The sequence below is a fragment of the Pseudomonas sp. P7759 genome (genome assembly GCF_013386445.1).
Lineage (GTDB): Bacteria > Pseudomonadota > Gammaproteobacteria > Pseudomonadales > Pseudomonadaceae > Aquipseudomonas > Aquipseudomonas azotoformans_A.
Genome location: NZ_JACART010000024.1, coordinates 1 through 56904 on the forward strand (window position 1 = coordinate 1; position 56904 = coordinate 56904).

The window sequence follows — 56904 nt, forward strand, 5'->3', positions numbered from 1 at the left end:
TAGTAATAGGACTGGTGGTGAAACGAATTTTAAGGTGAATGTCCAGTTTGCTTGTAAAGGTAGTATTGAAGAGAAGATGAAAATGCCTAGCGCATTGAACAAATCGTTTAGATCTGCTGCGTTGGTAAATGGGCAGATTTGTAAAGAGAAATTCAAGAAATATAAGCAATTTAATAATGATATGAATCAAGAAGGTGTTGATGGGCTTATCCCATTCTAATTACCAATACCATTCCGTAAGGAGAAAATAACAATAAACGAGAACAAGAATGACAAAAACAAAAATAGCTAGAATCGACCATTTTAAAAATCAGTTAGCATCATTTGAAGCTGACAAGTTCCAAGTCATATTCAACCCAGCTACAGAATCCTTGATTACGAAAGAGAAGGCGGCTTTCTGCCTGAAAGCCTACAACGCGCAGGGGGTGAAGGATCAGTTCTTCACTGCTGATGACCTGATGACCGACAAGCTTTTCAAGCTGATGAGCGCTAAGAATATTGAAGGGTATGACGTGACGATTGTCCCGAAGTCAAAGACCTTCCACTACCTCACGATTAGCTCTGTCACGTCCTTAAAGCTGAACGACCTGGCTAGCCTTGGCTTTGCCCCAACAATGGTGAATACGATCAAGGGTGGCCTGCACAGCAACCTTTACGACCTGGTGTGTAGGATCGATAAGGATAAAGCTGATGACCAGTACGCCTACAACGCACAGATGTTCGTGTGGGCTCTGAATAAGAGTGTCAGCACGTTGCGCGTACCTCGTCCAAAGAGCCTTGAAGCACCTATTCACGCTGCTGGATTCAAGCACCACGGCACCGGTTCATTCGTGACCTGCAATCGCTCGCTAAAGCGCTCCTGCACTGAATGTGTGGATCAGATACAGAAGGTAAGGGGAATGAAGCTCACAGCGCCTGCTGTTGGAGCTGGTAGCCCTGATGACACCGCTTTCTACCTAAAGGCTTTACGTGAAACGCTGGTGTACAAATCTAGGCTTCTTGGTGATGCCGTGATCGATGATGTGATAGATAGGAGAGTGGCTAGGCAAGCATTTGCAGAGCATTACAGCGGTGATGACGTGTTGGCCTTCCTCATGAGCCAGGGCCACGTCGAAGCGAGGGAAAATGCATTGGAGCATGCGGTGAAGCTCATGACCTTCTGATGAATGACCACCAAAGAAAAAAGGCGGTGATTTCAAGGCACAAAAAAAGCCCCGTAGGGCTTCTGTTGGTGGCTTATGTTATTCAAAGACCTTCACGGTAAAGCTGTAATGCGCAGGGGTAGGTTTTGCAAGTGAAACGTACTTAACAGTGACTGTACCTTTATCAATACTCGTTCCTGAAAGCGCTAATTTCTCTTTTGCAATTCTTGATTGTGTCAAACCATCTTGACCAATGTATTTATCTAGAGTGACCGGCGCAGACGTTAATTTCACGCTTGTCGATTGTGTGCCTAATTTTGTCTTAAAGGTTTTCACAAGGTTTGAAATCTTTGTGCTATCAAATGCCCCAGCGCTTAAGTTATCAGCGCTGACATTCATGATATAGGTTTTGCCTTCAAGCTTTGATGTGTCAATTTTATTGAGTTGGTCGATTATCAAATCGCTTTTTGAAATTGATGTTGTAGTGAAACTCAAGTTTGAAAGAACTGAATATTGCAAATGTTCAGCGCTTGGTGCGTTTATTTCATCGCTTACCGAAACAGCAATGCAGGTATTTGAATCAAGAATTGGTATGGTTCCGTATGGGTAAACCGTACCAGTGGAGCTTTCGGCCTTGATTAAATACTTTGTGATTTTTCCAAGGAAACCAGCAGGGCATTCTTCTTCTATGAGTTCTTTTGTAGTCGTAGTGATTTCTTTTACACACGATGTAGTGTCTTGGCTTTTCGCTTGAAACGTTGTGTTCGTCGCTCCTGAAACCGGGTCAAAGATTGTGATGTTGTCGCCGGTTTTTGAAACGTTACCTGTGTACGTTCCTTGCTCTGTGCCGTAGTAAGAATCACAGCTTACGGTTTCTGAACCCGGCTTGATTTCAACAGTAACAGGACCTGTTGCTTTACAAGTATTTTCTTTTTCAACGCTGGTAGACGATGAAACGTTTTGCCAATTGTCATAAAAGAATCTTTTAGTTTTTGTGTGCGTTTCTCTAATAATTTTTCCAGTTTGACCCACAGGGCATGAGGCTACATCAGTGCTCGTCACCTTATCTTCTAAATAATAGCAGTTGTCTTTTTTTACAGGGTAAAAGGGATTCAAATACCATTCTGTTGGAATGCCGTTTTTTATTGTTCTAGTCCACGTTTCTAATGTGAATCCAAGGGGGTGAGTTGGTGCTTTCGTTGCGCAATTATAGTTTTCAACGGTTTTTGTACTCATTAATTGGCAGCTATCTTGTGTTTTAACCCACGCCGAATAGTTGTTTTTTGTGCCGTCTAAATATAAGTCATATGTTCTTTCGTTAACGATTTGACCCACGTAATCTGCTTGTGGGCATGCTTTCCACTCTGATTCTGTTTGCCTTGAAACGCAGGTATCCTGTGTTTTAGTCCAATCTGAATAGTTATCTTTTGTACCGTCTGAATATAAATTGTACGTTCTAGAATTTACGATTTGTCCTGTGTAACCCGAAGGGCAATTCTGTTTTTGAGTTTCAGATTGCTTTGTAAATTCTGGCGCTTTGCAATTGTCGATTATTGAATATACTTCAAAGCCGGTTTTTAAATTGCTTGTTAAATTTTCACTTTTCCATTTTATGAACTTTCTGTACTTGGTTACGTTTCCAACCGCTTTTTGGTTTTCGCATTTTGTGACTTGTGAATCGTACCCAACATCCCAGTCGCTTATATGTCCGGTTGTTAGGTCATAACAATCTACTGTCAGTTCATATCCATCATCATTTTTTGAAAAGCTTTGTGTATATACCCCATTTCCTTTGTTAATATAATTTTTAGTACCATCTGGGTTGTTGGTATATAAACGTCTATATTGTTGTTGTCCATGCGGTTTGTTGAAGCATGTCACTGCGACAGATTCAGCAAGCAATGATTCTTCGTAAAGCTGGTCTGCAGGCCATGTGTAAGCATTTGCTGTGTTTGTAAGTCCAATTATGGAAAGCGTGAGTAACGCAATAATTCGTTTTTGCATGATTCAAAAGGTTTGTTTATTAGCTTAATTATACCATTTTGCCGATTCCATATTTTGGTGAGACCAAAATTAAAACCTCAAAAGGAGGCTTTAATTGACAAGCGGCTGTTACGAAGCGTCTACGGTTTCGTCGTAATCACCAGTGTCTTCGAATGATTCGTCTGATTTTGCTTGTCCCAATTCGCAAAGATTAACTTCGTCTAATGTAAAATCTGTTTTAACATTATCATTCCACAATGTGTAATCTCTGTAGACGCTAATTTCACCTTTGTCTGATTTGTTAGGGCAAGGCTTGGAAACTTGATCATGCTCGATTGACTGGTATGGCGTGTATTCATTTGTAGGTGTATGGCAAGCAACAATAATTTCCCATCCATCACCAGCTATATCAGGTGATGCTGTAGCTTTTTCAGGTGCCACGCCTTCATGGGGTTCAGCTAAATCAACGCCGTTACCTTTGTTGATGTAATACTTTACGCCAGATTCGTTTATCGTGAAGAGTCTTCTTTTGTAGCTGACTTGATCCAAGTCTTCACATTTAGTGAAACCTGTTTCAGCTTTTAAAGTTTCTTCATTATGATTTGCAGCGAAGGATGAAATTGAGATTAAAGCTAGAGAAGTGAAAATTATAGATTTTATCATTTTAGTAGAGGTTTGTTTGTCCTCAAATTATAGCATTTTGTTAATGTCAAACTGATGTTTGAGGGAAAATAAAAGCTCGTAAGGGCTTATGTTTTGTTTAGAATCGCTACCAGTACTTTAATATTTATTATCTACAGTCAGAGCGTATTTATTATTTTGGTTGAGGTTTAATGCCTTCTCAGAGTCTAAAAAATATCGTGACTGTGCGTCCATATCTACGAAACCTATAGATCCTATTGTTCGTTGGATTTTTTCATTCTGTTGGTCTTTAATCAAGGAATGATGAATTGAGTCTGTTGCTTGCGCAAGCTGGTAAAGAATAGCTGTGTCAGTAAGCCCAGCGTTTAAGGATTGATGATTTGATTGGTCGGAAGCAAAGCAGGGAGACGTTAAAAAAGCCAATGCTGTAAGGGTTGAGAAAATTGATTTCATTTTAGTAAAGTTTGTTGTTATTAAATTATAGCATTTGAACAGATAAAAGCTAATTTCTAAGATTTTTTCCGTTCTGGGCTTTATTTTTAAATATAAATGTTAAACTATAAAGGCAAGCAGCAAGTTGTTCATCTTTTAGTAAAGTCCGCTGCTTGTTAGTTAGGTTTGTTTTTAGAGAGGCCCGCAATCGTGCGGGCTTTTCGCTTTCTGTGATTCCTAAGTGGCTTCGCTTCGAGATCTGGAGTTAGGATCAGATCGACTTCTTCCAGGGCGCCCTCACATGTCTCGACCGATACGCAACAGGTACAACCCTAGGGAGCGCATTCAGCTAGATTTTGACGTGTCTGCGTGTGTCCTGAACCTGAATCAGCACCTACAAGCTTTCCGTGAATTCTCGGTCTCTGATGACCGCGAAGCCTTTCTACGGACACTAGGAGAGGCGGCAAGGAATGCTATGCACGTACACCAGATCATCGCCTGCTGGTTTGGGCTTTATTGCTTGGGTGAGGATGGGGAATGGCAGGAGTACTGCAGGGCGTTTGTTGAGAAATTCGTAGACGTTGATACGGGCTTTGCAGAAGTGGCTCTAGCTGATTCAGTCAGCTACTCACAGAGCCTATTGGAATCCCTCGATGCTGCACGTAGTCAGCTTACCAATGGAGCAGAGAAGGGCGGTTAGGCTTCAACCAGCTCTAGGATTTCACTACCGCTGTCGATGATGAGCCTTCTTCCTTCAAGGTTGCCTATGGGTTCTCCGTACTGGAATAGTACGTTATCCACAAGGAATCCTGCCTCTGCATGCTGGTTTTGCGCAGTAAGGCTGGAATCGAACCTGTAGAGCTTGCCATCCACCATTGCCCCAACGTCTTGACCGTTGTGCAGCACAATGCACGGAATTAAAGGGTTGTAACTGAATTCCTTGTCCATACGGTCAACTCCCTGAACCTACGACTCCTGGAGTATACCCGGCTGTTGGGTGTGAAGGTCTTTGACAAATTCTATCGCTAGAATAGTAAGCCTCGGATCATGCTCTGAACGGCAGTTGAGTGATTGCATCCTAGCAAACCACTCTCAACTGCAGCAGTGACCACCACATCACGACCAAGGAATCCGGGCAATTTCCACTTCATTCATCTCGCGCCAATCATCCCTAAAAATCCCGTAATCCTGTTTAGCGGATTCTAAGGCTTCCTCCAGCGAGTGCATCAAATGGTCTCCTTCAATTTGTTGGCTGTCGTAGTCCAAGAATCGAATCTCCATATATATCGGCGGTTCGTGCTCACCCTCGACCTCAAGGCCAAACAACACGATTGTTGAGACATTTGGGCGGTATGCGCATGGTTTTTTCACATCAGCAACTAGGTGCAGAGGCTTTAGCTTCATCTGTGAACCTGCTCAGTGTTGCCACTACCTAACGTCGGTGCCGGGATACAGTTCAGGCGGTGGCTGATAGTTGGAATCTTCGAATTTACTGTTGGTATAGAAGGTCTTGGCGGTAGGTCCGTCGTATTCGTAGGTTACGTTTTTGTTGGGGACTAGATGCCAGCCTGCGCTTTCTTTATCACGCTCAATCAGGGTGGGGTATAGCGTGCATGTCCCACTGGAGCCTGACGTGAGTAGGAACTGATAGTAGCGCCCAGCTTCTGGTGTGAATTTCGTCGTGACGAAGCAGGTCCTAGTACGCGATCCCTCCCATGACGTGTAGACGCTGGTTTCGAGCCCTGGTCGAATCGTTGACTCATAATAGTCCCAGGTTAGGTTTTGTCCCGCTTTAGGCATGCCGATATCCTGTGTATGGGTAAAGGGAAGAAGACCGGTACGGACTACACCACCCGTCTTCACACCGTTTACGGATTGGTAAATTGCAGCATGCTGGGTGAAATTGACGATACGAATCCAAGCAGGATTCGATTCATTGTCTGGAGCGACGAAGTAATTGGTGTGGGGTAGGTACTGGCAACCTGCGAGCATCGGCAATAGCAGTAAACAGAATAGTATGCGAATAGACATGTACGCCGTCCTCTCCATAATTATGGCTGTGACAGCGTCGAGAGGGATTGATTCGGCACCACGTTTAATTTTTCCTCGTTGCGTTAATTTGTGCGCTGGCAGGAATAGGCTATGGAAAGCAGAGGGGGGCTGAAGGCGTTCGCTGACGCAATAGGGTTGTATGAATGAATGGGGCGATGCATCCCGTGTGTCGCCTGTAAACGGCACAAAGCTTTTTTGATTTTATTAAGGGCCATTCATTAGGGATGGAATCATCAGACATTGGATTAATCATCCTGGGGATGATCTGCCGAAGGCATTGCATCATACATGCCCTCGTTTTATCAGACCCTTTTCATGAAGCTGCTTAAGAAATTTTTGAATCCAGAGTTCTTTCTGCGCATAGCTAAAATGGCTTTGAAATGCTGAACTCTGCCAACGTTTTTATAATAAATGAACTCTCTGATGGTCCACAAAAATTTACTTAATTGTCTGAAAGCAATGGCTGTAATGTAAAGGCAAGCTGAACATCCAAAAAATATCACTAAAGGAAAATTCTCTTGTAAGCCTTTCGCATAAAGTGAAAAGTACGCGTACCAAATGTATATGCTTGCGAAGACCCAAAGGGAAATTATTATGAGTGGAGCTATAACCCAAAATTTGAAGATTTTGTTTTTTGAACGTATCAGTCTCATTATAGGTATTGATGTCGCAAAAAATGCATAGGGAAAAAATAGGGCAGTGATTTTTGCGATTTTATAAAGATTATCGACTTCACAGTATTGACTTAACGAGTAGTCAAACTGTTGCTGAATTTCTAGTTTTTCTTCATCTGTGTATCGTGCGCTTCGTTTCTCAATTTTGATTGACATTATAGTATTAGGCTGTTTTGCAAATTATAGCATTTCCCAAATCAGAAATTGGCCGTAAGGCCAATCTATTTACATGTGATACCTGTTAGGGGCAAAAACAATATCATTTGCATGCTCTGGTAGATTTGAGTCTTGTTTCGAGAAAAGAATAACTTTCATAATTTCTCTAATCTTCGATACTTTTCTTATCATGTGAACACAGATGAATAAAACAACAAATAGGTAGATGCAAATTGCTACAAGGGTTGAATATATATCACTAATGCTCGTTATGGTGTACGAAACGCTCAATGAGCCGGTCAACATTTCCAATGTTATGATTTTGTATATGAACAAAGCCTTTATGAATCTGAATGTCATGTACAAAACTGATGTGTAGCAGACAGTTGGTATGAACAGCATTGCCAGTTCTATTATGAATTTGAGGTAGTCAGTTTTCCTGTCTACGGTCGTGCCGTTAATTATCTGCAGTGATGAAGCTGTTGAGGTCAAGAGGAAGCCGACTAAAGCGACTATTAAAGTAATGATTACGCTTACTACGCTCACGCTGATGGCTATAGGAATAGACCAAATGAGAATGTAGCCAAGTGATAGCAACGTCGATGACAGAGAGTCCAGGAACTCTTGCATCTGCGGGACACTGACCACGACCGCAAGGGCTACCATTGCTTCAGGCCCGATGTTTAAGCCAACAGGGTTGTAAATGTCATTGAATCCAGCGGACGCTGCTATACCAGCAGAGACAATTCCAATCTTACCCCCAGTCGTTCCGAAAAAACCTATGGCAGAATCTATAATACTTTTTGTTCCGTTTACGGCTGCTGCTTCCTTGCTTCTGCTTTGGGTATTTTTTCTCAATTGTTGATTTACACGCAATTCAGCTTTTATTAATGACGCAGTGAATACCAGTGCTTGACCAAAATTTTGAATTTCAACGAACACAGAGCCGCATTCCCTGCCACTCGGTGTTGTGGAGCTTGGGTAATTTAGGCAGTCGATTAGCTTATCAATACCCAGTACGCCATTGTCTCCCACTGTCACTGCTTTCAATAACCCAGCGGACCAGTCGTTAGAGGTTTTAGTAAGCTGAACTGAATCAAGGCTATTGTTCAAAAAATATTGAAGATTGATGTCTGATTCAGCCCTTTCATAGTCAACTGTGAAAATGACTTTTTTGTTATTCTCAGATATTAAAATGCTGCCAGACTGGTACATATCAACCTTCATTGAGTTAGCTAGCGTTTCTCCTGGTGTTGAGTACTGATTGTTCTGAAATTCCTTGAACAAGATTTTTGGCAGAATAGTCAATATGTTCGGGTTCGTCATGAAACGATTATTAAAGTAAACATTGTAGAAGTTTATTGAGTCAGAACAGTTCTTTGGGCTTGAATCCTCTGCACAAGAACGCTCTACACACGCCCTCAACGTCGATTCTAGGGTTTCATCAGCGACAAACGATGTTGAGCTTGAGTCCTGATTTAGATTTGTCCCTTGCCCTGCGCTATGGTCAATCGTCGAGCAGATCCTGACGTTTCTGTCTGCTGGCATCAGTGACTCTGTGTATGTTGGCACTTTGTTCAGCTCATCTATTGCACGCCCATGCATGCACTTTGCCGCATCAAAGGCGTAGTCCTTGATGCTGCTAGGGCTCATCCCTCTAAGGTTGAAACTGGCTTCGTCGTTGCAATCAAGCTGGCCTGGAGTATAGGTATCGGCCACACCCAAGGTGGGCCTACCCGCTTTTATGATGTTGTCTGCAATCTTCTTGGCATTCAGTGTGTACTCTGTTTCCACGATCCTTTTGGCTGTTTCTATAGCAGAATCTAAGTAGCTTGGGAGCCCAAATCTTTTGGAGATGCTTTCTGTATTCATGTCTACCAAAAAGCTAATGTCTAGAATGCAGCTACCAACCTGATGGAAAGCTTTAATTTCTCCTTTCGATTCGTCAATTGTGAATTTGATTATTTGCTGTTTAGCAGCTTCTTGGATAGACATACTAGAAGTGCAGAGTTGAAAGCTAATCGCGTTATATTCATTTATCGCTCCGCCAGAATCTTTGTTCGGAACGAAACGTTTAGGGAATTCAACCCGTGTTTTTTGTGATTCTTCAAACTGATGCGTTTCATCAACGTCTAGCGCTTTAACCACGACCTGAATAGCCAGCTTTGTGAAAAGGTTGTACCTAATACCTTGCTCGTTCACAAAAACAGGAGATGCAAATATTAAAATAATGGCTGAAACAGATCCGGCTGTGATAATTGATTTCTTATCCTTGAATTTGGTAGAGGCAGCGGCAAATATCTTTAGGTAAATGAATCTGCTCAATATCAGACCAGCTATGATAGAAATTGCATTGAGCGTATAAAAAATTGCAGAGTTCAGTACTTTTGACGTTCCACTGTTAAACTGGTTATTGTTGCCTACGCATTCATGCTTCCCAAATTCATCACCTTGTACTGCACTCTGCGTCATTTCACAGCCAAACATTGATTCCGCGAGTGGGCCGGTAAATGATGCCGCACGTTCTTCTTCTGTTAATGACTGCATATGAGCGTTTGCTCTGGTAGCAATATTATCAGCGTTAGCAAATGATGAAATAGTCGATAAGACTATTAAAAATACATAGGTAATGATTTTCATGGTGTAGGGCTTGTTTGTTGTATTATAACATTTTCAAGCCCTTCAATTTTGGGATACGATTACCGCTGATTGTAAGATTTTACAGAGTCCATTAATCCAGAGCTTAATTTTAGTATTAGATTCACTGATCCAAAAGATAACATGCTTAAAAAGCTAATCATGACAGCAATGATTCGCTCTCCCGAATCTGAAAACATAACGTGTCCATTCATTAAGTTAAGTACTCTGTTGAGGAAATGAAGGCTCAATGTGGTTGATACGATAGAAACAATCACTGGCTTGATGAATTCAACGACGAAACCAACCACGTTATCTAAGATACCGCCAGCTTCAAAATGTGAGTAGCTGTCTGTGTACAACAATATGACTCGACTCACTTCCCAATTCAGCAATGCAGTCATCATGACTACAGACGGCACAAAGATAATGCTAGAAGCGAAAGCTAAAAGATTGCTTCTCATGGATGCGAAATTGTCAGCGTCATTCAAACGGCAGAATGCCAAAAGGAAAAATGGCGAAAGCTGGATTGTCATCAAGGTAACGAATTTGTGAGACAACAAAAGCACAAAAAAAGGCAATATTGAAATCAACATCGGCAAGAATCTTAAGAAGTTACTAGCTTGGTCGAGTGTGATACTCATCTTGACAAGACTTGTTCCTATCCCCGCAGCAATGAATGTTGCTGTTTGAGAAAAAGAAACTACTGCGTTACTTTTGTCTTTCTTCCCTATGTTCGCGGCACTTTTACCTTGCACATCTGCCAATTTGGAATTTGCGTAGTCGTTAGCAATTTGACCAGTGATCGCTAGGCTCAAGCCGACAGCACGTAGGTCACTGGCCGTTTTGCTGATGCTTGTGGCGTACATCTGATAGCATTTTAAAGGGTGTGTGATTGTGTTTTTGCAACGCTGCAAAGCGGTCATAGGCATTTCAAATGCAAGCCCTGCACCTTGTTGAAGGTCTTTGTTCATCCCTGCTGCAGTGCCATTATCAAAAATCAATTTTTGTGAAATAGCATCTGAATCTACAATGTTCGGAAGCTTCGCGCTTTCTGTTTTCTCGAAATAGGTTCTGACATATTGGCTTATGTTTATTGCACTTGAATAATCAGGATCGTATCCATGACCTCTAGCCCATTCATCGTCCAGAAAGAAATCGACCGCTTTTCTTTCTGAAATTATCAACACCTTGTCGTTGAACATGTTTTGAGCTGCGCTTGTGTAGCTGGTGTCTTCGCTGTAATTGAAAATATAAAATAGAAAGGTCAAATCACCTTCTTGAAGCATCTTTTTCAACTGGGTCAAAGATGAGTCATTTGTTAATGCGCTGCTAAAAGCATCATTGTACGCAAGGATTCTACCTCTCAATTTCGTCTCAAGGGTTTTTCTGGTCTCGAAGAGTTGCTTCTTATAAACGTCTGCGTTTTCCTCTCCTTTGACGTTCCAGTCATCGCCCACACAAAAAATAGATCCTGTGCCTTTAGGGCCACTTCCATTGTGGGCATCTATATATTGCTTCGCAGACATGCGTAGCTGTAGATTTTCTGCACAGATGAGGTTCAGCATTACCACTGCAGCGTTATCAGCCAGCTTGAAATCATTGGGAAGTTCTTTGAGGTAAGTGTTTGCTCTTGAATCTCTATAAAAAATCGACATGGCAATATTTTTTATATCTTCATACCCTGCGCGATTGTTATCAAATGGCCCACTCAATAATTCGTTTTTAAGCTGATTAGCAGTAGCTTCGACCGTTGTTAAATCAGCTTCGTCTCTGTATCTTTTATCGTATCGAACTGCTTGAAAGTAAGAATTCGCTGCACCAGCATTTAACTCTGATTTGAAAACCGTTACAGGGTCTAGCTCGAAAAGCAGATCTCCTTTTGGACTGTATTTTTCAAAGGTATAGCTCACATCTTCTTTTTTAGATAAATCATAAAGAGAATCTGAAACTACCCAATTTGAGGAATCGCTTTTGTAGAAGATGTCGTTGTAATGCTGGCTTGAATGTCGTGCAACAATAGCTTTGAGTATGAGTTGTTCTGTCCATGCAGACGCAGTATAGGCCGCTTGGGTCTGCGATACATCATCCTTAACCCCTGTGTCTGGATCAACAATATTCTTTTCCAGTCCTCCCGTTTGGAGCATGTAGGTATAGAGCTGCATTTCATATTGAGTTAAAGAGTTACCAATCATCGTGAGTCTAATGCCAACAGAATCAATGATTGATAATGAGTTTTTAGGGCCAACAAGGCCGAACCCAATTAAACCTACTGCAAAAACTGCTAAAAACAGGTTGGTCAACAAGCTGTATCTTGCCTCTACCGTTTCTCCGCTCTCATTTTTTTTGTCAGCAAAATTTCCAAGAGCAGCATTGAAAATAATTTGAGCAATCAATATTAAACCGGCTATAAGTGCGATTATATATACAACGCTGCGAAAAAATTCTTTATCTCTTCTTGTCTGTTCTTGGTTTGATTCGTCAAACCTTAATTGTGATTCTGATTTTTCATTTTGGATTTTTGCGTAGGTCTCGTCCTGATCCTTTGTGAAAACCATCACCCCCTCACCATAGGAACTTGTCAGTAACTGTAATGATTTGTTATTCGGGCAGAGAACCATTGAATTTGGGTCTACGGTTTTGTTGTCTGCTTTGAATCCACACTCCGATGCAGATGCTTGAGACAGAGACATGAAAGGCAATAGAAGAAGAGCGAGAGCTAATTGACGCATTAGTAATAGGTTTTGTTTTCTAAATTATACCATTTTGCTTTGTGAATTCCGGCTGATAAGCCGATTGCCTTTTTACCCATTTGCCATTCTCCTGGTGGATCTTCCACCCTCCTTGGATAGGCAGTGTGAAGCTCTCGCTCTGCTTCCTACCCCATCACATTGGATAGCTTGTGGTGAGCTGTGAGAAAGATCAGACGTTGTTAGGTTGCTTTGTTCTCTGTTCTGAAGCTGTGATCCACATATTTTTTTCAAAATCGTTTTAATCGATCTCCTTGTACCTGATCGAGTTTGTCTATCAGAAATGGCAGAGGTGAGCAGCATTTCCCAAAAAATCCGATTTTTATTTTTTTCCAAAAAAGTCATGTCCTTTTCTTAAATGACCTATAGCCCTGAGAAGCTAAGAGCTGCAGCGATGTGTGAGTCTCTATGTGTTATTTATCAAAATCATCATTTTGGATTTAATATTTTCCGACTGAATAAAAGCCTGTTTTTTCTTGATTTTGGTTGTTTGACAATGTTTTTGAAATCATTAAAGTTCGCTTCATCGAATCACAGGGATTCGAAAATATGAGGCAAACACAATGGCTAACGTATACCGCACAGAATATGAAGTAAAAGGCACAGAGCAAGAACTTAAGAAGTTTATTGTCGAGGTTTTAGGCGATGGTGTAACTGAGCGTCAATATTTCGATTTGGAGAAGATTGTTCCTTTGGATGGGCAAGAAATGGATACCGTCTGGGGAAGCGAAAGTGAAGCATTCAATTTTCAATTTTGTCATGTGAGTTCCACGAAAATCGTTTTCCGGTTTGATACCAATAATTGCACACCTCTCCACGTATGCTTTGCACTTATGAATAAATACACTCTCCTTACGTTCAATGTTCGCTCATGTTGTGAATTGCTTATTGAGGCGGTTCGTTTCGTGATGAATCCCCGCATCCAAGGCATTGGCTGTGAATGCCATGAGTGGAATGATGATGGTGGAGTTTGGAGAAAATACATCAAAAATGAAGCCAAATACTTATGGGGTTATTCAAAAAAACCCAACCTTGAAAAACGTGGGTTTGTAAAAGTAGGGAATACCTATGTGAAGGTTCATTTCGGTATTTCGCTTGAGGAGCTGCGTCCACGTTTCAAGGTTTCCTAACGATAATCGCTAAAGTACACCTTATTTGCACTACCTGAAATAGCTCTATTTCTAAAGGCTGATTGAGTTCAGCAGTGCAAGCCAGAAAAGTTAAAGTCTTTTCCGCTGCCTCATTTTGAGGGGCGTACCCGGTATTGTTAAATGGCTAACATTTTCAGAAATGAGATTGCAATTCATGGTAATAAAGAAGATTTAATTAAGATAATTGATTTTTGTTTTAGCGAAGACGAAGGCAGGCGTTATTTTGATTTCGAAAAGATTGCCCCTCTAAAAGGTGACTTGGAGAGCGAGATTTGGGGTTGTGAATCAGAAGCCTTCAATTTTGAAATAACTAATAAAACTGATGTGGTTTTGGTTTTTAGATTTGATACGTTGAATGGTGCCCCGCATCGTATTGTTCCAATAATCTTGGAAAAGTTTAAAGGATGTTTGATTTCGCATCTGATATGCTGCGAAATGCTTTCATTCGCCATAATTCTAACGCGTATATCGAATCGAGTAAAACCATTGGTAGTGGGCGCTTACAAAGGTGAGTGTAGCCTCAAAGAAGAACTATGGATTAAGGATGTAGGTCTTACTCTTTGGGGGTATTCAGAAAGCCCTAGCCTGGCAGAGCAGGGATTTATAGATATCGGTGGTGGTCATTTTGTTAAAGCCTACACACCTGATGAGTATGAAGGTCTGTATCCGCGCTTTAAACCCGCATAACAATTGATAGTTGCTTAAATCTTATGCATTAACTGAAACGCTTTCACGTTTCTAAAAGCAGTTTTGAACAATACTGCAATGCATACCGGAAAAGTTAAAGTCTCGTACTGAAGCTTCGAATGAAGTTTACGTGACTGAATGCCTACAAGTTTTGCACAGGGCGCGTTAATAATTATTTTATAAAATTCTGAATGGTAGGGTTCCAAAATGGTTACTACAGACGGTTATGCAGTGTTGTTCGATTTTATGAGCAGGGAGGAATGTGAAGCAGAATTAAAAACGCATAAGTCATCGTTTCCAATGTTCGGCGGTTTCAATAATAGGACTTCAGGTTTCATGATTCATCCCAAACGTAAGCCGGTCTACGAAATAATTTCGAGATTAATGTTCGCTACGTGGAATGAATGTTTAAGATGTGATAACGACTGCTGCGATGTTCAAGCAAGGTATCTATGTGATGATATTTTTAAAAAGTGCTTTCGTCGTAAAGTTCAGGATTTAGAATTTGAGAAGATTTTTAAAGCTTTCAATAGGATCTACAAAGCAGCCTTAAAGTCTTCTAATTATGTTCCTTTTTTCAAAATGGTATAATGGATGGAATGAGGGTAATTCAGTCTTCATAGTGTAAGGTGATAAAAATGAGTTCGAGATTAAAAAAAGATGAACTAAATGATTTGATTAATGAGTCAATAAAAAGCTCTATTAGATTCAACGCTGAGCAAGACTGTATCACTGTAGATGGTGGTAGCGCTCAAGCAGATCAAGGATATTATGCTAGGTACGCTAATGATAAAGATAAAATTATCAAAGCCGCCGGTATTGATCCAGCTAGAGTTAAAGTTGAAGATAATTTAGAAAGTATCTTGATAGGGCGTGACATAGTCAAGGCTATCTTAAGTGAGGCATCATTGAGTGAGTTGAAAAGACAATTTCAGAAAGGCCATGTAAAGATTGATATTTCTAAGTCACTCTCCATATTGCAGTTTAGCGATGAGATTGCTAGTTATGCTGGCACCACTGATGCTTTATCTGCCTCCAAAGTACAATTTAGCAATGGTACTAAAGACTTGTTTTTTTATGTTCCGGCGTTGCATGAAAACGGTGGAAGACCCACGTTGGAGTATGGGTTGAAAGCAGTATCTGAATATGTAATAGATGCCTTAAGTAGCTTAAAGGTTAAAGATAATTTGTTAAGTGAAAACAAGCCGGCTTTAAAGTCCAGACTAAAGATTTGACAAGTTGTATAATGCAAAAAAACAGACTGCCCACAGAGGCGGTTTTTTTTGGTTAGTGTAAAGCCCTCGAGAGAGCTTTACATTCCTGATTTATCCCTTCGATTTCGTAGGGTCAGAGCTACGCGGGTAGGTGCGTTCTTCCTGGATGGTCCCATCTTCCTTGTGGATTTTCAGGGAGGCGGTTTTGCCTTCTAAAAACTCAACCGCTAGCTTGATGATTTCAGCCTAGGTATCAGCAGTCTTCGACGCCCGTTCAGCACCTTGCTTCTTGAGAATCCAATGGTCGCCAGACTTTGTGATGTGGTAGTTATCCATGAAGCCTCCTATTTTTTGAGTCCAATCATTCGACGCATATCAGCAGTGATCGTTTGTTTTATTTTGCCGTAGTCCTTCCACGGGTCTTCCCCAAGCTCGCCATGACGTTCATGGAGGTTGTGTATGTTCCACATGTTCGCGCCCTTTATTGCCTACACGATTCTTCGGGCCTGATACGGCTGAAAAGCGATCAGGAATGAGCTTGGCCATGTGCTGAGCTAAACCCTTTCACTGTGTCCCAGTCGTCCTTGGGGGGCCGCCCATCCCTGGCAGTGAGAACGAGTCTGGGGGCTGGTTGGTCCTTCAGGGTTTGTACCAACATGCAGTCTTTAACCGACCCGCATTCCGCTATCTTGGGGCTGATGCGATGGCTAGCCGTCATCTAAAGAAGGTAAAGTAGGGGATTGATTTAGCCGTCCTTGGAACCCTTTTCGAATGCCTCTATTGTCTTGGTTTAACCGTGATGCCGACCTGACGAGAGCTGCCCTAGCGCCTTACCGTCTGCTTGAGCCGGTTGCTGAACTGTCTAATGGAGAGCCTGACTCTCCGAACATGCTGATCGAAGGCGATAACCTCGACGCGCTCAAGGCGCTTCTTCCGTACTACGCTGGTCAGGTGAAATGCATCTTCATCGATCCACCTTACAACACGAAATCCGCCTTCGAACGTTACGATGACAACCTAGAACATTCGAAATGGCTGTCGATGATCTATCCACGGCTTGAGCTTCTACGTGAGCTGATGAGTCAAGAAGGCTCGATCTGGATAACAATTGACGATAACGAAGCCCATTACCTGAAAGTCATTTGCGATGAGATTTTTGGTCGTAGAAATTTCATTGCGGAGATCATTTGGCAGAAACGCACGTCTCGCGAAAACCGGGCGGCTGTAGGCTCCTCTCATGACACGATGCTTGTGTACGCAAAAATGGAAGCTTCCAAGTGGAAGAAGTATCGCAACCTGCTTCCCTCCAACGATAAGGGTTACGGGAATCCAGATAATGACCCCCGTGGTCCGTGGCGGTCGATTCCGTTCTCGGCTCAAGGTTTCAGACCCAACCAGATGTATCCAATCACTAGCGATTCAGGTGATGTTCACTTGCCTCCGAAAGGGCGTTGCTGGGGATCGGTGGAGCCAGAATTCAATCGGTATCGATCCGAAAACCGTGTCTATTTCCCGAAGGACGGCAAGGGCAAACCTCGCTTGAAGCGGTTTCCCTGGGAGGACGAAGGACTTGTGCCCATGACGCTTTGGCATGCCATGGACGCTGGCACTACAGAGGAAGCAAAAAAGGAAATCTTGGCTCTGTTCCAGGATGTTGAAGCCTTTGATACACCGAAACCTGAACGCCTTCTACGACAGGTTCTGGAAGTGGCGAGCAAGCCTGGTGATTTGGTACTCGACAGCTTCCTTGGTTCCGGCACCACGGCTGCTGTGGCGCACAAAATGAAGCGCAATTGGATTGGCATTGAGATGTCCGCAAACGCTAGGCTTTTCTGCGGTCCACGCTTGCTTCAGGTTGTGAACGGGGAACAGGGTGGTATCTCAGAAGCCTTGGGCTGGAATGGCGGCGGAGGCTACCGTTACTACAAGTTGGGTGTTCCAGTTTTCGATGACGCTGGTCACATCAGAGAAGGTATTTCCTTTGAGCAGTTAGCGGCTCACGTATGGTTTGCTGAAACAGGCACGGCTCGGTCGTCATCCGCTGAAAAATCTCCCTTCCTTGGTGAGCATCAGGGCACGTCTTATTTTCTGCTGTTCAACGGCATACTCGGTGATCTGACTGCGGCAGGAGGCAATGTCCTGACCAAGCGAATACTCAAAGCTTTGCCAAAGACTGATGGTCCTATGGTGATTTACGGGGAGGCGTGCGCAATTCCGTCTGAGCTTCTTTTGGAATCGAAGATTACTTTCCGGCAAACCCCATACGACATTAAGGCTCGCTGACCATGGCTCTAACTCTAAAGCTGTATCAAAACCGCGCATTGTCTAGCCTTGAAAAATTTCTCGACGCGGCTCGTTTAGAAGGACCATCGAAGGCGTTTGAGCAAACTGTTGATGCTGGGCTTGTCAGTGAATACAAACTGATGCCTGGTTTGCCTGAAATACCTTACGTTTGTCTGCGGATTCCTACCGGTGGCGGCAAGACGGTGATGGGTGCCCATATCATCCAAATCTGCGGTTCGTCTTACCTCGAGCGCCAATACCCAGTTGTTCTCTGGATGGTGCCGACTACACAGATTAAGAATCAAACGATTGAAGCTTTTCGTGACCATCGCCATCCGTATCGCCAGGAACTTGATGATGCTTTTGGTGGGCAGGTCGCGGTTTTCGATGTGGCAGAATTCACCCGTATACGTCCGGCAGATTTGATCACGAAGGTCTGCGTGGTGATCTCCACAGTGGCTGCTTTACGTGTCGATAAAGAAGAGGGGCGAAAGGTCTACGAGCATCACGAGGATCTTGAGGGGCATTTCACAGGATCTGCCAAACAGCTCGAACATCTTGATAAAGGGAAAGACGGGAAAGCCGTTGCCTCTTTCGCCAACCTTCTCAAGCTTCATGGTCCATTGGTCATCATGGATGAAGCGCACAACGCCACAACACCGCTTTCGTACACTGTGTATGAGCGTCTAGGTCCAAAGGCTGTGGTAGAGCTTACAGCTACCCCTGATGTGTCCAGCTCGAACGTACTGGTCAGTGTTTCTGCATTCGAGCTAAAAGCAGAAAACATGATCAAATTCCCTGTGATCCTGAAGGAACACAATGGGGAATGGCAGGCTGCAGTGAGCAGTGCAGTAGCTCGGCGCAAATCCCTTTCGAAAACCGCACTCGGTGAACCGGAATACATTCGTCCAATCCTGCTGATCCAGGCTGAAAATGCTAAGAGCGAAGCGACGGTTGAAGAGGTAAAGCAGCACCTCATCGACACTGATGGGGTGGACGAGAAAGCTATTGCTATCGCGACCGGCACACAGCGGGAAATTGATGGGATTGACCTATTTGCCAAAGACTGTCCCATAGAAGTCATCATCACCAAACAGGCGTTGAAAGAAGGCTGGGACTGCTCGTTTGCCTACGTTTTCTGTTCCGTCGCGCAGGTGAAATCTGACAAAGATATTCAACAGCTTCTTGGTCGTGTCCTGCGCATGCCATATGCAGTACCTCGGCGTCAGGAAGCAATGAGCAAAGCCTATGCTCATGTCACTACAGATACGTTTGGACGTGCTGCTGGCGAGTTGACCCAATCGCTCATCAGTATCGGCTTCAATCCGATGGAAGCGGCGGCTGCAATCCGTAAGGAAAAGACTGCAGAACTTCCTCTGCAAGGTGGGCAAGTCGGTACGCCAGAATTACCGGTCACGAAGGTTGAAGTCTCCAAAGCCCCTGATTTCACCAAGATCCCAGAGCGCGATCACGAGCGAGTCGTTTTCGTGCTTTCATCTGATGGACCTGGTGGGACGATTGAGCTGACGGACGAGCTGGATTTACTGACTGTTGAAGCCATTGTTTCTAGCGTTTCTGGCAAAGAAAAAAAAGCTGCAATTGCCGCTGAAGTTGAACGGCACCAACAAATGAGCGTCGCTGCAAAAGCTCCTAGTGAGCGGGGCGTCGTGTTTCAGGTTCCACGCCTTTACTCAGTTGAGCAGGGTGAGCTTGAGCTTGTAGACCGTGGGGCTGTCTCTGCCTCATTCAGTTGGGATCTGCTGTCGTCACCACCAGACCTGTCGTCTTTCCGGTTTGATGAGTCGAGTATGACTTTTGAGGTTTATCTCGATGACAAAACAGTCCAGTTCCAGAATGTGAAAGACGATGTCGGTACTTATCTTCCTGGCTTTGCGCAGGACCGTACCGTTTCGGACCTGATTGGTTGGTTGGATCAAGAAATCCGTGAGCCATCTATCAAACAGCCTGTGCTTCGCGAGTGGTTACGCCGTGCAGTAATGGGACTGATTGATGATCGTGGATTCTCGCTATCCCAACTGTTGAAAGGACAGTTCATCCTTCGTAGGAAGCTTGGTGAGCAACTGTTGCTTGCGAAGAAAAACGCCTACGACAAGGGCTTTCAACAGGCACTGTTCCATGATGATTTGGAGCTGGTAACGTCCTCAGAACCCGACCATGCGTTTACTTACCCTGCTGACATGGCGTTGTATCCTGCTACCTCGTACTACTCTGGATCATTTAAGTTCAAGAAGCACTACTACCCGTTCCCCGGCATGCTTCCTTGGAAAACGTCGAAGGGGGAGGATGCAGAGGAATACCTTTGTGCGCAGGCGATTGAGCTTCTGGATGAAGTCGAATTTTGGGTAAGGAATCTTGTTCACGCTACCCAGTTCTGGATGCCGACGGCGACCCAACGGACCTATCCAGACTTTGTAGCTCGTCTCAAGGACGGACGCCTGTTCGTGATTGAGTACAAGGGAGGCGACCGTGTGAGCAATGATGACAGTAAAGAGAAGCGCCTCATCGGTGAGCTTTGGGCTAAAAAATCCGGGGGTAAGGGGATTTACCTTATGGCGCAGAAAAAGGACGATCAGGGTCGAGGGTTGCGAGATCAGCTTTTGGATGCGATCCGGAAAGGCTAATCATTCCTGAAATGGTTCAAGATTCTGTTCAGAGATTTTTATCGATGGACATTGATAAATTCGTCTTGGTCGGTCCCTGTCCTTACAGCTCCTTCTGAATCCGCACCCTCCGAGCTGAAAGCACCTCTTAGAGCTATTCATAGGTTCCACCTTCAACATGCCCCGGCGTCATTCGACGGGGCATTGAGAGGTCGTACATGCAGCATAAAATTATTGGTCAGTGCTAACCGGTGGAGGTAAGGGAGGATAGGCTACTATCGACTTCCAGCCACTACATTTAAAGGGATAGAAATGCATAGCGCCGCTCTCGACACCCAGCTTTTCATGAAAATGCCTATTCATTGTGATGAAACTGGTTCTAATGGAATCGTATATTTCAAGGACGTTCAACCTCATCCACTTACACTCGATGATTGGTTGGATTTTTCTGATTCGAAAGACTTAAAGATTAAAATTGCTGGTGTCGTTGCTGGAAAACCTGAATGGGATAAAACGTTTCCGCCCGTTGGTAATAGATTCCAAGCCGACTTTGCGGTTGGACCAAGTTTTAATAACTCGTGTTTTGCTTTGGTTAAAGGCGGATGGGTTCCTATATTTTATGCTTTTTCTAAAGGGAATATTATTGCCGACAGAAATCTGGTTTCTGAAATTCAAGCTAGATTTTCAAATGGTGAAATGTCTTCTGAAAGAGAGCGTAACGATTTTTTAGACTATATCTGTGACAAGAACTGTTCATGCACTATTCATACAATATCTTATGCACTGGAAAGTAATGAGCGAAAAATTCCTTCCGCAGAAAAAATTATTGAACAACATTGCGCTGCTTTAAAGACCTTATCGAGAGCTTTGCCCCACGTAAAAACCTGGCCCGAATCCGATTCGGACCTAGAACACTTTCTGGCTTTGGCAGATAAGTTTCGTGAGTATTTTTTGCAAGGAATGCGCCTTCTCATTAAGTTAGCTCCATTGGTGATTAATTCACCAGCACGTAATAAAAGAGTCGATAGGTGGAAGGCCATGGCTCAGATAGCTAGGGATGAAAATATCTCCGTAAGCCACATCGTATTTCTTGCCTGTATAAGTGCTACTTCTGCTGAACAAGGTTTCAATCCGGCTCAAAAGCTTATCAAGCCAAAAGCGATTTACACGGAAGAAGACGCATACAACTCTATGTATGATCTGTTTTTGATTATGCTTACTAATGTTCTCCAGACACAGGCGCCAGAGCTAAAGGTCACTCTTGTCACTCGCGATAAAAATTTGGCCTTCTTTTGGATGGGGCTTACCTTTGCAGATCTATCAAGCCCCGGTCAGCAGATGATTGGCCTTCACCAAAAGTTATTGCCAGTTTCCGAATCAGAGTTAAAAGAACTTGGAGTCATCTTAGGAGAAGGGCGGGTTAACACTTCCTGGGAAATGCCAGCTCAACCCAAATATTAGTTTTGTAGTCCAAAACTTTTTATGAATTTCTCTCCATTGGAGGTATCCAAATTTCTACCTACGATTAAATGGATGGATCGAGACTTGAAAATTGCATGCCTTGGATGGGGATCGCTGATATGGAAGCCTGGTGCTTTGCCTTTAGCTTCAGACTGGTTCAGTGACGGGCCTGAATTGCCTATCGAGTTTTCACGGGTTGGGGATGGTGGGGAGCTTGCAACGGCGATATGCCTCAACGCTCCACCGTGTCAGGTGCTTTGGGCAGTCCTAGACGTTCAGTCACTCGATGAGGCTGTGCAGGCCCTCCGCATACGTGAGCAGATTCCCGATGATAGAGCTGATGGAGTGGGTGTTTTTACCATCAACAGTTCTACGGTTGGTGTACTTGGGAAATGGGCAGCGGATAGGCAGCTCAATGCCGTCATATGGACTGCCTTGCCTCCACGATTTGAAGACGTTGAAGGCTTGATACCCTCTCTCGATGATGTGCTTTCGTACCTGATCTCCCTGGACGGCAAGACGTTGGAACACGCCAAGGCGTACATGGAAAACGTGCCTGAACAGATCGATACACCGTACCGGAGAGAGATCAAAAAGCTTGGGTGGGACTGATGAGCAAGGACAGCAAGACACTGCTAGTTGGGATCTTTGAACATCTCCGGGTGTTACGTGCAACTGTAGCTGAATTGGAATCTGTTGCTGAGATCGAGGTTGATGCTCTCCGGGGCAGTCAGACTGTCGATGTGGATGACTCAATTCACCTGTCATTCATGAAGCTTCAAGACCAGATAGGCGAGATGGAAGAAACCCTAGCAACGATTGCTGAAGCCACAGGCGAGATTCCCAAGCTGTGATTGAAGGAGACGGTTTATGTGTGGTCGATTCGTGATGTTCAGAAGCCTTGATGAGTATGTGCAGGAACTCGACCCCCAAGGTGATCTGTTCGCCAAGGTGGATAAGACGCCCATTGGCCGCTACAACATCGCTCCCAGCACTGACGTTCCTGTCATTCACGCCGAGCCTGACGGCCCACAGATTTCATCCGTGCACTGGGGCTGGAAGCGTGAAGTGTCTTGGCCGAAGCCGAAAGTTGTACAGCCGATCAATGCCAGAATCGAAACCATAGCGCGAGGCCGGTTCTATAAAACTCTTTTCCCTGACCATCGTGCACTGATCCCAGCGGACGGCTGGTATGAATGGGTCAAGATACCTGGTGATGAGAAGAAGCAACCGTTCTTCATCAGGTTGAAGACTCGCAAGCCTATGTTCTTCGCTGGACTGGCCCAGGTAGAGCCAGGTCCTTCACCTGATGAGCCACCGGGCTTTTTGATCATCACTGCTGATGCTGCAGGGGGGATGGTAGACGTTCATGACCGTAGGCCAGTAGTTCTTTCTCCCGAGCTTGCGCGGGAATGGCTTTCCCCAAGTTTGACGAAGGATCGGGCAAAGGAAATCGCCCGCGACCTTGGCGAACCTGCAGAAGATTTTGAGTGGTATCCCGTCTCAAAAGACGTTGGCAATGTGAAGAATAAAGGCGAGTATCTGATTAAGTCGGTCACATAGCTCATGTACCGGCACCCTATGCCAAAGACGGATTTTGACGATGAATGTAGGTTGCTACCTTCCTCCTACCTTTTCTGAGTTCTGCGCAGTCCTTAGAATAAACCCAGTGCCTGCTGATTTTGAACCTAATTACGCTGGATTTCAGGTAGCCGAGCGTCGAGGTGAGTGGGTGGTGGATAATGTGGTGAAGCTGGTGATAGACATTACCCTCGTTGAAGTCGGACATGTTCAAGCCTTGGTCTCCCAAAGTCTCAATATAGAAGAAATTCTAAAAAAATCCGATAACATATACACATTTAAAAAAAGCTTTTGGTTCTTGAAGTCTCTTACAGAAGAAAAGATTCAGACAGATATTTCAGCCAAATCTGATTGGAATAAGATAAAGTCTTCTTTTCGAAGTTTTAATCGAGCACGTAAAGCAGGTGAGGATTTAGAAAGTAAACGGTCACGGTTGTTGAGCTTGATTAATCTTCTAGAAACGAAGTACAAAGCAGAAAGTGAGCGCAAGATACTTTCTCCTCATCGTAATATACTTCTGAAAAGAAAGGAACTTGCTCGTAATATTTTCCCGCACAATATCGTCGATCTTTATAACCGTGTACAAGCATCGTCAAAAACATTAAGCGCCATAGATAAAGGAGGGAGAGTGCAGATTGGGCTAGGGGTTGACAGTACGTTTATCCCTAAAAAGATCAATCGTGAATCTGTGGTGCTGGACGACAAAACCACTCCAAGCAAGAAGGTCGATAAAAGTATGTTGTATGTTGCGGGTTGGAGCCTTAATGGCGAAGAGCTTTGATGTAGTAATGATTGAGTTGTTAAAATAAAAAACCTTAAAGGCAAATTTTGCTAATTCCATTTGGTATAATTTAACTCACAAGCAAACGTAAATTTCCATGAGTAAAATTAAATTCAAATCTGATGACGAATATTTAGCGCATTTCGAATGGTTGCTTGATTCTTTAAGGCACATAGCCTCTGAATATGGATACAGTCAATCGGGTTTGACCTTCAAAGATTACTCAGGCAAAACAGTAATTTCATTGGATTGCTACAATGTTAAACTAGACTCCATGGTTAACTGGGATGTGGTCAAAGACGTAGGAATCGCTGTGAGAAGATTCAATGACAAAGAGGTACTGCTTTACCGAGGCGAGACAGTCATAACTCATAAGCAGATAAAGTATCTAAAAGAAATGGATGCGCATAGGGTTTAGTCTTAGATTTTTATTTTATTATTCTGAATCTTCCACACTGTCATTAAATTCATAGCTACTGTTCACAGGGTTGAATTGCATTTACCATCTATCAAATTCAAAGCCTGGGATGGATCTACATGGATGACAAGCATCAGGAAGACTGGGAGTCTGATCAGGCTGATCGTGACGTTCCCCGATACCGGAATCCTCAAGAAATCTGTGAAGATGAATTGCTCGATGCTCTGCTGGGGCTCACGGCATTCGGCTCTGATCGAAACCTCGTAACACAGGCTATGAATCTCGCTACCGTAGACCCTTTCATCATGGGGCTGGAGCTTGAATACCACCGGCATTACTACGAAGGCGAGGCCACTCCCGAAGAGGAGCGTTTCCTTGCTGCGCAGTCACAAATGTGGATTTTCTCGGCATATGAGTTGTTGCGAACTTGGATAGGTAAGGCAAAGGGATACATTACAGCCGCCGACAACGGTGGGTTGGCCTACAAGGTTGAGCGAGCAGGCAAAGACTACGGATATGCGAATCCGACTGCTCTAGAACGTTCTAAAGAGATTCAAAGCTTAATTGATGACCCTGCGCTAGTGGAAAAGCTTAGAGGTGACCTGAATAAAATCCGGTTCATATTTTTACGGCTTGAGACCATTCGTGTCGCTCTCGCGAAGCACCATATGCCCAAACGTGAAAAAGTCATTAGCTCATTCCTGACTTTTGGAATGATCAATCGAGAGTGTGGCTCTCTTGATTACCAAATGAATAATGGCATGTCTATTATTGGCAATATTAGCCGCAGAGACATTGCTGATGATTTGCGTGCGATTCCAATTCTTGAGTCTCAATCTGATGAGGAATTTGAATCGTTCAAGATTTTCATGAGGGGAATCACTGATGAACAATCAGCAGAATTTTTCAAGGATATGAAGGGTGAGCTATGAAATACGTTTTTGAGGTTGAACCTAACCTATTGCTAGATCAAGATTTTTTTATTGATTCGGAAACGGCTTTTTCTAGTGCTTTGAATTGTGCTTGTGCCTCTGTTCAATCTGTTTTGTTTGATTATCCTGTGACCGTAATATGCATAGATAAAAGGATTGAAATATCGTGGGCTGATATTGACTCGCCATTTACCCTTGCAGAATGCAGTTTGCTGGTCAGTGGATCGTTTCGTGATGCAAATGGAAAGCTCTATCCAGAATTTAAGGCCATTGCAGAGAAGTCAATTTGACAGCTTTCTCCGGCAAGTTTATGCCTGTACTTTAGAGAATGCCTAACTGAAGGGAGCCGTTAAGCTCCCTTCAAACATGCTGGGCCGTCAGCTTCTGATCATCAAACCACCTCATCTGGCTTGGACCTACGCAATTCAGCTCGGTATTTTTCAGCCTCTGCTTCGATCCGTTCTATGGTCCAACCGTTCTCTAACCACAAGGGTTCGAGGATGACTGTGAGAGCAGCATCTGCCTCTCGAAACAGCTCAATGTCATCGTTTAATCTGGTGACGATTTCATCAAAACCACCTGCGTAAAGAACGTCCATATTTTCACGGAAAAAGGTATGGGCGAGGTAATTCCGGCGCTTGTTGGATCTGCGAATCAAGTCATCAAAGGCGTGCGGTACGGTCATCACTTTTCTCAAGGAATGGACCAGCGCGCCAAACGTCTTGGAGAAATTACCGTCAAAAAACTCTTCGTATTCTGTGTCAGTCCATTCGGATTTTTTACTAGGTAAAAAGTCCAGGAAGAAGATGGCGTTCACTATCCCATGCTCAAGCACCTAGGCCATGTGCATAGCTGCACCGTAGAAGGCGCAGACCTCTTTGAACTGGAGGGATTCAGGCTCAAGCTCTTCCATGGGTTCCTCCTGGGTATCGATGATCGAATAGGGCTGTATAGCTCTTGTAGAGAGCGTCATACCGCTCCCATGACGTAGCCCCGGTCGGTGAATATGTCTTGATGTTGATGGTCGCGCCCTTAATCACTGTCTTGCCTTTGTACAGAACGGTGTTGGTCATCTCGTAGTAGTCGATGAGTTTTTCGTCTGTCGCATTCACTGGCACGGGATAGCGTCCTGCCCAAACAACGCTGTGCTGGTAAAAATTCAGGATCTTCTTCTGCGCAGGATTCCTCTTCACACCAAGCAAATGAGCCATCCGATTCAAGTCGTGATGTTCAGGTGGAGTAATCCCTTGGCTAACAAGCGCCGCCTTCATAGCTACTTCCAGAGATAAGCCGCAGAGCATGTGGTAGACGTGTGAACAGGCAAGGTGCATGTCGAACCCTTCACCTAACCCAAGCTCCCTAGCGGCGTCATGACCACGCCCGTTTGACATGGAAAGCCAAATGGCACCAGCAGAGGCATGAAGGTCATTGGCACGGTTCCGCCAATGATTTTGATGGCTCTTGTCGTCTACCAGTGTGGGCCGTTGGTGGTGCTGGTAATTCTCATACTCTGGGAAATCATCTTCCATGTGCAGTCCCTAATGGCAGACGAAAAAAAGCCCCGATAGGCCGGGGCTTCATGCTAGCAGTTTGGAACCATCAAGCGATGGTGTAACCATCGAAAGCGGTTTTCTCAGTGATAGCCCTGATGATGTTTGGTCGGGTAGCTGGAACCTCGGAGCCGTCTGCAAGCTTGATAGTGGCCGGGTTGAGCGTTTCCTTTCCGTCGCCATCTTTGACGATCTTAAAGCCCAAGAAGGTGAAAGCTGGTTCGTCTTGGGTCAGGTTAGCAGCAGCACGACCACGGCGAGAGAACAGCTTTTCAGACTTACCATTATGCGTCACGGTGTGGAATGTCGGCTCGCCGGATGGGTCTTTCTCGCTGGTTTTGCGAGTGCCCTTTGTTTTGCCACCGGCATTCTTCAACGCTACGTGTGTGCCTTTGATGACCTCGAGGGAGATCTGATAGGCCAAGGCTTTGAATTCGTCCTGGAACGCCAACAGAACGCGTTCGAAAGATGTGCTTTTCTTCAATTCGGCCAATGACTTGAGGTTGGCTTTTTCCGCATCTTTTAGCTTTTTCAATTCTTCAAAAAGCTTAACCAGCTTTTCGTCATCGCCCGAAGTTGCTGCAGCGGAGATTTGAGCGTGGATGTCAGTCAAGGCTGATGAAGTCGTGACAGACAGCATTTGCTTCAAAACCTTTGCGCCCAGCTCTTTGGCTGGAGCTGCGTGGAGATCAGCAGCAACGGCAGCTTCATATTCATTTTGAGAGGCTTTGTCAGTCATTCACTCGTTCCTTGCGTGCGTGTTGGTAGTTTTAAAAAAACATCACCTGAAGCTACTCGATGAAAAAACGGTTGTCAATTCGTTTGGCGGTGTTTGAAAAAATATAAATGATATAATTGTTCATATAACTAACAAATCTAATATGAAGTATTCAAAAGAAGAAGAAAGGCAGGCACAGGCAAAAAGAGATCAAGCAGTTCAAATAGATGAGGCAAAGCAAATCCAAGATATTGATGACATGCTCGTCAAGAAAGGTGTTGCTCAGAAGTTACCAGAACCAATCGCTACACAGCAAGGCATAATAAGCGGGGGAGTGAATGTTAAACGCGCAGTTCCTTTAACAAAGCTGTCTAATGAAGAGGAAGAAGAACAGCTACCAGTGGATGAATTCGTTTCTGCTATACTGAAAATAGGTAAAAAATACGATAGAAAAGTAATGCAGAAGAAAGACGACATTCATGATGGCGTAGACCTTTTCTTCATCAAAGTTGGGCAAGAACGCGCTATTGATGTGAGCGTAAAGCATGGTGGTGATATACGATTCAATGAAGGCGAATTGAATTGCCAGATGAACCAAGACGTTGTGAGAGCTGTAGCTCCTTTCAAATTTCACCAGCCTGACACCGTGCTTGAGGTGTGGGTAGATGATTCTAAAAAAACTCCAGAAGCAATTTCTGCGCAAGAAGAATTCATTAAGAACACTATTGGCACGTTGATTGAGTCTGGCGTTAGCCTCGACCGTATTATTTTAAAAAACGAGCAATTCAACTCTATTCTTGAGAAGTACAAAACAGACGCACAAGCAGCTAATCCAGAAGAGCCCGCTGTAGCTGGTGTTAATGTCGTGAGTCAAAACAAGCCTGTTGAAAAGCCAGTTGAACCTGCTGCACCAGTGGCTGAATCCTCTCAAAAGGTCGCTCTACCAAAAGAAGAAATTCCTGCGAAGCAGAGCGCCGATGTAGTGAAAGATAGAATTGAAGAGATCTTTTTGGGCGAAGGGTTATTTAGGAGGGGAGATTCTATATTGGATATGATAAATAGAGGGGTAGAGTTAGATAAAACAGAAGGGCTTAAGATTAAAATATCACAAGATGGCAGTACCTTTAATGTCACAAAGATTGGGGGTGATGCGAGCATTCCAGATCGAAATTTTCAATTTGATACTTCAAAGATGCCTGATGCTGAAGAATACAGAAGGGTCTTCAATTCGCTTGAAGGTCAAGGTCAGTTGGCAATCATAAGATCAGGTATGAATCTCGAAAATTTTGTTAAGCAAAAATCTTATCTAAAGAAAAATGGGATTGATTTGTCATTTTCAGATGATTACCAAGACGTGGTTGTTTCGAAAGTAAATGGTAATACAAAAGAGAGGGAGACATTTCCTCTGAGTAGCATCGTAGTTGGGACTTCAAAATTAGGGGCGGGGTTGTTCAACGCACTGAATAATATTTCAAGCGCAGATAATCAGTTTAAAGAAATAAAGCCAAGCAATGCAGCCAAAGCAGCAAACGCGGATGCTTTGTTTGAGCCAAAACCTGTGGATGTGGAAGAGAGGCAAACAAGTCGAAGAAATAAACCTTCGATGTAAAAATAATAAGAGAACCTACGGGTTCTTTTTTTTGCGCATAATTTGATGACTGCTAAATGGTATAATTAAAGCAATAACAAACAAATCTAAAATGAAGTTTATAGACAAAATTAAAGATAACCTCAAAGAGGTTTTTGGCGGAAAAAAAGACACGGGATTCTCAGAGAATACAGTAGATGTAATTCAGTCTTTTCAAGATGCAGATTCTACCCCTAGTGTCATTAGTGATTTGCCTGAAAACCAAGAACAATATAGCGATGATATATTAAAGGCTTTCGCAGAAGAATCTAAGACGTTTGGTATGGGAAGCAATAGTCAAAATAAATATGATTATCTGACTGATACTGACGGGGCCTTCCGTGACAAAGTTATTGCTAGTATAAATGTAAAGCGCGTACCAGAGTCTGAGCTGGCTAAAAGCCCTGAAAACTCAATGGTTGAGGCAAAAGATTATCTAGCTGAGTTGAAGGTAATTCTAGAAAAATACAATATGTCTATAATGGAGTTTTCTAACTCAAAGATTAAGATAGCGGATGAAAGAAATAGAACTCAATTTGACCTCAATAGAACAGGTGGGGTTAGGTTTTATGTGAATATCAATGGGCCATGGGTTCAAGAGATAGTTGATTTTGAAGCAAGGCATAACTATTCCGGGAACAGAAAAAGCATTGAGCTTTCAACAGATCCAGATTTAGTAAGCCATCAAGAACGAAAAAAATATTTCGTGTCATGTTATAAAACGCTTCATGCTGCAGGTATCGATCATAAGAGAATTGTAATTCTTGATAAAGATTTCAGATACCTTATGGATGAGTTAAAGCCTAAAATCGAGCCCGTCAAGGTTGGTGCGGAATCAACTAACAACGCAAAGCCAGTGAATTCGCAAGCCCCGCCCCTGACTGGTGGTGTTAAAACTATAACTGCACAAGAAGCATTAGAACAACGCACGTTAAGAATGCTGAAGGTTTTCGGTGGTGATTTGGATTTCTTGGATAGCAAAAGACCAGTCCTCGCAAGTGAACATAATTTAGACATTACGTTCAGCGATGATGGTCAGCATGTCACAGGTTCGACTGTTGATAAAAAGCTATCTGCAACCTTTCTTACAAAAACCGTAGAAAAAGGAGAAAGGTATCTTCAAGAATTAAGCACGAGAGAGATAAGCGATTCAATTCGTAGCATTGTTATGAATTCTAAAGGCAACCTATCCACTTTTGAAGATTTAACAGGAAAGGCTTCAAATGATTTAAGTATTGATATTTCTATTTCACAAGATTCTAAAAATATTGTTGGTGAAAAAGCGAAAGACGGAAATCTACACAAAGTATCATTAGAACTAAATGGCATTAATGGAGGTAAAATTCTTTCAGAAATGCACAAGCTTGAAAAGAATGAGCAAGACGACCACACGGTGAGGGAGGCAGTTAAAAGGGGGTACAAGCCATGATTTCTGTGAGGGGACTGTTCTCCTTCTTCGTAGCTAACCAAGCTCAAAAGCCAAGAGGCAATGAGGCTTCCAAAGCTGCTGATGAGCTGGTGTCGAAGCTTGAATTCCTCAACAGAAGTCGAGAGCGATTGATCAGCACCATGATTCGTGCGGCCCGGTCTTTGCCGCTTGTTGTTTCCCATGATGGTGAACAGTTGACAGCCACGGCCAACGGCTTGGCTTCTGTTCTCATGAAGGGCAAGGGATTCTGTGTCCTGGACGTGCGTACCCAGTCTGCAGAGCTTGTTCTTTCCGTCATAAGGGACATACACCATGAGTTCTCAGTGGGAGCCACGAACGAAGGCCAGATCATTCTCTCCCTGGTAGCTGATGAAGCTGTAACGCCAGAAGGGGGCCTTGTAAGGCTCATCACTGACGTAATCCACGCTGCGTGCATCGATCTGCCTGACTCGGTCCTTGAAGCTGGGCGTGATTCCGTGGAGGGACAAGTTCAAGCTGTGATTGCGCGTAAGCTGGCATCTAACCTCGGGCAGTATTTCGCTGACAATCAGCGCATACCGTTAGCTGTAGCTCGACATGAAGCCTTGAAAGCACCTCACCTGATGTTGGGTGATGATGACTTGAAAAGCTTTTTAGATAAGAAACTACAGAAGAATGCAGATGTTCTATTCGATGAACTCTACATCTTTGATACGACAAGCACCTACATAAAAGGCGATTAAAGGTCGCCCTGCAAATCTGTAAATATCTCGGCTAGCACTGATTTGTTCGTTGAAAATTTTAGGCAGATTGTTAGAATTTCCATGGGTTGTCTGTATTCCCATTTGACCTTTGAATAACCGATCTTGAAAATAATCCTGTCCAGTTCGAATAGATTTTCTACATAGTGAGTATTGATCTTGTTGTTTTCGAATTGGGTGTACTTAAAAATACTATAATAGTCATCCATGTGTTTTACGAATGCCTTTACCTCTTCATTACACATTTTCCATTCGGGTGAGCCGGGTCTGATTTTTGTGTAAGTCCTAATCATACTCGTGACAAACATTAGAGATGCACAGGTTTCAATTGATTGTTTTAGAAAATTGCTTGTAATGATTTGATCAAATGCAGTGCAGTATTTATCCAGTGGCGCGCCTAGTTTCTTCTTAATCCCTGAATAAGATTTGTCCTCTGGTGGCGGATCAGAATTAAAAATTTGATCAAGAATGTCAGCATTCGGATTGGGTATATCTTTTTCATCATCCCCGTTTATCCCGGAATCTAAATTTTCCATCATTTGATTTATCGCGTCTTCGTCATATTCGTCTGTCATAATATCCTCATGATATTGGTTGGTATTGAAAGTATTTTCATAAATATTTGTTTATGTTTTGTAGCCATTAAAAAAGCTCTGTATGACTTGGCTTTTTTATTCAGATACGTTTCATTGTATTTGGCGAAAAGGTGCCCGTACCTTTTCAGAAATGGCTCATAACGTATTACTAAATCTTTATGAAGAGTAGGATGCTGAGTCATGTAGTCGGATGGGTATCTTAGCCATTCAGGTTTATTCACGTAATGGGTAAAGTATCGTGCATAGTTTTTCTTTAGCAAAAAAGCGATGTATTCATTAGTGCTGTTTGGTCTAGCGTTTTCAGCCCACTCATCAAATTGGCATAATTGAAAAGCATCAAAGGCCAGCCAGTTTTCTTCATTCGTAGTGAAGTTGTTTAATGATTCTTCGTTTTGAATCTGTGCCCAGTCATGTCTGATTTTAAAACGATGATCTGTACAACGGCTATTAGCTCTATAGCCACTGACATTGAGTGCGTCAGTAGGAAAAGCATATAGAGAATTTAGGAAGCCTTTCAGGTCTTTCTCATAGAACCACTTCAAACGAAAAGCGAAAGGTTTGTTAGCCAAGCGTTGTAAATAATCGTCAAAGATAAGCGCGTTGATTAAATCGTTGCGCGTTGGGCAGTTCGAAAAGAAAAGTAGAAATTCAATTTCTTTGTTGTACTTGTAGAGAATGAAAGGATTAGTCAGCTCTGTGTAGTTTTCAGCGTTGATAATTTCATCGAGAGTGTTGGGTTTCGGATCAAAGTCGAAAGTCTTGCTGTAAAGCAATTCATCCAAGTCATTGATCGGGATCTCTCGCCCTTTGGTCAGACTAGCTTTAAACATAATGTCATTGTTTGTTTTTCTTCTATAATTATACCATTTGTAGGTGATGTAACTCGCCTTATAGAATAAAGAAAAATCAGGCATTAGCCTGACTGGTTTTTCTTCTGTAAATGATTAGGTAAGAGAGACCCATTGGAATGATGGTGTAAGCAATCAGGCCGCAAATGATTTGCGTGACATTTGATTTTTGAGATGCTACCACCAGCCAGTCTATGAAACTGAAACTACCAATGGAATGGCTCATGAAAATTGAGCAAGCTATCAATATGGCAAACGCAAGTATTGCAAATTTGAAGAGGCGTTCAATTTTATAGTATTTAGCATAAGGTTGAGTTGTAGATGGTTTTGAGTTTTGCATGATTGTTAAGTTTGTTTTTATAATTATACCATTTTGTCAGGAGGATTCTTTGAGAAAGACGTTACTAAAATATGCGAGGTCTTTTAGATTTGGTGTTGGATAGTATGCAAAGACTTGGCAAGTGGTCGCATCCACCGCGACCATGCAATGTAATTCCCCCAATGGGTTTTCAATTGCAACGTAAAGCTTATGTGTTCGTGTTTCTATATCTTGGGTTAAATCTGCGAATGTTTCGGCTCCGCTTGGAATGTATTTGATGACCGGGGCTTCAAGGTCTTTTATTATTGAGCGTAAACCTTGAAGAAGATCTGTTTGGCTAATCTTGATGGCCGTTTCTGAAGGGCTCCTGTACGGCATGAATTTCCTATACGCTTTACTGTAGTCTTCGTTAGTAAAAGAATCCCAAGTGTCGTAATTCACCACAACCTTGAAAAAGCGGCAAAGGTGTAGCTTCAAATAATCTTCATTAGCTGTTTTGGATTTACCATTATGTGTAATGTCGAATTCAAAGCAGCAGTGGTGTTCGTGTTCGATGCGTATAGCATCTGGCGCTGTAATACTGATGTGTCGTTCTAGTAGCAAGTCTCTTGTGAAATGCACCTGAATCTTTGTAGTGAAGCGTTTTCTTTGGGCCGTGTATATCATCAACTCACTGGTATTTGTTTGATGAAGTTCCGCCAGGGCTTGAATTAGGTTTTGATTGATTGATGGCTTTCCGTTTGCTGTGAAGTCTTGAAATGTTAGTTTTAGTTGAGGATTTAATACGTGGATGTTTGAATTCGTCATGTGCGGGAAATTATTTATTTAACGTATTATACCATTTGAGCTAATCGCATTTGCTATAATGACAAAAACAACTGTGTAAAATATGAATGAATTAAACTTTAACGAACCGCCAGTGCAGATTGATTTACCAGATCTATTCGGAACAGAAAAAACAAAAGAGAACATCGCGGGAAGAACTGACTCACTGATCCAAGCGTTAAGCTCGATAACTGAACATCGTGGCTTGAATGCATCACTTGCCGCGATCAAGCTCCCAGCACCAGCACCAGCACCAGCACCAGCACCAGCACCAGCACCAGCACCCATCGTAGCGCCTGCAGTAGCCTCTGTTGAGCCTTCGCAAGGCATCGGGGATGATGAGTGGCCTGTCGTTGTGCCTGACGTGATTGTGCCCCTTGGTGTGAGCGAATCGTATGAGCCTCTAGGCATCGTCCAGGTAGAGGAAGAACTAAGCTTAGACGTAGCTATAGCAACGCCACCGGCTACGCCAGTGGAAGAGAAGGGCGGTTCCCTGGCTGATTACAAGAGGTGGGCTCTTGAATACATGAAAGAAGAAGAAGCGCTTTTGCGTGATGCTTTTAAAACAGCGCAGATATTAGTCAGTTACGATTTTGACCCAACTGCAACAGAATTTGATTATCTTGAAAATGTGCTGAAAATGGCTCTTATCAAGCGTGGAGTTTACAACGAATGTAGATATGAAATTTCCAAGCGCCTGTTTGATCAATTCATTAGCGAGTGATCAATGAATTAGAAAAGCCCCAGATGGGGCTTTTTATATGTCCAGACCTAACAGCTTTCCAGAAGCTAGGACTACAGCTACAGTGTGCGGGAAATCAATAATTAGGCCAGCGGCAATTATTTGAGTTAAAACACGTCCAACCCCATGCCTGCTTGAACCTTTTGATATTTGGTTCAGTTCATTAATACCAATAATAAAGTATATGACACCCAAGGCTTGCAGGGCGCTTATTACAATTTTTAACTGGCTTTCAATACCTCCGGCATACTGTGAGTCAATCATGCTTTTGGCTTTCTCGTAAGTTGGACCAGTTATTTGTGCTGATGCTAGACTCCAGCATGCGTCTTTGTTTTTACCAACCCTTATTTCATCCAAAGCTTCGGCATTCGTGATAAGGCAACCCCCTTTTGATTCAGGGTTTAATGTATGTACAACGACATCAATGATGGACGTGATATTAAGCAATAATACGCCAATTAGAAATCCTACCATTGCTTTCCGCACCAGCTTTGGCTTTTCATGTCCGCCTACTTCTGTAGATAGACGCATATCCATGAAAGCATTTAGGACAAGAACTACCCCGATCAAAACTGAAGCCTTTACAGCAACCCAAGTTATTATTGATATAAGGTCTAGATATGCGTCTCCATTAGCATTATCTGCCCACTCGTCATAGCCTTCATCATTGTCATCAACCCCGACGAATCCGCTTGAATGTTCTGATATGGATTCTCCGGTAATTGGTTCCGCTTGGCTCAACGGGATGTTTGTTATTGAAATGGCTATGATGGCTGAAAGAATCATTAGCCATTTTTTTATTTTTTTCATTGTTTAGAAGGTTTGTTTCTCAAATTATACCATTTTGAAATGCTATAATAGATACAAACAAACAAGCCAAAAAATGAAAAAGGATATAACAGTTGAAGATGTAAATGCTTTAAAAGCGTTTAGTCTTGAGGTTGAGGGCGATCAGTTAAAAAGGTTGTCGATTCTGGTGAAAGTTAGAATCAAGGGGGATAAGTTTTTAAGCTTTACTAAGAAAATGCAGAAGATAACAAAAATCAAAGTGATGAATTTCAGAACGCCTATATTTATCACTTTCAGTGAGTCAGCAGTTTCTGCGCTCCATGACTTAAGTCTTGAGCTTATCAGTAAGGTGGCTGTTAAATGAAAATAGGGATAAAGAAGCCATTTAACTATTACGATGATGATTTAGAGCCGATTAAACATAAAAAATCAGATGATGAGATTGACGAATGTTTGAGTCTAGAAATGAATATCTATCTTGAGCGGAAAAAGCATCAAGAATTTAGAGAGAATTGGAAACCAATAAATACAGACCTTTGAGTCTGTTTTTTATTTTTGCTTAATGATAAATTTGATTAAAGTGAAATGCTATAATTCGCTTAACAACAAACTTTACTAAAAATGAATACATATGAAACGATTGAGCTTGAGCTTGAGCTTGAGCTTGAGCTAGAGGACAAGAATAATAATGACTATGTGGAGGGGGTGAGGCTTCACAATCAAGAATCAAAAAGAATACGGTTAGCAGAGGAATTGGCTCGCTATGATTTGGTTATTGAAGCTGACAGATTAGCTAATTTGTTCTTTCATGATTTTGAAGAAGAATTTGATCAAAATCTGCCTACAACGAAAGATGCTTATCTTCATGCAGTTGGCGAACTGGCTGAAATGAATTTAACTCCTGGTGAGAAGAGGATAATAAGGTTGAAAATCATCGGTGGATAAATCTTAATCTTGTTCCTTTTTAGAAGGCAGTAGCTTTGTTCTACTGCCTTTTTTGTTCTTAAAAAATCATGTCTTTGTATTTTTCCGTCAATGGAATATGGCGTTTAATCTCGTTGACCTGTTGGAGCGGTGTTGTGCTTCCGTTTTTGTTTATCAGGTACAGCTTGTTGTCGGAATCCATTCCTAGGTCAAATTCATAAGGTCTATCATCGTCACGATCCATTTTTACGATTTTTATAGCGTTATTATATTCGCTTGGTGTAAACGAACTCACTTGAGTATGGCCCGGTGTACCATCTACAAAGAATTGTACTTTGATAAACCGTACACCTTTCATGTCGTTAGGATTGCCAGTGTACTTAACATCGTTAGAGCCCATTCTTTCAATGGTATACGCGTATTCAGTTTTTTGTTGGTCGAATTTTATGTATTTAGATTTTCCAACTTGGTCTAATACTTGGTTACCAAAACCCTGAATGTCGGCACTGACTTGTTGGTCGTTGTAGTTTTCGTTTTTAGAAAAGCTGGTGTCAGCTTGTACGACTGTGGCTGTTGAAAACAGCATAGCTGTAAATACGAGACTGCTGATTTGTTTGATCATGGTATGAAATTCCATTTAGAAAGCGTAAGGGCTTTTTTTGTCTTTTCTTGAAACGTACTTCTTAATTGTATCGACCTGTTCTAAGTGGGTCGTAGACGTAGGGCTGTCGATTAAGAACAACCGTTTGTCGTCATCCATTCCAAGATCAAATTCATAAGGACGCTCGTCGTTACGGTCCATTTTTACAATGCGGATCGCATTATTATATTTGCTAGGTGTAAAAGTACTGACCTGTTTTGGAAGCTCAAAACCGTCTTTGAAAGCTCTCACATTAATAAAAATGACTCCATTTAGGTCTTTAGCATTTCCCGTGTATTGCACATCGTTTGATCCAAGACGTTCAATGATGTAGGCATATTCTGTGCCTTGCAGATCAAATTTCAGATACTTCGATTTTCCTGCTTGATCTAAAATCTGATTGCCGAATCCTTGTATATCTGCACTCACCTGGTCCACCCGATAGCTTTCATTCTTCGAAAAGATAGTGGCAGCCTGAACCAGGGGGGCAGCGGAGAAAATCAAAGCTGAAAGCATTAGGTGAGCGATTTTCATTTAATGATTCCTCGTATCATCATTGTTATTGAAACGACTGAAATGATGATGAGTGTCCACATAAATACCCGGTCTCTTTGTTCTTGGGTAAATCTGTTGACGAATTTCGTCAAAGCGTACAAACCCCAAATCATCGGGATAAGGAGTATGTAGCCCAAGCCATTTTCAAAGCCCTGCGCACCCGCAAACACAATGACGCAGACGAAAAGGTAGATGACCTGGACAAGGTTGCCCTTCAGGCTGACTTCTTTTTGAAAGGTCTCACGCATCTCCCGGCCATGGGCTTTGTCCTTCTCGTTGGCCTGAAAATGGGTTTCGTGCTTCTGGCCGTCATACGACAACCATTTGTCATCCTCATCGCGATCTGCCATTCCCTGAATCCTCAACCATACCGAACGTAGAGCCCCTGACAGACGGCGTGGTGGCCGTCTGATACCTAAAGCGGAGTCTACGCCAGCCATCGTATTCTTAGCAAAAAATCCGATGGCACAGAGCGTTTGTAGACAAGGATTTTTACTGTGAAGTGCTTGTTTGAAATATGTGAACAGGCTGAAAAACTGTGGTGCTTGCAAAAGCGATTAAGAAATACCGCCTAGGGAAGGGAATCACACAAGCGGAGCTAGCCAATCGGTCAGGGTTCGACCCCAAGACGATCAGTCGATTTGAAACGGGCGAGTACGTCCCAACCGTAGAGACCGTTTACAAATTTGCTGAAATTCTAGGTGTGCCGGTGAAGGATTTTTTTGCTGACCTTGAAGGCGAGATTGAGCAGAGGGCGTTTCTTTTTGAGGTTATCCACAACGCAGATGCTGAAGAGCTGCGGCGGCTCGTTGCGTTGGTAGGGAAGGCTCGCAAGGCATCGAAGCCCTAGAGTGTTCCTGCCTAGTGTTCCATAGGGCCAGCCTTCACCCTCTCTAGATCACCTTCTAGCTTGTCTTCAACCTCTTGGAAGGAGCGAGCTATCTCCAGCAGTTCGATTGCTGTTCGCTCATTGCCAGTGGCCTTCATGCGATCAGCTACAGCGACCAGATCAACCCCAGCCCACTTGAGTGTGGCTGCTGCTTCCTTAAGATCGTCGCGCAATGCTTGTTTGGGCTTCGTGAGGGGCATGGTGCTATCCGTTGATTTCAGTTCCTGGTGAGTATGACCAAGGGAGAATGAGAATCTCAAGAATCCACCCTGATCAATTGCGTTTGTCGCTACGAAGCTGGTGAGGAAGAACGGCGCGTTGCGCGCTATGGATGGCATTGTTACTGACCACATCCTGGCTATACGATGTTTCGATGGCTTGTATGAGACCGGGGATTTGAACGCTGATTAAGGCGAAGCCCCGAATTCGCCATACCTTCGGGGCTTCTGTTCTCACCACCATCCCTCAATGAAAGCGAGCGTGGCGTGACGGTAGCAAATTGACCAATGAGTGCCAATCCTCGCCACATTTCTCTAGGAAGCGTTGGAAGGTATGCGTAAGTGGTATCCCTTCGGGTAAAGTGTCGCCGCCCGATAATTGGATTCGGGCTCTTTACCATGGAGTTTTTACGTGAAGTCTTTTAGCAAAATCATCGTTTCTGCAGCATGTGGATTGGTTCTCGCGGGTTGCACTGGCACAGCCATGAAAACCCAGCAGTACGACAGCAGCCAATACACTGTCGTTGGCCACAGTGAGGCGAGCGCCACTGGCCTGATGCTTTTCGGTCTGATCCCTATTCGTCAGAACGACCGTTTTGTTCGGGCTCAGAGTTCCGCGATTCAGGCCAAAGGTGGCGATGCCCTGATCAATACTCAGGTGCAGGAAAAATGGTTCTGGGCTTGGGTTCTGAACGGCTATACCACCACCGTATCTGGTGACGTGATCAAGCTGAAAACTGCAAAATAAGCAGCGTTCGGTTCAAGAAAGCCCGGTTCGCCGGGCTTTTCTGTTTCTGGCGGTTGGGATATGCGTTGCGATAAAAAAGGACTTCGCCGTTATCAGCTATATTTTTTATTTTTTCTACTGGTAGGATGGCATTTACACATCGTAGGCAGGGATGCTCATGTTCGACTTATTAAAGCTGCTCACCGAAAATAGCCCATCGCTCACTCACGATATGCAGGCATGGTTCGAAAAGTACCCGACAGATGCAGCATGGAATGTCTACTCAGACTATTGCGTTGGCAATATTGATAAGGCAAACGACAGCTTCTCGTTCGTCATCACGCTACATCACGATACTGATAAAAATTTCTCAGAATATATTTCCAATGTAGCACCCAAGGATTTGAAGAAAACTCGTCAAGCTTCTGAAGGTCTGATCTCATATCTCAATTGTCCAATGGCGTTTAGCGTTTCGTTCATCGTTGATCGAAATTCGAAGCTGCTTAGAGATTTCATTACCGACGACAATATCCACACATTTTGCCATGGGCTGCGCGAATTAATTGCGTCATGGTCTACCGAACCTGGAGCAGATAAAGAGTACTGGCAACGTATCGATAAGGCTCTTGGAGTGTTTGCACTTGATGTTAAGCGAAAGCAATTTAATGCCAAACTCGCGAGACAGGTTCTACTGACGTCTACTTTCGCCGCGTTCCTCTTCTTAACTCTAAATCAGTTGAAGGAGCCCGCTCACCTCCGATGGGTAACTGACCGCGATGCCAGCTTCGAAAAATACGACGAAGTTGCATTCGACATTGCCTTCATTATGTTCCTCGTGTTTCGTTTGAATTCAGGTGCAGTGAAATACCCTAACAGACCGAAGTTTCTGTTTGCCTATCCTTTCATGGATGGAGCAAAAGATTATGCGGAGCATGTTAGGCTCCCAGATTATTTAGCAGGGCTATGCGCCGACATAAATCTTCCAAGCATGCAGTTCAGTCACACGAAATTCGAAAGAATTTTCGGGGAAGTAATTATCAATTCAAAAAACAATGTTCTTCTTCAGGTCTTGGGCAATCCTGAAAAAATCACCGTGAGACGATTAACCTTTAGAGACGATCAGTGAGCGTTCGTGTACAAAATTCAATTATCAGCTCATACCCCAATCTGGGAAGATCAAAGCAGTCGGCAAGCTTTCCTAGTTACTTATCCAAGAGGTCAACGTGGCAATGCCGTTGACGGACAGCCCGACACTTGAGGATAGATAAGGCAAACCAGCGTTGATTTATGCTTCGGCTCAAAGCCGTGATCAATCATGCAGCGTTGCGCTTTGGCTGTGTCTCCGATACTTGCAACGTCCAGATTTGACCCTAGCGGTTTGGCATAGCCGCATGCGTACATCACCGGCAGGGCTTCACTATCATTGGCTATCTGGACTGAGAAATGGGGTGATGCTCCCGCCTTGCGCCAGGTGACTTGCATGCGTTCATCCCTGCCAGAATTCGGCTTGATAGGGTGAAATGCTTCGTCCTCCACAAATGGCAAAGCCTCGAGCTGGGACAAGCTGAGAGGATGACCCTGCCTCTCTTCGACGCAGGCGGGCATGTCTTTCATAATGTCACAGTATTCAAAACCGTCTTTTCGGATGAAACCATGACGTTTCATACACTGGAATTGCAGCACCTGTTCGTTGATGGGCAAATGCGTCATCGAAGTGGTTACCGGGTCGCCACATTCCTTCATTGCGGCTTTGACACCCTCAACAGAGGTCGAAGGGCGTTTCCACCTCGTAAATTCGGGTGACGGCGGGCAGCCGGTCAGTAAAAGCACCGTCGCGATTAAAGCCGGGAAGGTAATGATGTGAGCTTTGCGGAACATGTTAATCCTTTATGTGCGTCAGGCTCCCCAACACTGCCTAGATCCTTGGGAACCTCCATTGATGATCATGACAGAAACAGAAAGGGCCTGGGAGTGCGGGGCATGGTAAAGACCATCACGACTTCCCCGGTTTACTAGGTGATCGTATAGGGTCTCTAGGCTTACCAAATGCTAAAGAACCTGGCTGATCCGGCTTTTCCTGCTCTGTGACCACTGGAGCTGAATGCGTTGCCAGGGCTGGCTTTTGATCTTGCGCAGCAAGTGCCGGCACACGGACTGGTGGTTTAGCCGGTGGGGCGTCTTCTAGTGTAATCCCAGCTCGTAAAAGAATGCTGTCCAGCTCGTTGGCCGAAAGCTGCTCATCCTTGCGTAGGTCGTCAATAACGCGCTTCTTCAATGCCCTTGGCAGATCATTCAGGTGCTGGACGTAGGTGAAGTCCTGGAAGGGTATCCCCTTGTGTATGCCATAGAGGAACCCATAAAGCTTTGGCCTTGCATCAACCTCACGATCCATCCTGTTGTTCGTCTGGATGAACACCTTCTTCGATTTGCCGGTTGGGTTTGTTGTTCTCATGGCTACCGCGTCCCTTACGCGCTGACGGTTAGCTATCACGAGCTTCTTGTACTCTTTGTCCATCATTGCATCTGCTTCTCTGACAAGCTCTGGAGAAGGCGTGTAGTCCAGAAGCGTTGTCCCGCAGATACGTGATGCAAGGTAGAGATTCGCTTGCGTCCTCGGGTTCGGCTCCCCTGTGCAGCGGATCTTGGTGTGGCCTCTGGCAACGTGGATACTCATAGTGATGAGAGCTGAATTCAGGTCAGTCTGGTAAGTCTCTACGGCATTCCCGACGATTGTGCATACGTCTCTTTGGTTGAATTTCGACACGACCGTGTTCCCCACGATCATCTGCTTGGTAATAGAAGGGCCGTATCTACTGTTTTCGTTGAACCTGTTGATGAAATCCTGAAGGCTTTCAGTGTTGTCTATGAACCTGAATTTGATCCTCTTCTTTCTACCATCCCCAATGGAGATTGAGCCGTTCACCGTGGCTTCTGTGACCTGCTTTTGAATGTTCTGTTTCTTGACCATTTGGTAAAGACTGTTGATTGATTCGACCTCATCCATGTCGATTTTCAGCTTGTTATCCATGATGACGCCGGATTTTTTTGCAGAGATTTTGAAGTCGAATTCGTCTAGGTAGATCGACCAACCGCTAACCTTGCGTTCACCGCTTTTGTCTTTGCTGATGTTTGGGACCAGTCGTGCGCCCAGCTCCTGGTACAGTTTTTTGTTCAGCTCATCAAACCCATGGCTATGGTCAGCAGCGTTGATTATCGCCACTGCTTTGGAAACGATTAATGACACATCCGTTTTCGTTTGATTAGCCTTGTATTTGTAAGCTGCATGCAACTCAAGCACACCCTTCGTTTGATGGGGGAGGGTGTCTATAGAAAGGAAGTCATCACCATAATTCTTGTGTTTGATCTTGATGTGTTGTTTCCCTTTGAGATAATCATCCACCACTTCAAAACCGCTTTCTCGTAGCGCTAGTGTGAATTCTGGATAAGAGAAGTTCTGCCCAATGAATTTTGAGGTGATTGACTCAATTCTATTTACTAGCTCAACGTCCTTACCAAAGACTACACCTGTATTTGGGTTTGTTGATACGTCAATCGTTTTAGCACGGTCCTCATGCTCCATCTGTAAAAGAAAAGGATACACCTCTTCGAGGCGGAATTTTACGTCCCTCATTTTTTTGATTATGCCGCTGTGTTTTTTTCCGATATAAAAGGATTGTTTATATCCATCCAATCTACGTGTAGACATGTAAACGTGGGCATGTGGGTTTCCATCTTTCAAATGCACTACGATTTTGTATTTAAACGCGATATCCTTTTTTGAATTCGATAGTTCAAGGAGAGTTTCTTTTGCACAGCTTATCAAGAATTTGGCTTTCTCTTCATCTGTCTTGAAATGAGCAACCTCTTCATCTTTGCAGGCTACGATGAACGGAAAAATATTAGATCTATGGTCAAAGAATTCTGCTGCGCAAGCTGCGGCGTATAGGGCAGTATATTTTTCGTAATCCTTGTCCGATTTGAGTAAGCCAAGCTCCCTCATCTTGCTTGGAGTCTCCATGGAAACATCAAGATTGGTTTCCGAGAATTGAACCCCTTTGTGAGTATCTATCCCTAACTCTGAGAGCTTCGGAAGGTAAAGGTAAGCGATGGCATCCTTTATCCTAACTCGTCCCTTAATTTCTATACTAAGTGTTTCAAGATTGTCTATTTTAGAGTTGGCGGTTACGCTCGCAAATTTTCGTTTAAGTGGTGGTCCAATTATCATTTATCTTCTCGTATTCTTATCGTTTTATTATTCCTATATTTCATGTGTAAAAGCTCCAACGCTTTTGATGCTTCAAGCATTGTGCGAACCAGCAGTTCTTTGTAGTCCTTACCGATTTTCACCAGCTCATTCACGTCTCTGACGCGTCGATTCAGAAGGTCGTAAATGCGCTTTCTTTCGACGAAGAAGGGGTGCTTTGAGCTAACCCCAATCTTGAATATCTTGGCTTCTTCGATTGCCCTCACAATCTGAGTAAATGGATCGTCATCGTGTTTAAAAAACCAGTATGGTTCGTCCTCAAGCAGCGCAGATAGGCGCGTTTCGCTCTCCGTATAAAGCTGGCTACTGCGTAAGAATTTGCGCTTGGCTACGGCCTCCGTACCAGTCGTTTGCTCAACGTATTCGACGTGGACATACGTGAATTTTTCACTGAGCAGGTTCACCTTGACGTGATGCTTCAGGAGCATCGTAAGCACGTTGGGGAGCTTGACTGTCTTGCCTTGCTTAGATGTGTACTGCTGGCCTGCACAGAGGTTGAAAAGCTGCTGGATGTTGCTCTGATTCCTGTTGAACGTGTCCTTTAACGCCGCAACGCTTTTCTGATCCTTCAAAGGAATGTAGATGTCTTTATCCCTGTGGAGATTGGTCAGGAAAGGGCTCACGCCTTTTCTGTATTTGGCCGTTATCTCGATCTCATTCACGATCTCTGGAAGGCGTGTGTAACCACAAGCAAAAACTAGGTTCTGCAGGTCTGCTTTGAAGCGTTCTGAACACCTGAACTGGAGATACCTTTTCATGGGTCAACCCTCACTGATGGGGGCTGTTATTCGTTGTGTGCTGCGGCTGGAGTTTTGTCCTGAAGGCTTCTCTTAACTTGGCAGTGTCCTTGATTGAAGTCAGGGCCTTCATTTCTTCGACAAACTCTAGTGCTTCTATTACTGAGATCGAATATTCAATAGCGCTTATTTCTGACGTGATTTTTCCTCGGGCTTCTGTTTTTATCTTCTTTATAGACTCGTTTCTTTCAAGCAATTTGGTTTTGTTGTCGTAGGATTTTTCAGCCCTGGCTTTCGCTTCGTCAGTGGAAGATTTCTTCAGTAGGGTTTCACCGAATTTGTCTCTGCTTGCGCGAATGGTACTAGCCTGATCTTCAAGTTTTTTTATTTCCGAAGCGAGCGTTGTGAACTCGTTTTGTTTTTCGATAATTTCGTCTTTTAGATTAGAAATGGTTTTTGTGATTGTCATTTTTTATGTTTTTTGTTTGTATCTATTATAGCATTTTTAATTTTGCAAATTGTTCTGTTGGATTTCATTTGTAGAGTGTAAATAAAAACAACACTAGCAATTATGCCGGCGATGATTTTGTCAAGGTGATTAACGGCGGCAATACTTAAAATAATAGTTAAAAGTACGAACGTGATTTGCAGTTTTATAAGGTCGAGTAAATCATAGTTGTAGGTTAGGGCTCTTTGCTTAACCGGGTTCATAAGGTAGAGATATTTGTAGTCCAAGATGGCATTGTCTATTTCGAGTTTTGAAGCGTTTAACCTTGCGAGGTTCATAGCTAATGGTGTGTATTCCTCGGCCCTAGCTTTTACAGATTTGAAGAGTGCTTTGCGTAGTTTATGGGGCTGCGTTCTCTCTATTTCTTTAAGCACGTCACGAATGTTGTCCTCTACAGAGTTTCTGTATGTTATTAAGATTCTGTAGGATTCTTTTGAGCGTAATTTTTTGCCAAGCTTTATAAGTCGAAAATAGTTTTTTAGGTGTGTGGTTATCATGATGAATAGTGATTGTTGTACTTTAGATTATAGCATTTTAGTAGCGCACTTTATTCTATTGATGCCTTTTAACATGCTTTCACTTTTTTATTGATTTATGTCTGATTTTTGTCATCACTGATTTAATGAAAGCCTTATAGAATGCGGTATCCAAACAAACGGAGTGCGCTAGATTGTTTTAATTGACTTGTCAATTAACAACCTGACCTTGCCTGCTCTAAAAAATGCTTATAAATAGCTTTATTGAATAACCAATACTTACCCAATGGTGCATAGCTTTTAGTGGAATCCCCGCTGTCGTGGTCATCCGAAGGGTGGAGGGTAGTGAGTGAGGCACCCGACCGCTGCGCAGCCGGAATCGGCTCGACAAGATGGCGTGTTCGATGTGGCCTGATGCGCTTCGTTTGGATGATTTGTGTACGTCATTTAGAAGCGATAAGAGCTTTCAGCCAGATCCATGGGAGAGGTAGGACTGTGTGATTTGGTGTGCCCTGGGATAGGCTGATGGCGCGGTATAGCCGGCTCTGCTCCAGCGCGGTGAGAGATGTGCTATCGGAGTGCCATCGCCTTGGGTAGAATGCTGAAAATTTCACTCAAGCTAGGGACGGTTATGAAATCAGAATTTTTAGAAAAGTATGTACTTGTTAGCTTCAAACCTTTCCTTGTTGGATTGGCACTGGGGCTTGCATTCCTATGCTTAAAATTTGATAGTTTTGTCGAGGCTAATGCATCCTTCCCCTTAATATCCTGGGGCGCATTTATCGGGGCTGTTTGCATGCTTGTTGCTTTGCTCTTTGGATCTGTTAAAAAAAATACATTCAAACAACGGACTCTAGACAAAATTATCGAGTTGACAAATTACTTTGTTGGAGTGGGACTCTCTTCTTTGGCGTTTTGCATTATATATTACTCTAGATCAGGTTTGACCACTGGGGTAGTTGTAATGTGTGTTGGCGGCATAGCTTATTGGCTAGGAATCAACCGAGCCTTTTACCAAATCTCAAATATAGAAATGTCCGAAAGGGATAGAGTAATTCTGTGGATATTTTCGTTTGTGATGTTCATCCTTTTGATTCTGTTTTTTAAGGAAATGCATTCTGTAGGACGAATTTGATGCATAGAAAAATATGGAAAAGCATCGGCGAGTATCCATGGATTTCAGCGCTAATAGGTGTTGGCTTTTTAGTCATTGTTGCCATCTTCACTACCTATGCATTAAGCCTCGGACCACGCTCACATGAACATGCAGCATGGAGTAGTTTCGGCTCGATGCTTGCCGGAGTATTTACTTTCTTCGGCAGCACCGCAACCATAGCTACTCTGTTGTTCCTAAACGCTCAATTTAAAGAGCAGCAGAAGGTCACATCGAAGCAAATTGAAGCCATGACCTTTGAGCAGTATTTAAACCATCGTAAGCTGTTTCTTGAGCGTCTGAAAGAGATCGAAGAAAGCCTGGATAACAAAATAAAATTCAAAAATCCTGACAAGCTCTATCATAATATCTTTCCTCAGAACTCGCCTCTAGAATGCTCGTTTAGGGTGCAGATTGTAAGCGGCGAATTAGCAAAGGTTGATGATTTATCGGATATGTTTTCAAGCTTCGTTCAAATGAAAAAATTGCTAAAGAATAAATCTTGGATTCCAGCGGACGCAGACAATTTAATTAAGCATTTAATACTAATGCCTAACTCGCTTAGTTTTTTTCATGTTGAAGAAGATTTTGAAGGCGATTTGGCACTGGATGGAAAGAATCTCGGAATCAATATTTATTCTATAGATGAATACATAAATCGGGTGACAGTAGTTCTTAACGCTTTCCTTGTGTTCACTGGTAATCATCCAGTAGAAAGCGTTAACCATCTTTCAGAAAGCGCCGAGCTTCGTAAAGCGCTAATTCTTAATTTCCAATCGCAATTGCCTCCGAAGCATAGCCTGGTCCCTATAAGAAAATATCCCATTATTTTTTCTTTAGAGCGGATTCATCATTGGGTTGATCAGGCCAAAGATGCTGTTGGTCAACGTATGTTTTTAGATGCATGGCAAACGATGAATACAGCTTTGAGTTCAAAGCTTTGCGTTAATTCGTTTAAGGATAAAGCAAAGCAAATATCAATGATTAAAGAATTTATGATGGAAGCTGACCGTGCCTATAAGGGTTCTTTGCCTAATAGTCATGAGCGGAGTCTGGCTAATGAGTTTAGGGCAAAGCTGGAGCCTATTCTTCAAGGTCTACAGTCGTAATTTTTTTGAGTTTCCCCAAATGCGCTGGTTGTGGTTTTTAGTATGGTATAATTGGAACATAAACAAACTTTACTACAAATGAAAAATCAACCAACAGATTCCGAAATCAAAAGTCTACTGCACGTAAAAAGGAATCTCCTTGAGGGTGTAGGCATGAACCTTGTCCGAATCCTACCCATTGCCGTTATGGGTGGCTTCGTGATCAAAACGATAATTGCTTTCTTCCTCAAAGAATCCTTCAGTACAAGCTTCGCCTTCTATCTATTCTCCTTGGTGTTTTTAATGAGCTTACTAGGCGTTTCCTCCCTAGCAATGCTAAGAGCCAAATGCGCCAAAAAGGATGATGGCTATGAAGGCGGGTTTACTCCTGCTCTCGCGCTTTCAGGCAAGATCCTATCAAGCAATATCCTTGCACCCGGCCAGTACGTGGCACAGCACAAAGCAATCATCAAAGACGGCGTTGTGTGCTTCCTGGTGCCCTCTGTGATGCTCGCCATAGCCTTCGCCCTCCACGTACCTGTAGTGGTAAGTCTCATCGTCCTGGGTGCCGCTGTGTGCTTTTGGTCTGCACAGCTTAATGTGATACAGGCTGACGCCTATAATGAAGTGAATATCTTAAAATAATTAGCATTTTGTAAATATAAACTGCGGCGCCGTATATCTGGCGCCGGATTATATTTGGGGGGAGGAATAGACTTAAATGAGTAAGCGTCACCGCTAATCATTGAGTCTATTAATTATCCCTTTTAGGATCTTATTAAGCACTTCGGGTGGAACAGTGTCATATTTGAACTGCTTCAAGACAAATAAATACGCCATGCTCAAAACTGATTCATCATGAGGGGCGACGTCATAGGCCCATTCCCTGCAATACTTAACCACTTGATAAAGTGGTGAATCCTTTGCGTAGATATTTAGGTCAAGCCAACTTTCACCTGATGATTCAAGCAGGGTAGCTAATCCGTTCGCTCTGGCATCAGGATGGAATATTAAACTAAGCTCAAGGGTTATTGGGTCAAGGCAAGTGTAGCCAGTACCCACGTCGCCAAAGTCGATAAGCACCGGAGTGTTATCACCATTGACTAGTATGTTTCCTCCATGTAAATCACCATGAATGCAAGCTTCTGAGATTTCAACAGTCCTCTCTTCTAAATCTAAAAGTATTTCAAGAGAGTGAGTAGTAATGATATTTTGAAAGTTTTCATCACTCAAGATCCGCCTGCGAATGTCTTTTATTTTCACCGGTTTGACATTTCTCGTGTCTGACCAGCGTGCTAAAGCAGTGCGTATCCGGCCAAGTACATCAAGGGCTGCTGCAGGGTTGGTTAAGGCTAACTGAAAAAAAGTATCGGTATGTTCATCTGCCAAGACATAAAAAATAGCAGAAAAGCCACGAAGTCCCTGATCATTATAACTCATTACCGGCGCAAAGGTTCCCAGTCGCAGATGTTTTACCTCTGCTTCATATGCAGCGATCTCCTTCTTGACATGCCTTGCAAGACCTAATTTACCGACACATTCACATCTAACACGGCCTGCCTGATCCATCACACTGATCTTCAGTACTATTGCATCTGATAAACCGCCTAATTTCTTTAACTTACAAAAGCTGCCACCGTTTGCTCTTGTAAATACCTTAATGGCCCTTTTTTGCTCTTGCGTAAGATCGATTGCGTTGGCACCGGTATTTATGCGAATAGCGTCAGTGAGAGCTATGCGCGATGCAATATCCTTAATTTCTGCGATTAGTTGATTGCCGTCCTCTTTTAAATAATAGGCTACAGTTGGCACCAATGTACCGTCACCCCATAAGTCTATACTTTGACCTTTCCTAGCGAGCCCTCTAAGAAATGCATCTGGGTTGGACCCGGTTAAGATATAGACCGGTGTGCCTGGCGTTAAACTACCTGCGGTATAAAAAACTTGATGCCCATGCTCAACTTCTAAATCGAAAGAACCATCGGTAGTAGGAATTTCGAGATCAAGAATTACTAGGTCAAAAAAGACCTCATTCAGAAATGAGAGCGCACTATCACGGCTTTCGGCTAGAAAAATGTCAATATTCTCTTCTATTCTCGAAATCTGCTCTATAAGCGTTTCGGCATACGATTTATTATCTTCAACTAGTAGTAGTTTCATTATCTTTGTACCATCTAAGTTCAAACTTTGCGCCACCCTCAAGGCTGTTGGAAAGTGATAATTCACCCTCCATAGCTTTCATTGCACTGGACGCAGTGGCGAGACCATATCCCGTATGGAGATTTCTATCTTTATTCGAAACTCCAATCTTCATCGCGTCAATAGGGTTACCTTTAAAGCCTGAACCTGAATCAATAATGGCGAAAAAAACCTCATCTCCCGCACGACCCCATGTTAGCAACACTTCGGGCGGGTTCTTTCTGCTATAGCTAAGAACTGCTTCATTAGCATTTCTCAATCCGTTGATGATTGCCAGATACATAGAGCCTCGATCTGCAGTAACCAAAAACGGTCGCAGCCCTCCGTCAAGCAGTTTTATCTCTTCGAAGATTTTCGGATTCTCTTCTACGATCTGATCAATCAGCTCACCCAAATCAAATGCGCTGTAATTTGGCGAAGCAGATGCCTGTTTTAACTCTCTAACTGCTCTGAGAATTTCTTTTAAGCGCGACATCAATCTAAACGTCTGAGACTCTGAGAAATGCTCAAACTCAGACTGCGCCTTCATGTTGATTTCGCCGATAATCGTACTAAACTCATGAAGGATAGTACCTGTGACTTCTTCAGTAGCTCGCGCCATTATGGACCGAATGAGCTTAATATTTACTTCGCCTTCAGCCGAATCATCAACATTAGCGGGTCGTATGACTGAAACATCAGCCCGCTCAAGTGCAAGCAGTAGGGCTTTTTTAATCCAGCTAACTCCTTCTTGCGCGAGCGCATCCCGCAATAAATCAGTGCTAACCTCAGTAGGGTTTTGGGAAAAGTACCGAGCTGCTTGTAGGCGTTCTTTAACAGTACCTGCAATCAAAACTATTTTGGCTTCTTCAGCATTCATTTTTAACTGTGCCCTGCGTAGAAGCGCGCACGGGTAGCAAATGCCTGCGCGCCTCCTTCCATGACATTTGTAATCGCTTCTACAGCCTCCAGATCGTCGAGAGGCTTACACATTTGAACATATCCATTACGCCCATCTGATGTCATTTCTATTATCAAATCAGCTTGTCCAAGTACTGGAATGTTTGCGTTGTGCGTTGAAAGAATTACTTGTCCATAACCTTTTCTATTGACTAGCGCTTTGATTACTGTATTCGCAATGAACGAGTTATCTAGATGATCTTCAGGTTGATCAATGATCAGCATGCGTTCACGGTGTTGTAGTACGATTGACAATATTACAGTGCATCTTTGTCCTGCAGATAATGCAGCTACGTCCTTGTAGTCTAATCCATCAAGTAGTGTTAGTTTTATGTTATCTTCTACTTCGCTTGTAACAATATCTGATATGCCCGTTTCCGCGAGAACACCTAATAGCCTGGCACAGCGTTCTTTCGGGATACTGGTAATCTGGGATAGTGTTTCAAAATCATAATATTCAACAAAATCCATAAGCTCTTGGGGGCTTACTTTTTCTGAAATATTTAAAGCGAGTTCATTATATTTCATACCACTGCCGCGCAGTGCGTTCGCAATTGCCCGAGTGTACTCAGTGAATTGCGCGGAACCTTCAAGTTCTACTTTAACCCAAGGTGTCAGAGCTTCGTTTAAGTCTTCCACGATTTTTTTACGTTCAGTAGATCGGTTTGCTCGCAACTCTAACAATTCTTCTAGCTTTGAATCACGACGAGTTCTTAAGGCTGCTAACCTAGCCTTTCTTTCGTTTATAAGCTTTTGTCGAGATTGAATTTGCGCAGCATTGGCTCTCAGCAATGTAATTTGTCGAGCCAAAGCTCCAGCACCTGCTGTGTTATGGTCAAGCTCACCTCTTATTGCACGCGACTCTTTTTCTAATTCGATTTTAGACTTATGCACTTCATCTAGTTTGTTTTTAGCTGCCTCTTTCATTTGCATGAATGAACCTAAAGCATCATCTAATTGCATTATTGTCTGTGAGTATTTAATGCGCAGCTCAGACAATGGATCATCTTCCGGTGAGCCATCCCATTCTTCAGGTCCGAAATCTTCGAATACTTGGCTCTCCAATTTTTGGAACCAATTTTCAACGGTGGTGCTAAATCTTTGCAAAACCTCATCTTTTACGCTCAACTCTGAGAGTTTCGACGAAACCACTCCGAACTTTAGCTGTTTGATTGAAATTTCATCTGACTCGCCTAGGAATTTTTTTTGTTCCAGTTCTAGTTGACTGATTTTATCTTGAAGTATTTGAAACTCTTCAATACCTTCGCCTAGGCTAATTATTTCCTTTTCTAGCGCTTCTAGTTCTTTGTAAAAAGATCGTATGTTATTCGCGGTTTCTGCTAGCGCACCTCTGATCGAGGTTCTGTTGGAAAGGAAGCCGTCGATTAATGAGAGCCTACCAGATTCACTCAAACCAACAGTCTCAATCTCAGTCTGAGACAATATGATAGGTGAGGTGAAAGTTGAAGAGGCTCTAAATTTATCTTCATCCGCGCTTCTGCTTACGCTTATATTTTCTATAAGATCATTAAGTGTTACACAGATTTCGCCGCCATCCAGTACTGCGCGAGCATGATCTAAAGAGCGGCTCTTAGACTCGCTTGTCATATTTCTGACGTCTAAAGCGTAACGGATCAATTCAATGATTGACGTTTTGCCTGTGCCACGAGCGCCGATTAGAACATTCAACCCAGCCGATAAGGTCAAATCAACCCCATTTAAAAAACCGCCTTCTATTTGAATTCTTTCTATGTTCACTTCGACCCCCTGCTGCAGCACAATATTGCCGATTTTTTTCTAGCATTGGCTATAGTAGCTTTAGCTGCAGGTATAAGCAACTTTGCTAGCACTCTTCCTCTTAAGTGCGCACTAGATTCGTTTCCGTATGTTTACAAATGGTATAATTAAGAAAACAAATCTTAAACTTAATGCGTCAATTCAAAATTCTGTTCGCAATGCTTTTTCTTCTGTTGGTTGGCAACCAAGCCCAAGCTCTCGAATATTCAAATATTTGTGAAGTGATGAAGACCGCAACACCTCAATCCAAGGGGTTGGCTTCTCAGATAACACAAGGCATGTTCGCTTGTGATGCCGATCAGGGGGTAAGCGTACTTCTAGCTTTAGAAGGTACTAATTCTGCTGCTGTTAAAGCGATCAAGCCGATTCTTGTAAACGCTGGTCGTACTGATGCCAGCTTCTCAAAGCCTAGCCCTTTTCTCGATTCAATGACTACATATTTAACCAATATAGGTTTGGGCGTAACTGGTTTGATTGCTGTTTTTCTTATTTGGAAGTTTTTATATGACAAGGCCAAAACCGGTAGCCTTGAGGCTGCTATCAAAAACAATACTGTAAGAATGATTGCACTGCTTCTGCTTTTCTGTCACCTCATCCTTGTGAGCGTTGTAATGTTGTTGTTTGCAATATTTGGATTCATGGTCTCGAATAAGCATGCACTTTCTACTGATTTAGAAGAGCTTGCCAAGTCTGAAGATTATAATGTGGTCAGACCAGAAGAGAAGATGGTTTTCTCTGCAAATATCGAGAGGATAAACGATATAGCTACGGAAGATCTTAGGACGATAGACGCAATGTTTGCCAATAATCGTGTTGCTTTGGGGGAAGCCGGATATACAAGAGGTGAGATACTTAAAATCTCTGCTGACGCCGGTTTAAAGGTTTCGAAGGATAAAAGCTGGGGTAGACCCAACGTAGACGCAACCACCAATTGGAAGAACATTGTTCATTGGCTCAACGAAGTCAAAGACTATTCGATGAAAAAGTCTGCTGACGATTATCCCTTCAAAGACCAAGTGCTTAAAGGTTATCCCGCTAGTTTTGGCAAATTCATCATTGGATCGAATGGTGCTGACGTTGAGCAATTGACTGGTGAGAGTCTTAATGACGGTACGATGAGGTCTATGTTTGAAAAGGGAGCAAAGACTAGCAATGAAATGTTAGGTGGATCTTCTACCTACCTGAAAAATACTGGTACGTTAGGTCGTAAGTATTACGCTCAAATCATGGATGACAATTTCCAAACGAACTCAATGAATGTTGTTGATGGTAAGTTCGACGCAGAAGAGCAAGCCATTGTTGATGATGCTTATGCTAAATCAAAAGAAGTGATGGGCATTTTAAAGCTTGACGAAATTGGAGTCAGTACGTCATCAGTTGCTGAAGTGATAAAATCAAAATTTGCATCTGGATTTCTATCGGCGTACATGGGGCACGACTTTGATGCTGATGGTGCTTCATTTCAAAACATTATTAACTATTTTAAGAATACGATTGTAAAAGCCAAACTAAACGAATACTGCACTGATACATGGTCTGAGCATGAATCCTCAAGGCGTGCGATAAAGCAATACAATGAATTACCTAATGACGTAAAGGGTAGCAAATTAAACCGTGATCAAGGATGGGATTCAATCTCTGATTTTGACATGCAGTGCGCGACCCTTAACCCAACCTCATTGAAAATTGAGATATTGGGAAGCGAAAATCAAGCTGACGTTCTCAAATTCAGAGCGGTGCAATTAGCTTACTTAACGGCTGCTAATAGGGCTTTCGAGCTTTATTACATTGGGGTAAAGAAGGCACTGCAAGAGAACAAGGAAGGCATAGACATGCTGACCTATGAGGTGCTGACGAATTCGACAAAAGGGATTTTAGGTAGTGCTTTGTCAGCTTCATCGATGTCTAAATTCCGCAACAATAAAAATATCAGTACCCAAACATTGAAAAATGCTTTCTTTGTTCACTGGGATAACGCCGATATTAAAAACTATAACTATGTGAATAGAAAGGTGCTTTGTGGCATACAGGATGTTAGGCCAGAAGGCCAGGCAAGCTCGTGTAACCTTGTACCGTTTGCTCCGATTGATTACAAAGGGCTTTACCTCTCAGCAATTATTAACGTAACACCTTCCAATCTTTTGGACGATGGAAGCTGGTTTAGTAAATTCGACTTTAACAAATTAATCATGGATGCAATCGGTTTTGATTTCACCTCCATCAAATTGATGGCCGGGTTTGATCCCTCGCTGTCGATTATGAAAGGTAGAGCGGAGTGTGCAGCAAATCCACAAAGCTGCGCGAACAATTACCATATAGGTCTCGCTGCTGGGATGTACATGCTTGGTAACGAGATGTTCGACTTTGGTGTGAAGATCATATTGCTTAAGGCGCTTACAGCCGTTGCAGATGGAACTCTTGATTCGATTATAGAGATGATCGGTTCTAGTGATTCATCATCAGCAGGAATCAAAACTGGCCAGTTCACAGGAAATATCGCTAAATTCCTAGGTTCGTTTAGCGGTAAGACAGTACAGATAGCTCTCAAATCCATGGATATTATTATGAGTGCGTATTTACCGCTGGGGTATGTATTTGCTGCATTAGGTTTTTTCTGTAAATACGTTATTCCTTTGGCCTTATTCTTCATGTTGTTGGGTAGACTGATTTCATTTATCTACTTCGCGTTTTTCTTCAAATTTATCGAAGCCCCAGTGCTTTTCAGCTACGGTGCCATAAGCGGTAATCCTATCCATCTACAAAGAGCTGGTTGGAAGTTGGTTTATTTAGCTTGGTACATGCCCGTTCTCGCTTTATTTATGAAAGTGATTTCTTTCACTGCAGACAATATGAATGCTCAAGGTTTAATCGCCGGAATCCTAGGTATGAGTGATGGGTCGTTTATTGGAGATATCCTTGCAATTCTTGCTACGGTAATCTTTATCATTTTCTGTATTTTCAGTATCTATAAAAGTGGTATGGACCAATTCGACAGTACAATGAAAGTAATCGGTAATGAGGATACCCCTGCTGATGATTCAGCAAACAGAATGTATGCTTTATTGTTTGCGAATAATAGAATGCAAAATGCGATCAGTTCTAGTGTCCCAGCACTTGAGAAAGGCTTCAAAAATCTTGTAGCTAACAATTTGAAGGCCAAGCAATACGAGGCCCAAAGGAAAGAGAGAAATAGACAAGCTCGTGAAGAATTCAGTAAGGAAGAACATAAAAATAAACAAACCACTGAAGGGGAGGCTTGAATATGAATGAGCAATCTAAAAAGTACTACTATTGGTTTTTGGTAGCTATCGTCCTGCTAGGTCTGGTGAAGGTTTTTACCGTTTTAAGTTTCGGTGCTATGTTGTTATCTGCATTCGCTTGCGCGGTATTGTTTTGGGCAATTCTCAAGGGTGTGAATATAAATCAGAAGCTAAATGCAAAGATTGAAGAAGTTGATGCTGCGAATCGTGATGTGATTGAACACAACGAAACTCTGATGGGACTGGAAATGGCGCGCAAGAATGAGGTCAGAAAGAAGAGACTTGAAAAGCTCGGGCTTGGTGATTGATGAGGTCTCTTACTTGTGTCAGCAGAGCCTTTCTGTGCGGTTTCCTTGCCTTGAGCTTGGCGTCTGCCAGTGCTGGCATTCATCGACTCCCTAGCGCGGCTATACAGCCTTGGCCTGTTGTTGTGCTGCCTAGCGCCATGGACCTGGCTTCCCTTGTTGCCTCTAACCGTGTGGCATGGCCTGTGACCTGTTCTGTGTTTGCGTTCACCCTTCGGGAAGGGGAGAAGACAAACGTGTTGAGGGCGTTGCTCGGAGAGGACGTTGAACCCTTCGCTGTGGCAGGTAGGTAAGCTCCCGTTCACCCTTTTGTAAGGGCTCGCCCTGGTGTTGTACAGTCCCGCAACAGCTAGTCATTTTTGGAAGGGAAACCCCTGGGTTCAGTATGAAAATTTGGGCTTGTGCAAAAGATGTGAATGGATTTATCAATCGTGAAGATGGCAGA

General features: G+C 43.2%; 57 protein-coding genes and 3 pseudogenes (1 of these 60 only partly in view). 31 read left to right on the plus strand and 29 right to left on the minus strand.

Features of this window, described 5'->3' with window-relative positions; all coding sequences use genetic code 11:
- Both HX823_RS31850 and HX823_RS19025 read left to right on the plus strand, forming a co-directional pair.
- Window positions 1-220, plus strand: a pseudogene (locus tag HX823_RS31850) (hypothetical protein); the annotation flags it as partial.
- A gap of 49 nt (window positions 221-269) precedes the next feature.
- Window positions 270-1163, plus strand: coding sequence for a hypothetical protein (locus HX823_RS19025; protein WP_177076045.1), 894 nt, complete (start codon window positions 270-272; stop codon window positions 1161-1163).
- A 78-nt stretch (window positions 1164-1241) separates the two neighbouring features.
- On the opposite strand, the gene HX823_RS19030 is transcribed toward HX823_RS19025, so the two are convergent.
- The 8 genes from HX823_RS19030 to HX823_RS19065 form a co-directional block, all read right to left on the minus strand.
- Window positions 1242-3146 carry a hypothetical protein gene (locus HX823_RS19030; RefSeq protein WP_177076047.1) on the minus strand — a complete coding sequence of 635 codons (1905 nt, stop codon included), beginning with the start codon at window positions 3144-3146 and terminating at the stop codon, window positions 1242-1244.
- Between the two features lie 108 nt (window positions 3147-3254).
- Window positions 3255-3788 (minus strand): hypothetical protein, encoded by a 534-nt coding sequence (locus tag HX823_RS19035; RefSeq protein ID WP_177076049.1) that lies wholly within the window; start codon window positions 3786-3788, stop codon window positions 3255-3257.
- Window positions 3789-3905: 117 nt separating this feature from the next.
- A complete protein-coding gene (locus tag HX823_RS19040) occupies window positions 3906-4220 on the minus strand; it encodes a hypothetical protein (protein ID WP_177076051.1) in 315 nt (104 codons plus the stop codon).
- 675 nt (window positions 4221-4895) lie between these two features.
- Window positions 4896-5147, minus strand: coding sequence for a hypothetical protein (locus tag HX823_RS19045; RefSeq protein WP_177076053.1), 252 nt, complete (start codon window positions 5145-5147; stop codon window positions 4896-4898).
- Window positions 5148-5315: 168 nt separating this feature from the next.
- Entirely contained in the window at window positions 5316-5603 is a 288-nt protein-coding gene (locus HX823_RS19050) for a hypothetical protein (protein ID WP_159937147.1), read from the minus strand.
- 24 nt (window positions 5604-5627) lie between these two features.
- Window positions 5628-6230 (minus strand): hypothetical protein, encoded by a 603-nt coding sequence (locus tag HX823_RS19055; RefSeq protein WP_122752452.1) that lies wholly within the window; start codon window positions 6228-6230, stop codon window positions 5628-5630.
- A 920-nt stretch (window positions 6231-7150) separates the two neighbouring features.
- Window positions 7151-9721, minus strand: coding sequence for a hypothetical protein (locus HX823_RS19060; RefSeq protein WP_256350172.1), 2571 nt, complete (start codon window positions 9719-9721; stop codon window positions 7151-7153).
- 59 nt (window positions 9722-9780) lie between these two features.
- Window positions 9781-12450, minus strand: coding sequence for a hypothetical protein (locus tag HX823_RS19065; protein ID WP_177076055.1), 2670 nt, complete (start codon window positions 12448-12450; stop codon window positions 9781-9783).
- 581 nt (window positions 12451-13031) lie between these two features.
- On the opposite strand from HX823_RS19065, the gene HX823_RS19070 reads away from it, so the two are divergent.
- The 3 genes from HX823_RS19070 to HX823_RS19080 all read left to right on the plus strand — a co-directional run bounded on the left by HX823_RS19070 (window position 13032) and on the right by HX823_RS19080 (window position 15541).
- The gene (locus tag HX823_RS19070) at window positions 13032-13598 is read left to right on the plus strand and encodes a hypothetical protein (RefSeq protein WP_177076057.1); all 567 of its coding nucleotides are present in this window, start codon (window positions 13032-13034) and stop codon (window positions 13596-13598) included.
- Between the two features lie 141 nt (window positions 13599-13739).
- Window positions 13740-14306: a hypothetical protein gene (locus HX823_RS19075; protein WP_177076059.1), complete on the plus strand. Its 567-nt coding sequence runs from the start codon at window positions 13740-13742 to the stop codon at window positions 14304-14306.
- A 638-nt stretch (window positions 14307-14944) separates the two neighbouring features.
- Window positions 14945-15541 (plus strand): hypothetical protein, encoded by a 597-nt coding sequence (locus tag HX823_RS19080; RefSeq protein ID WP_177076061.1) that lies wholly within the window; start codon window positions 14945-14947, stop codon window positions 15539-15541.
- Window positions 15542-15631: 90 nt separating this feature from the next.
- Here HX823_RS19080 and HX823_RS19085 read toward each other — a convergent pair.
- Window positions 15632-15856, minus strand: a pseudogene (locus HX823_RS19085) (DUF2188 domain-containing protein).
- An 8-nt stretch (window positions 15857-15864) separates the two neighbouring features.
- Window positions 15865-16106 (minus strand): annotated as a pseudogene (locus tag HX823_RS32040) (hypothetical protein); the annotation flags it as partial.
- A gap of 185 nt (window positions 16107-16291) precedes the next feature.
- Between HX823_RS32040 and HX823_RS19090 the strand changes: the two are divergent.
- The 10 genes from HX823_RS19090 (at window position 16292) to HX823_RS19135 (ending at window position 25887) form a co-directional block, all read left to right on the plus strand.
- Window positions 16292-17803 (plus strand): site-specific DNA-methyltransferase, encoded by a 1512-nt coding sequence (locus HX823_RS19090; RefSeq protein WP_103451233.1) that lies wholly within the window; start codon window positions 16292-16294, stop codon window positions 17801-17803.
- Window positions 17804-17805: 2 nt separating this feature from the next.
- Window positions 17806-20445 carry a DEAD/DEAH box helicase gene (locus tag HX823_RS19095; protein ID WP_177076063.1) on the plus strand — a complete coding sequence of 880 codons (2640 nt, stop codon included), beginning with the start codon at window positions 17806-17808 and terminating at the stop codon, window positions 20443-20445.
- Between the two features lie 291 nt (window positions 20446-20736).
- Window positions 20737-21885, plus strand: coding sequence for a hypothetical protein (locus HX823_RS19100; RefSeq protein WP_177076065.1), 1149 nt, complete (start codon window positions 20737-20739; stop codon window positions 21883-21885).
- Window positions 21886-21969: 84 nt separating this feature from the next.
- On the plus strand, window positions 21970-22497 hold the full coding sequence (locus HX823_RS19105) for a hypothetical protein (RefSeq protein ID WP_177076067.1): 528 nt from the start codon (window positions 21970-21972) through the stop codon (window positions 22495-22497).
- The gene (locus tag HX823_RS19110; protein ID WP_177076069.1) at window positions 22497-22739 is read left to right on the plus strand and encodes a hypothetical protein; all 243 of its coding nucleotides are present in this window, start codon (window positions 22497-22499) and stop codon (window positions 22737-22739) included. Before HX823_RS19105 ends, HX823_RS19110 begins: the two co-directional genes overlap by 1 nt.
- 16 nt (window positions 22740-22755) lie before the next feature.
- A complete protein-coding gene (locus tag HX823_RS19115) occupies window positions 22756-23448 on the plus strand; it encodes an SOS response-associated peptidase (protein ID WP_177076071.1) in 693 nt (230 codons plus the stop codon).
- A 106-nt stretch (window positions 23449-23554) separates the two neighbouring features.
- Window positions 23555-24247 (plus strand): hypothetical protein, encoded by a 693-nt coding sequence (locus tag HX823_RS19120; RefSeq protein ID WP_177076073.1) that lies wholly within the window; start codon window positions 23555-23557, stop codon window positions 24245-24247.
- Between the two features lie 97 nt (window positions 24248-24344).
- Window positions 24345-24665, plus strand: coding sequence for a hypothetical protein (locus tag HX823_RS19125; RefSeq protein ID WP_177076075.1), 321 nt, complete (start codon window positions 24345-24347; stop codon window positions 24663-24665).
- Window positions 24666-24784: 119 nt separating this feature from the next.
- Entirely contained in the window at window positions 24785-25597 is an 813-nt protein-coding gene (locus HX823_RS19130) for a hypothetical protein (protein ID WP_177076077.1), read from the plus strand.
- Window positions 25594-25887, plus strand: coding sequence for a hypothetical protein (locus HX823_RS19135; protein ID WP_141690855.1), 294 nt, complete (start codon window positions 25594-25596; stop codon window positions 25885-25887). Before HX823_RS19130 ends, HX823_RS19135 begins: the two co-directional genes overlap by 4 nt.
- 101 nt (window positions 25888-25988) lie before the next feature.
- Here HX823_RS19135 and HX823_RS19140 read toward each other — a convergent pair whose 3' ends face one another.
- The 3 genes from HX823_RS19140 to HX823_RS19150 form a co-directional block, all read right to left on the minus strand.
- On the minus strand, window positions 25989-26414 hold the full coding sequence (locus HX823_RS19140; RefSeq protein WP_177076079.1) for a hypothetical protein: 426 nt from the start codon (window positions 26412-26414) through the stop codon (window positions 25989-25991).
- Window positions 26415-26496: 82 nt separating this feature from the next.
- On the minus strand, window positions 26497-27126 hold the full coding sequence (locus HX823_RS19145; protein ID WP_177076081.1) for a HEPN domain-containing protein: 630 nt from the start codon (window positions 27124-27126) through the stop codon (window positions 26497-26499).
- Window positions 27127-27196: 70 nt separating this feature from the next.
- Entirely contained in the window at window positions 27197-27886 is a 690-nt protein-coding gene (locus HX823_RS19150; RefSeq protein WP_218169898.1) for a hypothetical protein, read from the minus strand.
- Window positions 27887-28028: 142 nt separating this feature from the next.
- On the opposite strand from HX823_RS19150, the gene HX823_RS19155 reads away from it, so the two are divergent.
- From HX823_RS19155 to HX823_RS19165, 3 genes are all read left to right on the plus strand, one after another.
- Entirely contained in the window at window positions 28029-29474 is a 1446-nt protein-coding gene (locus HX823_RS19155; RefSeq protein WP_177076083.1) for a hypothetical protein, read from the plus strand.
- Window positions 29475-29565: 91 nt separating this feature from the next.
- Window positions 29566-30921, plus strand: coding sequence for a hypothetical protein (locus HX823_RS19160; RefSeq protein ID WP_256350174.1), 1356 nt, complete (start codon window positions 29566-29568; stop codon window positions 30919-30921).
- Window positions 30918-31643, plus strand: a complete 726-nt coding sequence (locus tag HX823_RS19165; protein WP_177076084.1) for a hypothetical protein — start codon at window positions 30918-30920, stop codon at window positions 31641-31643. The genes HX823_RS19160 and HX823_RS19165 overlap by 4 nt, the downstream gene beginning before the upstream one ends.
- Here the strand turns inward: HX823_RS19165 and HX823_RS19170 are convergent.
- From HX823_RS19170 to HX823_RS19180, 3 genes are all read right to left on the minus strand, one after another.
- Window positions 31640-32236 carry a hypothetical protein gene (locus HX823_RS19170; RefSeq protein ID WP_177076086.1) on the minus strand — a complete coding sequence of 199 codons (597 nt, stop codon included), beginning with the start codon at window positions 32234-32236 and terminating at the stop codon, window positions 31640-31642. The two genes, HX823_RS19165 and HX823_RS19170, sit on opposite strands and share 4 nt — an antisense overlap.
- Window positions 32233-33171 (minus strand): hypothetical protein, encoded by a 939-nt coding sequence (locus HX823_RS19175; RefSeq protein ID WP_177076088.1) that lies wholly within the window; start codon window positions 33169-33171, stop codon window positions 32233-32235. The genes HX823_RS19170 and HX823_RS19175 overlap by 4 nt, the downstream gene beginning before the upstream one ends.
- 310 nt (window positions 33172-33481) lie before the next feature.
- Window positions 33482-34231, minus strand: a complete 750-nt coding sequence (locus tag HX823_RS19180) for a hypothetical protein (protein ID WP_122752474.1) — start codon at window positions 34229-34231, stop codon at window positions 33482-33484.
- 82 nt (window positions 34232-34313) lie between these two features.
- Between HX823_RS19180 and HX823_RS19185 the strand changes: the two genes are divergently transcribed.
- Window positions 34314-34973: a hypothetical protein gene (locus tag HX823_RS19185; protein ID WP_177076090.1), complete on the plus strand. Its 660-nt coding sequence runs from the start codon at window positions 34314-34316 to the stop codon at window positions 34971-34973.
- Between the two features lie 33 nt (window positions 34974-35006).
- Here the strand turns inward: HX823_RS19185 and HX823_RS19190 are convergent, their stop codons facing one another.
- A complete protein-coding gene (locus tag HX823_RS19190) occupies window positions 35007-35801 on the minus strand; it encodes a hypothetical protein (RefSeq protein WP_256350175.1) in 795 nt (264 codons plus the stop codon).
- Window positions 35802-35874: 73 nt separating this feature from the next.
- On the opposite strand from HX823_RS19190, the gene HX823_RS19195 reads away from it, so the two are divergent.
- From HX823_RS19195 to HX823_RS19205, 3 genes are all read left to right on the plus strand, one after another.
- The gene (locus tag HX823_RS19195; RefSeq protein WP_177076092.1) at window positions 35875-36144 is read left to right on the plus strand and encodes a hypothetical protein; all 270 of its coding nucleotides are present in this window, start codon (window positions 35875-35877) and stop codon (window positions 36142-36144) included.
- Window positions 36141-36320, plus strand: coding sequence for a hypothetical protein (locus HX823_RS19200; RefSeq protein ID WP_057021751.1), 180 nt, complete (start codon window positions 36141-36143; stop codon window positions 36318-36320). The genes HX823_RS19195 and HX823_RS19200 overlap by 4 nt, the downstream gene beginning before the upstream one ends.
- Before the next feature lie 81 nt (window positions 36321-36401).
- On the plus strand, window positions 36402-36725 hold the full coding sequence (locus HX823_RS19205) for a hypothetical protein (protein WP_177076094.1): 324 nt from the start codon (window positions 36402-36404) through the stop codon (window positions 36723-36725).
- Window positions 36726-36783: 58 nt separating this feature from the next.
- Here the strand turns inward: HX823_RS19205 and HX823_RS19210 are convergent, their stop codons facing one another.
- From HX823_RS19210 to HX823_RS19220, 3 genes are read right to left on the minus strand one after another with little or no spacing between them, the layout of a single operon-like run.
- The gene (locus HX823_RS19210) at window positions 36784-37326 is read right to left on the minus strand and encodes a hypothetical protein (protein WP_241150230.1); all 543 of its coding nucleotides are present in this window, start codon (window positions 37324-37326) and stop codon (window positions 36784-36786) included.
- A gap of 15 nt (window positions 37327-37341) precedes the next feature.
- Window positions 37342-37878 (minus strand): hypothetical protein, encoded by a 537-nt coding sequence (locus HX823_RS19215; protein WP_177076096.1) that lies wholly within the window; start codon window positions 37876-37878, stop codon window positions 37342-37344.
- Window positions 37875-38249, minus strand: coding sequence for a hypothetical protein (locus HX823_RS19220; protein WP_177076098.1), 375 nt, complete (start codon window positions 38247-38249; stop codon window positions 37875-37877). The genes HX823_RS19215 and HX823_RS19220 overlap by 4 nt, the downstream gene beginning before the upstream one ends.
- Before the next feature lie 191 nt (window positions 38250-38440).
- On the opposite strand from HX823_RS19220, the gene HX823_RS19225 reads away from it, so the two are divergent.
- On the plus strand, window positions 38441-38749 hold the full coding sequence (locus tag HX823_RS19225) for a helix-turn-helix transcriptional regulator (RefSeq protein WP_097191601.1): 309 nt from the start codon (window positions 38441-38443) through the stop codon (window positions 38747-38749).
- A gap of 11 nt (window positions 38750-38760) precedes the next feature.
- Here the strand turns inward: HX823_RS19225 and HX823_RS32350 are convergent, their stop codons facing one another.
- On the minus strand, window positions 38761-39126 hold the full coding sequence (locus HX823_RS32350; protein ID WP_371317971.1) for a hypothetical protein: 366 nt from the start codon (window positions 39124-39126) through the stop codon (window positions 38761-38763).
- Window positions 39127-39418: 292 nt separating this feature from the next.
- On the opposite strand from HX823_RS32350, the gene HX823_RS19235 reads away from it, so the two are divergent.
- Window positions 39419-39754, plus strand: coding sequence for a hypothetical protein (locus HX823_RS19235; RefSeq protein ID WP_032899769.1), 336 nt, complete (start codon window positions 39419-39421; stop codon window positions 39752-39754).
- Window positions 39755-39911: 157 nt separating this feature from the next.
- Window positions 39912-40859 (plus strand): GCN5 family acetyltransferase, encoded by a 948-nt coding sequence (locus HX823_RS19240; RefSeq protein ID WP_177076100.1) that lies wholly within the window; start codon window positions 39912-39914, stop codon window positions 40857-40859.
- 92 nt (window positions 40860-40951) lie between these two features.
- Here the strand turns inward: HX823_RS19240 and HX823_RS19245 are convergent, their stop codons facing one another.
- The 5 genes from HX823_RS19245 to HX823_RS19265 form a co-directional block, all read right to left on the minus strand.
- Window positions 40952-41611, minus strand: coding sequence for a hypothetical protein (locus HX823_RS19245; protein WP_097191554.1), 660 nt, complete (start codon window positions 41609-41611; stop codon window positions 40952-40954).
- Between the two features lie 115 nt (window positions 41612-41726).
- A complete protein-coding gene (locus HX823_RS19250; protein WP_177076102.1) occupies window positions 41727-43958 on the minus strand; it encodes a hypothetical protein in 2232 nt (743 codons plus the stop codon).
- Window positions 43955-44755, minus strand: a complete 801-nt coding sequence (locus HX823_RS19255; RefSeq protein ID WP_177076104.1) for a hypothetical protein — start codon at window positions 44753-44755, stop codon at window positions 43955-43957. The genes HX823_RS19250 and HX823_RS19255 overlap by 4 nt, the downstream gene beginning before the upstream one ends.
- Window positions 44756-44765: 10 nt before the next feature.
- Window positions 44766-45203 (minus strand): hypothetical protein, encoded by a 438-nt coding sequence (locus HX823_RS19260; RefSeq protein ID WP_177076106.1) that lies wholly within the window; start codon window positions 45201-45203, stop codon window positions 44766-44768.
- Window positions 45200-45616 carry a hypothetical protein gene (locus tag HX823_RS19265; protein WP_256350178.1) on the minus strand — a complete coding sequence of 139 codons (417 nt, stop codon included), beginning with the start codon at window positions 45614-45616 and terminating at the stop codon, window positions 45200-45202. The genes HX823_RS19260 and HX823_RS19265 overlap by 4 nt, the downstream gene beginning before the upstream one ends.
- 733 nt (window positions 45617-46349) lie before the next feature.
- Between HX823_RS19265 and HX823_RS19270 the strand changes: the two genes are divergently transcribed.
- From HX823_RS19270 to HX823_RS19280, 3 genes are all read left to right on the plus strand, one after another.
- Window positions 46350-46853 (plus strand): hypothetical protein, encoded by a 504-nt coding sequence (locus tag HX823_RS19270; RefSeq protein ID WP_177076110.1) that lies wholly within the window; start codon window positions 46350-46352, stop codon window positions 46851-46853.
- Window positions 46853-47980, plus strand: a complete 1128-nt coding sequence (locus HX823_RS19275; RefSeq protein WP_177076112.1) for a hypothetical protein — start codon at window positions 46853-46855, stop codon at window positions 47978-47980. The genes HX823_RS19270 and HX823_RS19275 overlap by 1 nt, the downstream gene beginning before the upstream one ends.
- A gap of 153 nt (window positions 47981-48133) precedes the next feature.
- Window positions 48134-48604 carry a hypothetical protein gene (locus HX823_RS19280; protein WP_231988986.1) on the plus strand — a complete coding sequence of 157 codons (471 nt, stop codon included), beginning with the start codon at window positions 48134-48136 and terminating at the stop codon, window positions 48602-48604.
- A gap of 93 nt (window positions 48605-48697) precedes the next feature.
- On the opposite strand, the gene HX823_RS19285 is transcribed toward HX823_RS19280, so the two are convergent.
- From HX823_RS19285 to HX823_RS19295, 3 genes are read right to left on the minus strand one after another with little or no spacing between them, the layout of a single operon-like run.
- Window positions 48698-50119, minus strand: coding sequence for a phosphotransferase (locus HX823_RS19285; RefSeq protein WP_177076114.1), 1422 nt, complete (start codon window positions 50117-50119; stop codon window positions 48698-48700).
- Window positions 50100-51017, minus strand: a complete 918-nt coding sequence (locus HX823_RS19290; RefSeq protein WP_138233653.1) for a HAMP domain-containing sensor histidine kinase — start codon at window positions 51015-51017, stop codon at window positions 50100-50102. Before HX823_RS19290 ends, HX823_RS19285 begins: the two co-directional genes overlap by 20 nt.
- Window positions 51018-51019: 2 nt before the next feature.
- Window positions 51020-52855: a hypothetical protein gene (locus HX823_RS19295; protein ID WP_138233652.1), complete on the minus strand. Its 1836-nt coding sequence runs from the start codon at window positions 52853-52855 to the stop codon at window positions 51020-51022.
- A 170-nt stretch (window positions 52856-53025) separates the two neighbouring features.
- Between HX823_RS19295 and HX823_RS19300 the strand changes: the two genes are divergently transcribed.
- From HX823_RS19300 to HX823_RS19310, 3 genes are all read left to right on the plus strand, one after another.
- On the plus strand, window positions 53026-56154 hold the full coding sequence (locus HX823_RS19300; RefSeq protein WP_177076116.1) for a hypothetical protein: 3129 nt from the start codon (window positions 53026-53028) through the stop codon (window positions 56152-56154).
- A gap of 2 nt (window positions 56155-56156) precedes the next feature.
- Window positions 56157-56462: a hypothetical protein gene (locus tag HX823_RS19305; RefSeq protein WP_177076118.1), complete on the plus strand. Its 306-nt coding sequence runs from the start codon at window positions 56157-56159 to the stop codon at window positions 56460-56462.
- Between the two features lie 382 nt (window positions 56463-56844).
- On the plus strand, window positions 56845-56904 hold the 5' portion of the coding sequence (locus HX823_RS19310; protein WP_177076120.1) for a hypothetical protein. 951 nt of this gene lie beyond the right edge of the window; 60 of the gene's 1011 nt are visible here — the first part of the coding sequence; its start codon is at window positions 56845-56847; the stop codon falls past the right edge of the window.

What these genes read in the sequence shown, in the direction of transcription:
- HX823_RS19025 (WP_177076045.1), top strand. Translation starts at nt 270, where the DNA reads ATGACAAAAACAAAAATAGCTAGAATCGACCATTTTAAAAATCAGTTA.
- HX823_RS19030 (WP_177076047.1), bottom strand. Translation starts at nt 3,146, where the DNA reads ATGCAAAAACGAATTATTGCGTTACTCACGCTTTCCATAATTGGACTT.
- HX823_RS19035 (WP_177076049.1), bottom strand. Translation starts at nt 3,788, where the DNA reads ATGATAAAATCTATAATTTTCACTTCTCTAGCTTTAATCTCAATTTCA.
- HX823_RS19040 (WP_177076051.1), bottom strand. Translation starts at nt 4,220, where the DNA reads ATGAAATCAATTTTCTCAACCCTTACAGCATTGGCTTTTTTAACGTCT.
- HX823_RS19045 (WP_177076053.1), bottom strand. Translation starts at nt 5,147, where the DNA reads ATGGACAAGGAATTCAGTTACAACCCTTTAATTCCGTGCATTGTGCTG.
- HX823_RS19050 (WP_159937147.1), bottom strand. Translation starts at nt 5,603, where the DNA reads ATGAAGCTAAAGCCTCTGCACCTAGTTGCTGATGTGAAAAAACCATGC.
- HX823_RS19055 (WP_122752452.1), bottom strand. Translation starts at nt 6,230, where the DNA reads ATGTCTATTCGCATACTATTCTGTTTACTGCTATTGCCGATGCTCGCA.
- HX823_RS19060 (WP_256350172.1), bottom strand. Translation starts at nt 9,721, where the DNA reads ATGAAAATCATTACCTATGTATTTTTAATAGTCTTATCGACTATTTCA.
- HX823_RS19065 (WP_177076055.1), bottom strand. Translation starts at nt 12,450, where the DNA reads ATGCGTCAATTAGCTCTCGCTCTTCTTCTATTGCCTTTCATGTCTCTG.
- HX823_RS19070 (WP_177076057.1), top strand. Translation starts at nt 13,032, where the DNA reads ATGGCTAACGTATACCGCACAGAATATGAAGTAAAAGGCACAGAGCAA.
- HX823_RS19075 (WP_177076059.1), top strand. Translation starts at nt 13,740, where the DNA reads ATGGCTAACATTTTCAGAAATGAGATTGCAATTCATGGTAATAAAGAA.
- HX823_RS19080 (WP_177076061.1), top strand. Translation starts at nt 14,945, where the DNA reads ATGAGTTCGAGATTAAAAAAAGATGAACTAAATGATTTGATTAATGAG.
- HX823_RS19090 (WP_103451233.1), top strand. Translation starts at nt 16,292, where the DNA reads ATGCCTCTATTGTCTTGGTTTAACCGTGATGCCGACCTGACGAGAGCT.
- HX823_RS19095 (WP_177076063.1), top strand. Translation starts at nt 17,806, where the DNA reads ATGGCTCTAACTCTAAAGCTGTATCAAAACCGCGCATTGTCTAGCCTT.
- HX823_RS19100 (WP_177076065.1), top strand. Translation starts at nt 20,737, where the DNA reads ATGCATAGCGCCGCTCTCGACACCCAGCTTTTCATGAAAATGCCTATT.
- HX823_RS19110 (WP_177076069.1), top strand. Translation starts at nt 22,497, where the DNA reads ATGAGCAAGGACAGCAAGACACTGCTAGTTGGGATCTTTGAACATCTC.
- HX823_RS19115 (WP_177076071.1), top strand. Translation starts at nt 22,756, where the DNA reads ATGTGTGGTCGATTCGTGATGTTCAGAAGCCTTGATGAGTATGTGCAG.
- HX823_RS19125 (WP_177076075.1), top strand. Translation starts at nt 24,345, where the DNA reads ATGAGTAAAATTAAATTCAAATCTGATGACGAATATTTAGCGCATTTC.
- HX823_RS19130 (WP_177076077.1), top strand. Translation starts at nt 24,785, where the DNA reads ATGGATGACAAGCATCAGGAAGACTGGGAGTCTGATCAGGCTGATCGT.
- HX823_RS19135 (WP_141690855.1), top strand. Translation starts at nt 25,594, where the DNA reads ATGAAATACGTTTTTGAGGTTGAACCTAACCTATTGCTAGATCAAGAT.
- HX823_RS19145 (WP_177076081.1), bottom strand. Translation starts at nt 27,126, where the DNA reads ATGGAAGATGATTTCCCAGAGTATGAGAATTACCAGCACCACCAACGG.
- HX823_RS19150 (WP_218169898.1), bottom strand. Translation starts at nt 27,886, where the DNA reads ATGACTGACAAAGCCTCTCAAAATGAATATGAAGCTGCCGTTGCTGCT.
- HX823_RS19155 (WP_177076083.1), top strand. Translation starts at nt 28,029, where the DNA reads ATGAAGTATTCAAAAGAAGAAGAAAGGCAGGCACAGGCAAAAAGAGAT.
- HX823_RS19160 (WP_256350174.1), top strand. Translation starts at nt 29,566, where the DNA reads ATGAAGTTTATAGACAAAATTAAAGATAACCTCAAAGAGGTTTTTGGC.
- HX823_RS19165 (WP_177076084.1), top strand. Translation starts at nt 30,918, where the DNA reads ATGATTTCTGTGAGGGGACTGTTCTCCTTCTTCGTAGCTAACCAAGCT.
- HX823_RS19170 (WP_177076086.1), bottom strand. Translation starts at nt 32,236, where the DNA reads ATGACAGACGAATATGACGAAGACGCGATAAATCAAATGATGGAAAAT.
- HX823_RS19175 (WP_177076088.1), bottom strand. Translation starts at nt 33,171, where the DNA reads ATGCCTGATTTTTCTTTATTCTATAAGGCGAGTTACATCACCTACAAA.
- HX823_RS19180 (WP_122752474.1), bottom strand. Translation starts at nt 34,231, where the DNA reads ATGACGAATTCAAACATCCACGTATTAAATCCTCAACTAAAACTAACA.
- HX823_RS19185 (WP_177076090.1), top strand. Translation starts at nt 34,314, where the DNA reads ATGAATGAATTAAACTTTAACGAACCGCCAGTGCAGATTGATTTACCA.
- HX823_RS19190 (WP_256350175.1), bottom strand. Translation starts at nt 35,801, where the DNA reads ATGAAAAAAATAAAAAAATGGCTAATGATTCTTTCAGCCATCATAGCC.
- HX823_RS19195 (WP_177076092.1), top strand. Translation starts at nt 35,875, where the DNA reads ATGAAAAAGGATATAACAGTTGAAGATGTAAATGCTTTAAAAGCGTTT.
- HX823_RS19200 (WP_057021751.1), top strand. Translation starts at nt 36,141, where the DNA reads ATGAAAATAGGGATAAAGAAGCCATTTAACTATTACGATGATGATTTA.
- HX823_RS19205 (WP_177076094.1), top strand. Translation starts at nt 36,402, where the DNA reads ATGAATACATATGAAACGATTGAGCTTGAGCTTGAGCTTGAGCTTGAG.
- HX823_RS19210 (WP_241150230.1), bottom strand. Translation starts at nt 37,326, where the DNA reads ATGATCAAACAAATCAGCAGTCTCGTATTTACAGCTATGCTGTTTTCA.
- HX823_RS19215 (WP_177076096.1), bottom strand. Translation starts at nt 37,878, where the DNA reads ATGAAAATCGCTCACCTAATGCTTTCAGCTTTGATTTTCTCCGCTGCC.
- HX823_RS19220 (WP_177076098.1), bottom strand. Translation starts at nt 38,249, where the DNA reads ATGGCAGATCGCGATGAGGATGACAAATGGTTGTCGTATGACGGCCAG.
- HX823_RS32350 (WP_371317971.1), bottom strand. Translation starts at nt 39,126, where the DNA reads ATGCCATCCATAGCGCGCAACGCGCCGTTCTTCCTCACCAGCTTCGTA.
- HX823_RS19240 (WP_177076100.1), top strand. Translation starts at nt 39,912, where the DNA reads ATGTTCGACTTATTAAAGCTGCTCACCGAAAATAGCCCATCGCTCACT.
- HX823_RS19245 (WP_097191554.1), bottom strand. Translation starts at nt 41,611, where the DNA reads ATGTTCCGCAAAGCTCACATCATTACCTTCCCGGCTTTAATCGCGACG.
- HX823_RS19250 (WP_177076102.1), bottom strand. Translation starts at nt 43,958, where the DNA reads ATGATAATTGGACCACCACTTAAACGAAAATTTGCGAGCGTAACCGCC.
- HX823_RS19255 (WP_177076104.1), bottom strand. Translation starts at nt 44,755, where the DNA reads ATGAAAAGGTATCTCCAGTTCAGGTGTTCAGAACGCTTCAAAGCAGAC.
- HX823_RS19260 (WP_177076106.1), bottom strand. Translation starts at nt 45,203, where the DNA reads ATGACAATCACAAAAACCATTTCTAATCTAAAAGACGAAATTATCGAA.
- HX823_RS19270 (WP_177076110.1), top strand. Translation starts at nt 46,350, where the DNA reads ATGAAATCAGAATTTTTAGAAAAGTATGTACTTGTTAGCTTCAAACCT.
- HX823_RS19275 (WP_177076112.1), top strand. Translation starts at nt 46,853, where the DNA reads ATGCATAGAAAAATATGGAAAAGCATCGGCGAGTATCCATGGATTTCA.
- HX823_RS19280 (WP_231988986.1), top strand. Translation starts at nt 48,134, where the DNA reads ATGAACCTTGTCCGAATCCTACCCATTGCCGTTATGGGTGGCTTCGTG.
- HX823_RS19285 (WP_177076114.1), bottom strand. Translation starts at nt 50,119, where the DNA reads ATGAAACTACTACTAGTTGAAGATAATAAATCGTATGCCGAAACGCTT.
- HX823_RS19290 (WP_138233653.1), bottom strand. Translation starts at nt 51,017, where the DNA reads ATGAATGCTGAAGAAGCCAAAATAGTTTTGATTGCAGGTACTGTTAAA.
- HX823_RS19300 (WP_177076116.1), top strand. Translation starts at nt 53,026, where the DNA reads ATGCGTCAATTCAAAATTCTGTTCGCAATGCTTTTTCTTCTGTTGGTT.
- HX823_RS19305 (WP_177076118.1), top strand. Translation starts at nt 56,157, where the DNA reads ATGAATGAGCAATCTAAAAAGTACTACTATTGGTTTTTGGTAGCTATC.